Origin of the sequence: Floridaenema fluviatile BLCC-F154, assembly GCF_041929135.1 — a bacterium.
GTDB classification, from domain to species: Bacteria; Cyanobacteriota; Cyanobacteriia; order Cyanobacteriales; family Aerosakkonemataceae; genus Floridanema; species Floridanema fluviatile.
Map to the genome: position 1 here is coordinate 1 of NZ_JBHFNS010000071.1, position 44,755 is coordinate 44,755.

32 protein-coding genes, 1 other RNA gene, 2 pseudogenes and 1 riboswitch are annotated in these 44,755 nt (G+C 39.6%); of the genes and pseudogenes, 15 read left to right on the forward strand and 20 right to left on the reverse strand.

Features of this window, described 5'->3' with window-relative positions; translation table 11 throughout:
• The first annotated feature begins 209 nt into the window (after positions 1 to 209).
• From ACE1B6_RS18840 to ACE1B6_RS18865, 6 genes are all read left to right on the forward strand, one after another.
• Positions 210 to 350, forward strand: coding sequence for a hypothetical protein (locus tag ACE1B6_RS18840; RefSeq protein ID WP_413258797.1), 141 nt, complete (start codon positions 210 to 212; stop codon positions 348 to 350).
• A 200-nt stretch (positions 351 to 550) separates the two neighbouring features.
• Positions 551 to 2,221: a chaperonin GroEL gene (gene groL, locus ACE1B6_RS18845; RefSeq protein WP_413258798.1), complete on the forward strand. Its 1,671-nt coding sequence runs from the start codon at positions 551 to 553 to the stop codon at positions 2,219 to 2,221.
• Between the two features lie 184 nt (positions 2,222 to 2,405).
• Positions 2,406 to 3,620, forward strand: coding sequence for a magnesium/cobalt transporter CorA (gene corA, locus ACE1B6_RS18850; protein WP_413258799.1), 1,215 nt, complete (start codon positions 2,406 to 2,408; stop codon positions 3,618 to 3,620).
• Positions 3,621 to 3,739: 119 nt separating this feature from the next.
• Positions 3,740 to 4,177: RNase P RNA component class A (rnpB, locus tag ACE1B6_RS18855), an RNA gene on the forward strand.
• A 35-nt stretch (positions 4,178 to 4,212) separates the two neighbouring features.
• Positions 4,213 to 4,932, forward strand: a complete 720-nt coding sequence (gene rnc / locus ACE1B6_RS18860) for a ribonuclease III (RefSeq protein WP_413258800.1) — start codon at positions 4,213 to 4,215, stop codon at positions 4,930 to 4,932.
• Positions 4,922 to 5,956 (forward strand): Gfo/Idh/MocA family protein, encoded by a 1,035-nt coding sequence (locus tag ACE1B6_RS18865; RefSeq protein ID WP_413258801.1) that lies wholly within the window; start codon positions 4,922 to 4,924, stop codon positions 5,954 to 5,956. The genes rnc and ACE1B6_RS18865 overlap by 11 nt, the downstream gene beginning before the upstream one ends.
• 7 nt (positions 5,957 to 5,963) lie before the next feature.
• Here the strand turns inward: ACE1B6_RS18865 and ACE1B6_RS18870 are convergent, their stop codons facing one another.
• On the reverse strand, positions 5,964 to 7,958 hold the full coding sequence (locus tag ACE1B6_RS18870; protein ID WP_413258802.1) for a sensor histidine kinase: 1,995 nt from the start codon (positions 7,956 to 7,958) through the stop codon (positions 5,964 to 5,966).
• A 253-nt stretch (positions 7,959 to 8,211) separates the two neighbouring features.
• On the opposite strand from ACE1B6_RS18870, the gene ACE1B6_RS18875 reads away from it, so the two are divergent.
• The 3 genes from ACE1B6_RS18875 (at position 8,212) to ACE1B6_RS18885 (ending at position 10,728) form a co-directional block, all read left to right on the forward strand.
• Positions 8,212 to 8,895, forward strand: coding sequence for a RibD family protein (locus tag ACE1B6_RS18875; protein WP_459563060.1), 684 nt, complete (start codon positions 8,212 to 8,214; stop codon positions 8,893 to 8,895).
• Positions 8,896 to 8,948: 53 nt separating this feature from the next.
• Positions 8,949 to 10,157, forward strand: a complete 1,209-nt coding sequence (locus ACE1B6_RS18880; protein ID WP_413258804.1) for a GNAT family N-acetyltransferase — start codon at positions 8,949 to 8,951, stop codon at positions 10,155 to 10,157.
• Between the two features lie 187 nt (positions 10,158 to 10,344).
• Positions 10,345 to 10,728 (forward strand): DUF4346 domain-containing protein, encoded by a 384-nt coding sequence (locus ACE1B6_RS18885; RefSeq protein WP_413258829.1) that lies wholly within the window; start codon positions 10,345 to 10,347, stop codon positions 10,726 to 10,728.
• A 50-nt stretch (positions 10,729 to 10,778) separates the two neighbouring features.
• On the opposite strand, the gene psb32 is transcribed toward ACE1B6_RS18885, so the two are convergent.
• A complete protein-coding gene (gene psb32, locus ACE1B6_RS18890; protein ID WP_413258805.1) occupies positions 10,779 to 11,504 on the reverse strand; it encodes a photosystem II repair protein Psb32 in 726 nt (241 codons plus the stop codon).
• Between the two features lie 181 nt (positions 11,505 to 11,685).
• Positions 11,686 to 12,276 carry a Uma2 family endonuclease gene (locus ACE1B6_RS18895; protein ID WP_413258806.1) on the reverse strand — a complete coding sequence of 197 codons (591 nt, stop codon included), beginning with the start codon at positions 12,274 to 12,276 and terminating at the stop codon, positions 11,686 to 11,688.
• A gap of 170 nt (positions 12,277 to 12,446) precedes the next feature.
• Between ACE1B6_RS18895 and ACE1B6_RS18900 the strand changes: the two genes are divergently transcribed.
• On the forward strand, positions 12,447 to 14,138 hold the full coding sequence (locus tag ACE1B6_RS18900; RefSeq protein WP_413258807.1) for an NAD(P)H-quinone oxidoreductase subunit 4: 1,692 nt from the start codon (positions 12,447 to 12,449) through the stop codon (positions 14,136 to 14,138).
• Between the two features lie 90 nt (positions 14,139 to 14,228).
• Here ACE1B6_RS18900 and ACE1B6_RS18905 read toward each other — a convergent pair whose 3' ends face one another.
• From ACE1B6_RS18905 to ACE1B6_RS18925, 5 genes are all read right to left on the reverse strand, one after another.
• Positions 14,229 to 16,421: a tetratricopeptide repeat protein gene (locus ACE1B6_RS18905; protein WP_413258808.1), complete on the reverse strand. Its 2,193-nt coding sequence runs from the start codon at positions 16,419 to 16,421 to the stop codon at positions 14,229 to 14,231.
• A 693-nt stretch (positions 16,422 to 17,114) separates the two neighbouring features.
• Positions 17,115 to 17,543, reverse strand: coding sequence for a type II toxin-antitoxin system VapC family toxin (locus tag ACE1B6_RS18910; protein WP_413258809.1), 429 nt, complete (start codon positions 17,541 to 17,543; stop codon positions 17,115 to 17,117).
• Between the two features lie 2 nt (positions 17,544 to 17,545).
• Positions 17,546 to 17,794 (reverse strand): hypothetical protein, encoded by a 249-nt coding sequence (locus tag ACE1B6_RS18915; protein WP_413258810.1) that lies wholly within the window; start codon positions 17,792 to 17,794, stop codon positions 17,546 to 17,548.
• A 50-nt stretch (positions 17,795 to 17,844) separates the two neighbouring features.
• Positions 17,845 to 18,306 carry an HNH endonuclease gene (locus ACE1B6_RS18920; protein ID WP_413258811.1) on the reverse strand — a complete coding sequence of 154 codons (462 nt, stop codon included), beginning with the start codon at positions 18,304 to 18,306 and terminating at the stop codon, positions 17,845 to 17,847.
• Positions 18,303 to 18,692 carry a hypothetical protein gene (locus ACE1B6_RS18925; RefSeq protein ID WP_413258812.1) on the reverse strand — a complete coding sequence of 130 codons (390 nt, stop codon included), beginning with the start codon at positions 18,690 to 18,692 and terminating at the stop codon, positions 18,303 to 18,305. The genes ACE1B6_RS18920 and ACE1B6_RS18925 overlap by 4 nt, the downstream gene beginning before the upstream one ends.
• Positions 18,693 to 18,794: 102 nt before the next feature.
• Between ACE1B6_RS18925 and ACE1B6_RS18930 the strand changes: the two genes are divergently transcribed.
• On the forward strand, positions 18,795 to 19,352 hold the full coding sequence (locus tag ACE1B6_RS18930) for a Uma2 family endonuclease (protein WP_413258813.1): 558 nt from the start codon (positions 18,795 to 18,797) through the stop codon (positions 19,350 to 19,352).
• Positions 19,353 to 19,560: 208 nt separating this feature from the next.
• Here ACE1B6_RS18930 and ACE1B6_RS18935 read toward each other — a convergent pair whose 3' ends face one another.
• The gene (locus ACE1B6_RS18935; RefSeq protein ID WP_413258814.1) at positions 19,561 to 22,149 is read right to left on the reverse strand and encodes a 5'-nucleotidase C-terminal domain-containing protein; all 2,589 of its coding nucleotides are present in this window, start codon (positions 22,147 to 22,149) and stop codon (positions 19,561 to 19,563) included.
• A 166-nt stretch (positions 22,150 to 22,315) separates the two neighbouring features.
• Here ACE1B6_RS18935 and ACE1B6_RS18940 point away from each other — a divergent pair, with 166 nt between their 5' ends.
• The gene (locus ACE1B6_RS18940) at positions 22,316 to 22,630 is read left to right on the forward strand and encodes a hypothetical protein (protein ID WP_413258815.1); all 315 of its coding nucleotides are present in this window, start codon (positions 22,316 to 22,318) and stop codon (positions 22,628 to 22,630) included.
• A 135-nt stretch (positions 22,631 to 22,765) separates the two neighbouring features.
• Here the strand turns inward: ACE1B6_RS18940 and ACE1B6_RS18945 are convergent, their stop codons facing one another.
• Positions 22,766 to 26,848: a PAS domain-containing hybrid sensor histidine kinase/response regulator gene (locus tag ACE1B6_RS18945; protein WP_413258816.1), complete on the reverse strand. Its 4,083-nt coding sequence runs from the start codon at positions 26,846 to 26,848 to the stop codon at positions 22,766 to 22,768.
• Between the two features lie 518 nt (positions 26,849 to 27,366).
• Here ACE1B6_RS18945 and ACE1B6_RS18950 point away from each other — a divergent pair.
• The gene (locus ACE1B6_RS18950) at positions 27,367 to 29,439 is read left to right on the forward strand and encodes an ATP-binding protein (RefSeq protein WP_413258817.1); all 2,073 of its coding nucleotides are present in this window, start codon (positions 27,367 to 27,369) and stop codon (positions 29,437 to 29,439) included.
• A 214-nt stretch (positions 29,440 to 29,653) separates the two neighbouring features.
• Positions 29,654 to 29,854 (forward strand): hypothetical protein, encoded by a 201-nt coding sequence (locus ACE1B6_RS18955; RefSeq protein WP_413258818.1) that lies wholly within the window; start codon positions 29,654 to 29,656, stop codon positions 29,852 to 29,854.
• A 637-nt stretch (positions 29,855 to 30,491) separates the two neighbouring features.
• On the opposite strand, the gene ACE1B6_RS18960 is transcribed toward ACE1B6_RS18955, so the two are convergent.
• The 10 genes and pseudogenes from ACE1B6_RS18960 to ACE1B6_RS19005 form a co-directional block, all read right to left on the reverse strand.
• Entirely contained in the window at positions 30,492 to 31,511 is a 1,020-nt protein-coding gene (locus tag ACE1B6_RS18960; RefSeq protein WP_413258819.1) for an endonuclease/exonuclease/phosphatase family protein, read from the reverse strand.
• A gap of 103 nt (positions 31,512 to 31,614) precedes the next feature.
• The gene (locus ACE1B6_RS18965) at positions 31,615 to 32,520 is read right to left on the reverse strand and encodes an alpha/beta fold hydrolase (RefSeq protein WP_413258820.1); all 906 of its coding nucleotides are present in this window, start codon (positions 32,518 to 32,520) and stop codon (positions 31,615 to 31,617) included.
• Positions 32,521 to 32,619: 99 nt separating this feature from the next.
• Complete coding sequence (locus tag ACE1B6_RS18970; protein ID WP_413258821.1) at positions 32,620 to 33,396, reverse strand: ABC transporter ATP-binding protein; 777 nt, start codon at positions 33,394 to 33,396, stop codon at positions 32,620 to 32,622.
• A 180-nt stretch (positions 33,397 to 33,576) separates the two neighbouring features.
• Positions 33,577 to 34,422, reverse strand: a complete 846-nt coding sequence (locus ACE1B6_RS18975; protein WP_413258822.1) for an ABC transporter permease — start codon at positions 34,420 to 34,422, stop codon at positions 33,577 to 33,579.
• Positions 34,423 to 34,439: 17 nt separating this feature from the next.
• Positions 34,440 to 35,492 carry an aliphatic sulfonate ABC transporter substrate-binding protein gene (locus ACE1B6_RS18980; RefSeq protein WP_413258823.1) on the reverse strand — a complete coding sequence of 351 codons (1,053 nt, stop codon included), beginning with the start codon at positions 35,490 to 35,492 and terminating at the stop codon, positions 34,440 to 34,442.
• A 153-nt stretch (positions 35,493 to 35,645) separates the two neighbouring features.
• Entirely contained in the window at positions 35,646 to 36,347 is a 702-nt protein-coding gene (gene hypB, locus ACE1B6_RS18985) for a hydrogenase nickel incorporation protein HypB (RefSeq protein ID WP_413258824.1), read from the reverse strand.
• A pseudogene (gene hypA, locus ACE1B6_RS18990) lies at positions 36,331 to 36,711 on the reverse strand (hydrogenase maturation nickel metallochaperone HypA); the annotation flags it as partial. The pseudogene hypA and the gene hypB, both read right to left, overlap by 17 nt.
• A 160-nt stretch (positions 36,712 to 36,871) precedes the next feature.
• Entirely contained in the window at positions 36,872 to 38,077 is a 1,206-nt protein-coding gene (locus tag ACE1B6_RS18995) for an agmatinase family protein (RefSeq protein ID WP_413258825.1), read from the reverse strand.
• A gap of 107 nt (positions 38,078 to 38,184) precedes the next feature.
• A riboswitch (guanidine-I (ykkC/yxkD leader) is annotated at positions 38,185 to 38,329 on the reverse strand.
• A gap of 456 nt (positions 38,330 to 38,785) precedes the next feature.
• Positions 38,786 to 43,516 (reverse strand): annotated as a pseudogene (locus tag ACE1B6_RS19000) (esterase-like activity of phytase family protein); the annotation flags it as partial.
• A gap of 134 nt (positions 43,517 to 43,650) precedes the next feature.
• The gene (locus ACE1B6_RS19005; protein ID WP_413258827.1) at positions 43,651 to 44,076 is read right to left on the reverse strand and encodes a nucleoside deaminase; all 426 of its coding nucleotides are present in this window, start codon (positions 44,074 to 44,076) and stop codon (positions 43,651 to 43,653) included.
• A gap of 137 nt (positions 44,077 to 44,213) precedes the next feature.
• On the opposite strand from ACE1B6_RS19005, the gene ACE1B6_RS19010 reads away from it, so the two are divergent.
• Positions 44,214 to 44,432, forward strand: a complete 219-nt coding sequence (locus ACE1B6_RS19010; protein ID WP_413258828.1) for a hypothetical protein — start codon at positions 44,214 to 44,216, stop codon at positions 44,430 to 44,432.
• Positions 44,433 to 44,755 lie beyond the last annotated feature (323 nt).

Sequence of the window (44,755 nt, forward strand, 5' to 3'; positions counted from 1 at the left end):
TTGCTCTTTGTTTGGATATAATCTTACCTTTAAACCTATCAACATTTCTCTGTTAATCCGGGAATTAGTAACAGTATAACCTGGGAAAATGTCAAGGTCAAATTATATCGATTCGCTATGCTCAATCTGAGGTTTTGGTCACAATTCATCTCCCGGTAAGCTGCGCTGTACCGGGAGTCTTCTTGCGACATTGAGATAATCCGCAATTAATGAAAGTAGCCAAAGAACTACTGGCTCTGACTTATTGCCATTCTGCTAAAAGATTACCCGAATTAATTGAAGAAATTTTAATAGATTTACCAGGCGGTGAAGACTGGATTAACCGGAAAATTAATTGCCCCTGCGACTAAAGTCGCGGGCTATACAGACAAAACCTGCCTACGCAGGTTTTTGAGTCCGCGAAGGCGGACTTTGTTTGTGTAGTCGCGGTTTTAACCGCCCTGTGTGGTTAGCTTCATTTTAAACAGTAATCTAAAATCCAAAATAGGATTGTTAGCACTCTGGCACGGAGAGTGCTAAATTGACTAATGGAAGTGAGAATGAATTAAATATGGCAAAAATCGTTTCCTTTGATGAAGAGTCGAGACGGGCATTAGAACGGGGTGTGAACGCTCTGGCGGATGCCGTAAAAATTACCTTGGGGCCAAAAGGTCGTAACGTTGTATTAGAGAAAAAATTTGGCGCACCCGATATTGTTAATGACGGGATTACCATTGCTAAGGAAATTGAATTAGAAGATCCCTTAGAAAACACTGGCGCTCAATTGATTCGGGAAGTTGCTGCCAAAACCAAAGACACCGCTGGAGATGGTACCACAACCGCGACTGTGTTGGCACAGGCAATGATTCGCGAAGGCTTGAAAAACGTTGCTGCTGGAGCAAATCCGGTGGCGATTCGCCGGGGAATTGACAAAACTGTGGCGAAATTAGTTGAGGAAATCGCTGCTGTTGCTAAACCTGTAGAAGGAACTGCGATCGCCCAAGTTGCCACAGTTTCCGCTGGTAACGACACCGAAGTAGGCGAAATGATTGCTTCGGCGATGGAAAAAGTTACCAAAGATGGCGTAATTACCGTCGAAGAATCCAAATCTTTGACTACAGAATTAGAAGTAGTAGAAGGGATGCAACTCGATCGCGGTTATATGTCTCCCTACTTCGTCACCAACGGCGAAAGAATGACGGTGGAATATGAAGATGTTCGCATCTTAATCACCGATAAAAAAATTAATTCCATTCAGGATTTAGTTCCCGTTTTGGAAAAAATTGCTCGCTTAGGTAAACCATTATTGGTAATCGCTGAAGATGTGGAAGGTGAAGCTTTAGCAACTTTAGTGGTAAACAAAGCTAGAGGTGTTTTGAGTGCTGTAGCAATTAAAGCGCCGGGATTTGGCGATCGACGCAAAGCAATGTTACAAGATATCGCCGTTCTCACTGGCGGACAAATGATTTCCGAGGAAGTAGGATTAAGCTTAGATACTGTTTCTTTGGAAATGTTAGGAACTGCCCGCAAAATTACTTGTGACAAAGACAGCACCACCATTGTTGCTGGTGGCGAAACTTCCGCAGATGTGCAAAAGCGGATTGGTCAAATTAAAAAGCAGCTAGCAGAAACTGACTCCGACTATGACAAAGAAAAACTGCAAGAACGCATTGCTAAATTAGCAGGTGGTGTAGCAGTAATTAAAGTTGGTGCTCCTACCGAAACCGAATTGAAAAACCGCAAATTACGGATTGAAGATGCTTTGAATGCTACCAAAGCTGCCGTAGAAGAAGGAATTGTTCCCGGAGGCGGAACCACATTAATTCATTTGGCTAAGAAAGTCAATGAATTTAAAAACAGTTTAGATGCCGAAGAAAAAATTGGTGCAGAAATCATTGGTAAAGCACTAGAAGCACCTTTGCGACAAATTGCTGACAATGCTGGTGTTGAAGGTTCAGTAATTGTGGAAAAAGTGCGCGATACCGAATTTAATGTTGGTTACAATGCACTGGATGACAAATTTGAAGATATGATTGCCGCGGGAATTATCGATCCGGCAAAAGTTGTTCGTTCTTCTGTACAAAATGCTGCTTCTATTGCTGGTATGGTGTTAACAACTGAAGCTTTAGTTGTAGAAAAACCTGAGAAAAAAGCTGCTGCTGGTGCTCCCGATATGGGTGGCATGGGCGGCATGGGTGGCATGGGCGGCATGGGCGGCATGGGCGGCATGGGCATGATGTAATGTCACCAAAGTTTAAGTAGAATTAAGGCAGTTTGTCTGTTTAGACAAGCTGCTTTTTTGCTACTCAGATTCCCCCAGATCCCTGAATTCTTGAAGAAGTCGGGGATCTAGCTTTTAAGTTAAGTCTACTGCATAAATTGTGTAAGATCACGCTCAGGTAGTAATTATTTCATCTCAACCAATTATGATAGAAAGACCTTTTGCAACCGCAACACTGGGTATAAATCCTGATATAGAAGAGGAAGAAGAAGAAGATTACTTTGATTACAACTATGATGAACCAGGTAGTCTTCCAGGTACGATCGATCTGCCTTCAGATGCACCACCTCCAGATATTGTGTTGATAGATTACTGTGAAGCTTCAGCTACTAGGTTAAAAATTAACACGCCGGAAGAATGTACTCCTTATTTAGATACTCATTCAGTTTCTTGGGTCGATGTATTAGGATTAGGTAATGAAGAAACTTGGATCAAGCTAAGTAAAGTTTTTAATCTGCACGCTTTAGTTCTAGAAGATGTTGTAAATGTTCCCGAACGTCCAAAGGTTGATGATTTTGACTCACAAATAGTGATCATTGCTTGGATGGTAATGCTCAAAGAAAATGCTCATGGATTTTATATTGAGCAAGTCAGCTTTGTGTTAGGAGAAGATTATTTACTCACAGTACAGGAAGAACCAGATCGCGATTGTTTTGCTCGCGTGCGCGATCGTATTCGTTACAACAAAGGTATCATTCGCCAAAGAAAAGCAGATTATTTAGCTTATGCACTTTTAGATGCAATTATTGATGGTTATTTTCCGGTTTTAGAAGCTTATGGTGAACGTATTGAAGAATTAGAAGATGAAGTAGTTGGTAATCCATCCCGACAGACTTTACAAGAAATCTACAAAATCAGGCGAGAATTATTAGCCTTACGTCGTGCTATTTGGCCTCAAAGAGATACACTTAATACCCTAATTCGAGATGGTAGCAACCTGATTAGTCCAGAAGTGAGAATTTACCTGCGGGACTGTTACGATCACGCAGTTCAAGTGATTGATATTGTAGAAACATACCGAGAATTAAGTTCGGGACTTATGGATGTTTATCTCTCCTCTATGAGCAACAAAATGAATGAAATTATGAAATTACTCACTGTAATTTCCACAATCTTTATTCCTCTAACTTTTATTGCTGGAGTCTATGGAATGAACTTTGATTATATGCCAGAGTTAAAATGGACTTGGAGTTATCCTGCTGTTTGGGGAATAATGATTGCCGTTGCTGGTGGTTTAATTTATTTCTTTTGGCGAAAGGGTTGGTTTGAGAATTTTTCCACAATTCAAGACGATCCAGAAATAGAACTTAGCAGTTCAGTTCCTATACCCAAAATACAACAACTTACTCGGAGAAGATGAACAGGAGGGGGGTTCGTTAACTGTTTTGGGAAGTTAATTAACTTAAAACTTTCCCACCCCCCCATCTCCCCATCTCCCCATCTCTTCTTGGCTATTCGCCAGTAAACTAGATGTAGGAGAGAGTAGGGGTAGGCGGTTGCAGAGTAGCTTTGCTGCTTTGAGGAAAGTCCGGGCTCCCGAAAGACCAGACTTGCTGGGTAACGCCCAGTGCGGGCGACCGTGAGGATAGTGCCACAGAAACATACCGCCAGAATAGGGACTGGGGGCTAGGGACTGGGTGCTAGGGAAGAATTTTCCTAATGCCTAATCCCCAATACTCAATACCTAACTCTGGTAAGGGTGCAAAGGTGCGGTAAGAGCGCACCAGCAACGTCGAGAGGCGTTGGCTCGGTAAACCCCGGTTGGGAGCAAGGTGGAAGGAACTACGGTTGGTCTTTTACCAGTTCCGTCATTAGGTACCGCTAGAGGCATCTGGTAACAGGTGTCCCAGATAGATAACTGCCCTCTTAGCTTGTATAGTTAAGAGAACAGAACCCGGCTTATGACTTACTCTCTCTCTTTTTTATTGGCAAGGAAACAAAAGACAGTAATAATGAATCTCAGCTATCCCCGTCGCCAAAGTCAATTAGAAAGTTTGGTACAAAAACTGGGAATACCTGAAACTGCATCTATTAAGTGGCAGTTATTGGACTTGGCGCTGACTCATCCGACTTTTTCCGCAGAAGCTAATTATGAGCAGTTAGAATTTGTCGGCGATGCGGTGGTGCGGTTAGCAGCAGCAGAATTTTTATGGGAAAATTATCCAGAATCTTCTGTGGGTGATTTTTCTGGTATTCGTGCGGAACTGGTGAGCGATCGCATTTTAGCCCAAATCGCTGATAGTTACGGATTAGAAAGGTATTTGCTGTTAGATAAAAGTGCTGCTGGCGATGTTGCGGGAAGAGAAACTAGATTAGCAGATGCTTTAGAAGCGGTAATGGGTGCGCTCTATCTCAGTACACAAAATTTACAGTTAGTTCGTCCTTGGATCGATCGCCATTTCAAAGATTTAGCGCAAGAAATTCTCTCCGATCCGGCTCGTCATAATTATAAAGCAGCACTGCAAGAACTTACCCAAAGTGTCTACAAAGTTTTACCTATTTATGAAGTTAGAGAAATGAAACGAGTTAAGGGAAGCGTTCAAACATTTAAAGCAGTGGTTAAAGTCAATGACAAAGCTTATGGACAAGGTGAAGGACATTCTAAAAAAGCCGCCGAACAAGCTGCTGCTAAACAAGCTTTTGAGCAATTAAAGGAATCAAATGACTATTAATGTTGCAATTTTAGGTGCTGGACGTTGGGGCGTACATTTGGTGCGAAATTTTTTAGCACTTCCCCAAGTACGGTTATTGGCTGTAGTCGATCCGAATTTGGATCGGTTGGAGGATGTGCGATCGCGCCATCAATTGAATGATAGCGTAGTTCTAGCAACTCAATGGTCAGATGTGCGACAACTACCAGAATTAAATGCTGTAGTAATTGCCACTCCCGCCTCTACTCACTATGAATTAATCACAGATGCTTTGCATTTAGGCTATCACGTTTTAGCCGAAAAACCTTTAACTCTTAACCCTGACGAATCGGAAAAACTTTGCCGTTTAGCAACACAACAACAACGCCAACTTGTAGTCGATCAAACTTACTTGTTTCATCCCGCAGTAGCAGAGGGCAAAAAAGTAATGGAACAAGGAATTTTAGGCGATTTACGCTATGGTTATGCTACCAGAACAAATTTAGGCCCAGTGCGTCAAGATGTTGATGCTATGTGGGATTTAGCAATTCATGATATCGCCATTTTCAACGATTGGTTAGGAGAAATTCCCTCTCAAGTGCAAGCTAGTGGTAAACTTTGGTTGCAACAAACACAGACAATGGAAAACCCTCCAGAGAATCCGCTTTATGACTTAGTTTGGCTGACTTTGACTTATCCAAGTGGTTTCCAAGCATTTATCCATGTTAGTTGGTTGAATTGTGATAAACAGCGTCGTTTAGGTGTCGTTGGTAGTCAAGGGACACTAATTTTTGATGAATTATCAACCACAGGACTTTTATCAATTCAAAAGGGTAATTTTGCTGTTGTTGGCAACAAATTCAATCCTGAAAATCTCAGTTTTGAAGTTGTTAATCTCCCTAAAGTAGAACCGCTAAAACAAGTTTGTGAGCATTTTATCAGTTGTGTTTCACAAAATCAGCCTTCGTCAATTTCTTCTGGCGAGGTGGGAACGAAATTAGTAGAAATCCTCTATGCTTTAACTCAATCATTACAGCAAAGAGGACAACCAATTAAACTAATTTAATCTGAATTTATCTTTCACTCACGGAAGGAACTTCTGTTTTATTATCAGTTTTGTTATTAGTTGATAATTCAGTGGTTCCAGTGGTGAAAAAGCCAGAACTAACTATTGGGATGGTAATTTCTACTGTGGTACCCAAATCTATGCCGGGACTGTGTAAATTAATTGTCCCATCCATTAATGCCATAATTTTACGGGAAATTGCTAACCCTAACCCAGTTCCGCCATACTTGCGAGTTCTCGTTCCATCAGCCATAACAAAGGGACGGAATAATTTGTTTTGTTCTTCAACTGGTACACCAATTCCGGTGTCTTTGACTTTGACTAATACCCGATAATTGTTATTGTTACTTTGTTTATTGGGAATTACTTCTAAGGTAGTAGTAATAGTAATACTGCCTTTTTCAGTAAATTTAACTGCGTTACCGATTACATTGAGGAAAACTTGTTTTAATTTTGCTGGATCGGCTTGAATGATAATTGGTTGTTCTGGTGTAGTAAATAATAGTTGCAAGCCTTTTTGAGTAATATGAATTATTTGTAAGTCGATTACTTCTTGGAGGATCGATCGCAGATCCACCGCTTGCATAACTACTGAAAGTGTCCCGGCTTCAATTTTCGATAAGTCGAGGATATCATTAATAATATTTAACAGGTGAATTGCAGCATCATCAGCTTTTTGTAGTAAGTCTAGTTCTTCTTCGCGATCGTCACAACACCCATCACGTACTAAACGGACGCAACCAATAATAGCGTTTAAAGGTGTCCTTAATTCATGGGAAGTATTCGCCAGAAATTCGCTTTTTAATGTATTAGCTGTTTGTGCTTCTTTCCAAGCTTTTTCTAACTCTTCTGCCCAAATTGTTAATCTCTCAACCATACTGTCCAGCGATTCACTTAAATGATTTAATTCCCGAATTTTAAAGGTTGGACTAACTTTATTTACTGAGCGATCTTTGCCAACATTTAAAGCATATTCGCCTAATTGTTCTAAAGGACGTGCTAAATCACGAGACAAATATAATGTTGCTAATAAAATAGCTGCAACTAATCCTAAAGTAAGAATTAGTAAGACTTGTTTAATTTCTTCCAAGCGATACAAAGCACTATCCATACTAGCAACAGCTAGGATTACCCATTTACTATTTGGTTGTTTACTTAATGGGCTGGGAATAGCTGAATAACCGACTACTGATTCTACTCCTTCATCTTGAAAGTTAGATAAGTGAAGATAATATTGTTGTCCACTCAGCGCATTTCTGAGGATTGCTTGTAGTCGAGAAGCATCTTTTTCTTGGGAGATATTTCTTCCTTCTCGCTCTTTTTGTGGATGTTCTAAAATTGTCCCATCTTGGTCAATTACCACGGTATTACCGTAAAGAGAACCAGAGAGAGTATCTTGTTTTTGGTTCAAGACTGATTTTACAGTTAAAACATTCTGGAGTTGACCAGCATTATTATAAACAGGTGTACTTAAAATTAGTTGTAATTGATTGATATTACCAGGAATATTGTAGTTATTGCTATTTATGGATTCTTTGCTAAACTGAGTCGTTACGTAGACATTAGACAGATCTGGTAGCAAGTCAGTTTGTTTTTCTGCCCATAAATTAGGAGGTAAAGAAATAATTTGCCGATCGCCACAAGTACTAGCAATAACTTTACCTGTTTGAAAATTAGTTAATTGGATACATTGAATTTTAGTTGGTAACTGTGTAGCCAATTGAGAAATAAATTTCCGATCGATCTCACTGGATGAGTTAGACTTAAGAACAGCAGTTTGACTGGCTGCCATTAAGTTAGATTTCAAAGCAGCAATTGATTCTTCAATTCTCTCCCCTTTTCTCACCGCACTTTCTGTTAAATTTTGGCGAGCCGTTTCTAACAAACCAGAACGAGCTTTTTTGTATGTTACGTACTCTCCTACTAATAATACTGGGACGCTCAGTAGTAGAATTCGGGACAGTAAAATGCGGCGGAAAGAAGATTGACCTAGCTTACCCATAGCGAGTCTCTAAAAGATTATAGTTAATGGAAAGTAGTAATTTAGTAGCACACAACCAGACAAGTACTAGGAGTTATATCGCCACGAAGGAAGAATAATAGAATACCTGAAAGTAGACTACTGGTACAGGTTAATGATAATTCACTACGTAACGATCGATAACCATAATTATAGGAAATTTGTCTGCTATTCTTATGCCGAAAATGGGTGAAAGAATTCCCAGACAAATTGTTAAAGTGAAAGGATGGAAATTTTGGTAACAAATCGTCCCTATACCATTGTAGTTCTAGCCATGAGTGCTGATGGTAAAATTGCTGATGTTCAGGCATCTCCTGCCAGATTTGGTTCTGGGGTTGATAAAGCGCACTTAGAAAAGCAGATTGCTTTAGTCGATGGAGTATTATTTGGTGCTGGAACACTGCGAGCATACGGTACAACCTTAATGATTTCCGATCCTGAGTTACTTGAACAACGAGAACTGCAAGGTAAAAAAAGCCAACCTACTCATATTGTGTGTTCGGGTTCAGGAAAAATAGATCCCAAATTGCGCTTCTTTCAACAGCCAGTTCCCCGTTGGTTATTCACTACTATTAAGGGTTCCCAAATTTGGCAAGGAAAAAGAGAGTTTCACAAAGTCTTTGCAATTAAAATGCTAGAAGAGGGGATTAACTGGGTAGCTGCTGGGGAAAAACTCGCAGAATTGGGTTTGCAAAAGGTGGCGGTTTTGGGTGGTGGTAAACTGGTAGCTTCTTTGCTAGAGGCAGATTTAGTGGATGAATTTTGGCTAACGGTTTGTCCGCTGATCTTAGGGGGAGAAAATGCGCCCTCACCAGTAGCAGGGGCAGGTTTTTTGGCAAATTTGGCTCCTAAGTTACAACTTTTATCTGTGAAAACAGTAGACCAAGAGGTATTCTTGCATTATCGGCTGCAACGTTAGCAAAATTGGATTAATTTAAAGAAAGTTTGAACTTTTGCTCCCAATTGGGCCAGATGGTAGAACAAATTAAGCCTCGCTACTCGGTTTCTTGGATTAATCACATTGCCGAAATCCCCCAATCTGAGTGGGATGCTTTAGCAATGCCTTTGAAAACTCCCTTTTTGGAATGGGAGTGGCTGCATAATATGGAAAGTTCTGGTAGTGCTAAGGCACAAACTGGATGGCTACCTAACTATTTAACGGTGTGGCGCGATCGACAGTTGATTGCGGCTGCCCCGCTGTATGTTAAAGGTCATAGTTATGGCGAGTTTGTCTTCGATCATCAGTGGGCAGATTTGGCGAATCGTTTGGGAATTCAGTATTATCCGAAACTTTTGGGGATGACTCCGTTTACTCCGGCAGAGGGGTATCGGTTTTTGATTGCGCCAGGGGAAGATGAGGATGAGTTGACGGAGATGATGGTGAATGCGATCGATCATTTTTGCGATCGCAATCAAATTTCCGGTTGTAATTTCCTCTATGTCGATCCAGAATGGAAACCAGTGATGGAACGTCACGGTTTCTTTAATTGGTTACACCATAGCTACATCTGGAAGAACGAAGGTTTTCAAAGTTTCGATGATTATTTAAAGGTGTTTAATGCTAATCAACGCCGCAATATCAAAAGAGAACGTAAAGCTGTAGAAAAAGAAGGTTTACAAGTTCGCACTTTAACAGGTGAAGAGATTTCTAAACCTTTGTTAAATCAAATGTACAATTTCTATAGTCATCATTGTGACAAGTTTGGTTGGTGGGGTAGTAAATATCTTACGAAAAAGTTCTTTGAGCAACTTTATTCTAATTATCGCGATCGCGTTCTGTTGGTTGCTGCTTATAACGAACAAAATACTCATCAACCAATGGCAATGTCTTTTTGTATTTATAAGGGCGATCGACTTTACGGACGTTATTGGGGTTGTTTCCAAGAAATCGATTGTTTACACTTTGATGCTTGCTACTATACTCCAATTGAATGGGGAATTGCTCATGGCGTGCAAGTTTTCGATCCCGGCGCAGGTGGACAACATAAGAAACGCCGAGGTTTTCCGGCAACTCCTAATCACAGTCTGCACCGCTTCTATCACCCCCGCTTAAGCAAAATTCTTAAGTCTTACATTAGGGAAGTTAACGAAATTGAACAGCAACAAATTGAGGCAATTAATTTAGATATTCCTTTTAGTCAACGGCAACCTCAGTTACAGTTGGAGTTGGAAAATGAGTAGTGTTTTTTAGGGAACCGCGAAGACGCGAAGGACGCAAAGAAGAACGCAAAGAAGAAACGGATAAAAACAGTAGTTTTAGTCGAAATTACTGCTAAATTTGCTATGATGAGTAAGATTGTATTTTGATATAATTTTCCAATTCCCAGTTAATCAAAGTTTTGAAATCATGCCATCTAGTTTGCCAAAAATGACTTTCACGAAAGAAGACCTTGCATTGATTGACGATCGACTTTCCCAACGCGATATTAAGCTTGACCCTGCTGGATATTTTGTGATCTATTTAGATAGAGAAGCCGGACTGATCTGCGCTAAACACTATACTAATGTGATTGATGAACGTGGTTTAGCTGTCGATCCAGAAACCGGAGAAGTGATTCCGGCAAAAGGTAAGGTAGAAAGAACTCACACAACTTTATATACTGGCAGAACTGCCAAAGAAATCTGTGTCAAAATTTTGGAAGAAACTCAGCCCTGCCCTGTGAGTTATTTAGATCATGCTGGTTATTTGGGGCGGGAGTTTGTCCGGGCTGAGTTAGCTTTAGTTACTGGTCAAGAGTATATTCAGGATTAGTGCAGAAATTAAAAAACCTTCTTTGCTTCTGCCTTCTGACTTCTGCCTGACTAGGAACCCATTGATTGATACCAATAGTAGGTTGCCATTGGAATTACAGTGGCAGCAATTAATAAGCCAATTACCCAAATAGTTGAACTGCCAGTATCAGTTTCGTCAGCTTTGGTAAAGGTACTTTCTACTTGTAGATTGTCGGCAACTACAGGGGCACCGGGATCGGGTTTACCTGATAATACTGCGGCGATGCGATCGCTAGCATCCACAAAAGCTTGATTGTATTTGTCACCTTCGCGCAAAGGCACCAGTACCGTTTCGGAAGCAACACTTTCAGCTATTTCATCGGACATCAGGGATTTGACTTTTTCCCCGGTGCGAATTCCGGTAGTGTTGGTTAAAGTGTCGATCGCTAACACAGTTTGATTAGCTTGCGTTTCTGGTGTGGGAAACCACTTTTCAAATAGTCGATCGGTGAAACTTTGGGCGGTTTCGCCATAGTCTAAACGGCGAAAGGTGACAAATCTCACCTCATTTCCGGTTTCCTTTGCCAAATTTTCTAAAGTAGTGTTAATCTGTCCTTCACTAATCCGGCTGAGAACTTCTGCTCGATCGACGATCCAAGTTTGTTCTCCTGCTACTAAACTTGGCATATCATAAGCACCTGTGGCGTTAGCTGGTGTGGCAAAACTCTGCATTGCTAGCAACACTAACGCCAAAGACAAAAACAGACGTTGGAGATATTTTCTCCCAGAATAAATGTGATATAAGAACTGTTGCATGGGATAAAACCTTAAAAAACTTCCCCCAAAAATACTTTATATCTTTTTGAGTCGGGGGCAGAGGGGCAGCGGCGTTAACTATTAACGTAAGTTGCTAGTTAGATCTTAGGCTGTGATTACTACGTTTAGATCCCCCCAACCCCCCTTAACAAGGGGGGCTAAGAAAGAGGCAGATTTGTAACTAGCAACTTGCGTTATTAACAATTGTCTGTTGAAACGCTTTAAGTGCTTCAAGTTTAGAAGCCATCATGACACAACGAGCTAGCAGGTCAATATTTAACTCTGGTAAAATTTCCGATCGCTCTATCTGCTCATATCCAGATTCTTGCAAATGGTAGAGCTTGAGTAAACCATCTTCCCAAAACCAGACTTCCGGGACACCTAAAAGTTTGTCGCGGGTTAATTTGCGATCGCTACCACTAGTAAATATTACTTCTACAACCAGGTCAGGTTTAGTCGCTGTGGCGCTACCGATGGCAAATGATTCGTCAGCTTGCGCGGAAACTTCCTCTTCCTTTTCTTGGGTAAAGCTGCCTAATGGGTTAAATTCAATGTTTTTGGCAAGAAAGTATTGGCAGAGTAAAAATGCAATCATCCGGCTGATTGATTCGTGTTCCGGGGAAACAGTCAAGATTTCAATTTCTCCTTTGTAATAAGCCAGTCTGATTCCTGGTGAGTCAGCAAAGCTTTCCTGAAGTAACTGGAACTGTTGCCAAGTCATCCCAGAGTGGACTAGCCGTTGGTCTTTTGTTTTGTCTAGCGTTACTGCCATGACCGAAATTTCCCTACTCCGATCACCAGCTTACATAACTCGCCTCTGCCTAACCATAGATGAGTTTATATACCTATTCCCCAAAAAGTTTTATCAAAATTTGTTACTAAAATGTAACGAAGTTTAATACAATATAATCATTCGTTAAATAAGTATTTTTGCTCAAAGCCATGATAGAGGCTCAATTTCCCTGGCTGACTGCGATCGTCCTGCTCCCCCTGGTAGCTTCCCTGCTCATCCCCGTATTGCCCGACAAAGAAGGCAAGCGCGTCCGTTGGTATGCGTTGGGCGTAGGTATCGCTGATTTTGTGTTGATGTGCTACGCCTTCTGGAAGCATTACGATCCGAGCAGTGCGACTTTCCAACTAGCGGAAAAGTATGCTTGGGTGCCGCAGTTAGGTATTAACTGGGCGGTTTCGGTTGATGGAATATCCGTACCGCTGGTGCTTTTGGCAGGTTTAGTGACTACTTTAGCGATTTTGGCAGCTTGGCAGGTCGATCGCAAACCCCGCCTATTCTATTTTCTGATGCTGTTACTCTACTCGGCACAGATTGGGGTTTTCGTCGCTCAAGACTTGATCCTGCTGTTCATCATGTGGGAAGTGGAATTAGTTCCCGTTTACTTACTCATCTCCATCTGGGGTGGGCCAAAACGCCGTTACGCCGCTACCAAATTCATCCTTTATACTGCACTAGCTTCTATATTTATCCTCGTAGCAGCCTTAGCAATGGGGCTTTATGGCGGTGGTAATCTCACCTTCGATATGGCAGAACTCGCCACAAGGAATTACCCATTAGTACTAGAACTCTTACTATATGCGGGTTTACTGATTGCTTTCGGTGTGAAACTGGCGATTTTCCCGATGCACACCTGGCTACCTGACGCTCATGGTGAAGCTTCGGCTCCTGTGTCGATGATTTTGGCTGGTGTATTGCTGAAAATGGGCGGATATGGGTTAATTCGCTTGAACATGGAAATGCTCAATGATGCTCATGTTTACTTTGCTCCAGTTTTAGCAATCATCGGTGTTGTCAACATTGTTTATGGCGCGTTGACTTCTTTTGGTCAAACTAACATGAAGCGCCGCCTCGCTTATTCTTCCGTTTCTCACATGGGTTTTGTGTTGCTGGGTATTGCTTCCTACACTGATTTAGGTGTGAGTGGCGCAATGCTGCAAATGATTTCTCACGGTTTAATTGCTGCGGTGTTGTTCTTCTTGGCTGGTGTGACTTACGATCGCACTCATACCCTAGCATTAGATCAAATGGGCGGAATTGGTCAAGCAATGCCGAAAGTTTTTGCACTGTTCACCGCAGGTGCAATGGCTTCTTTAGCACTCCCTGGAATGAGTGGTTTTGCTAGCGAACTCTCGGTTTTCATGGGTGTAACTACAGGCGATATCTACAGTTCTAGTTTCCGCACAGTTACAGTTTTCCTCGCCGCAGTGGGTGTGATTCTCACTCCAATTTACTTGCTTTCCATGCTGCGTCAAATCTTCTTTAACTCTGGTGCAGCACCTACTTGTAATTTGGGTAATGAAACTGTAAAAGCTTCAGGAGATCAAGAGGCTGTGTGTTTTGGTACTAGCTGCGTCTTACCTGCAAATGCTCATTTTAGAGATGCAAGTCCCCGCGAAATCTTCATCGCCGCTAGCTTTTTGGTGCTAATAATTGGGATTGGTTTTTATCCGAAATTAGCTACTAAGTTGTACGATGTAAAAACGGTGGCAGTAAACGCGGAAGTGCGTCAATCTTACACTCAAATTGCCCAAGGTAATCGACAAATTTATGCCCAAGGGTTTTTAAGTTCTCCGCAAATTGTTGAAACAGAAATTGCTACAGTTGCGGGAATTGTGAAATAAGTTTTCTTCTTCTACTTGTGTTGAATTGTGTTGAATGTTTGGCGATCGTTCTTTCTGGTTTTTGGGGAAGGGGCGATCGTTTTTTTTGAGTTAATTATTTCTTTGGCATTTTACTTGATATTGCTCCAAAGTCTTAATCAAATCTTGCATTGATTCATACATTCTCTTAGTTATCATTTCATACTTACAAAACACATAAGTTTCTTCTTCAATTTTATTATTGGAAAAAATTTTCTTAATTAAATCTCCCTTCTTATTACCATTTATCTTGTTTGCAATGCAATTAAACAATATAATCTTTGCATCCTTGATTAAGTCACTTATAAGTGCTTGAGGTAAAGTATTTTTGTTACGATATTCTAAAGTGTTATTTATTTGACGAATTAGTGAATTAAGTGTCCCAGTATACTCATTAGTTTGTTCGACTTCACTTAAATTTACCAGATACTCATAAAATATACGTTTGAGTTGGTCAGAAATCGTTTCATCTGGACATAGTTCAAGCGATCGTTTCCAATTTTCGTGAGCCTCTTTAAGAGTTTTAGTTTCCTCATCAGGGTTTTTCTTTATTCTATTTAGATACAATAAAACAACAGCTAAATTACTATAATCTATATTAGTTTTTTCTTGTCCCATTCTTCTTAAATTATTGTAAGCACTATATAATTTTCCTTTTGGCTCTTCTAGTTCTTCCAGATAAGTTAAAAAATCAATCCAAGCAAGAGCACTGTCGGCAGCATGATTTTGAAATTCGAGGTATTTAGATCTTTCAAGACTCTCACGAGCATCTTCATATTCCCCACTAATGGCGTTTAATACTCCTATCCTAATGTAAAATTCATAACGGCTTGGTTCTAAATTTTGCGCTTGTTTATAGTATTCAAGTGCTCTCTTATAATCTCCTAAATAATAATGTTGGTGTCCATAAACAGCACGCACTAAATAGCTGTTTGGGTTTATTTTCATTGCTTCCGTAAGGGTAGATTTTGCTTTCAAATACTGATCTGCGCTTAAATAGTAAAAACCTATTAGACTTAATAAATCTCCCAATTTACTAAAGTTTTTATCTATTCGACTTGCATCTTCGCACAGAGTGCGAGCGTCATCAAGCTTTTTAGCAGATTTAGTTCTTTCATACTGGCAAATACAGTACAATGCTTGAGTATAGAACTTAAATGCTTTCCAACTACTTGTTTTTGAAACTTTTGGAGATAAATCGAGAACGATTCTGTAGGCAAGTTCTTCTATTAAATCAGATATTTGAGGTGTTTTGAATTCAGTAGATTCAGATGGTACTTTATAGGCATGAACTTCAGACTTATGATTACTTTTTTCATACCTAGCTGTTATTTGTAAACTTAAATTATCACGTTTGATTCTTCCAGAAATAATTTGGACTGTGCCTTGTGGCCACAACTGCTTCAGTGTCAATAACAGCGATCCAATTTGTAGCGATAGCTGATTAGGGACAGAGATTGATCCCATTGCTGAAAAAGCTGTTTCTAAATTATCTCCTTTGAATACTGCTAGAGGAAATTTAATATCTTCTCTACAAACAGCAGCAAGAGATGAGCCGGGTTTTATTTTTAACTGTCCATCTTCTAATGAATTATAAATGTGTTCTATGTGATGTAATTCCGCCGCTAATAGTTCAGCAATGAATTTTCCATCAACTAAAATTTTTTTCTCTTTATCCAATTGTTCATGCTCAAATGGTCGAATAACTATTCCGCTTGGTCTAGATAATTCTCGATAAAAAAGACATAATATAATGACAATGAGTATGATTGTGATTGTCTGAAGAATATTTGTGAACTGTAAAACGTTTTTCGCTGTCAAAAAATCCATTGACTTACAAACTACAGAACTTATTTTGCATATCAAAAAGTTTTTCGGATCGCAATTGCTTTGTTCCGTACAGCTTGTAGACCAGACTTTTACAAGAAGAAAGCCGAATAAGAAAAGTAAAAACAGTCTGAGTTTTTTGAATTTTTGAGCTATTAAGTCAAAAAATACCAATTTAATCAACACAAACGAGATTGCTAATAAGACAATAGTTCCTATAAATTCCAGTTTTTGAACTGGACAAGGATAATTTTTTTTAAACAGATCGTAGATACATTCGTAAATTATTTTAAATACATTAATTTTGGCAATTACCAATGCAAGTGTAATTATAATTATGTTTTGTAGCGAATCTATTAAGGTTTTATCCTCATTAAATGTTGCGTATAGCACAATAATAAGCACAATAATAAGCGCAATAATAATAATAATATCCATACAGCGACTCCTACGAAATTTATTCAATCAATAACTACTCAATCAAGGACTATAATTATTTAGCGATCGCCCCAACTCAAAAATCTCAAATTCCACCTCAAGCAAAGAATTTCATCTGCTTAGGCGTGGAATTCCATCGATAAATTTCTATGACAATCCGAAATTGATTATGAAATAGCTTTTCTCTTTTTCTTTCCTTAACTTGTTTCTAAATTGTTTCTAAAAACGCTATAAGTGGTACGCACGGGAATTTAGCGATCGCACTTAGATTTGCAATCATGCTTAACAGATACGTACACGCCACGCGAACGTAATTCAAAAAAGTGTTTTACAAACCAAATCTGATTTCTATATCTACGCGCCGACAGAAACCTTTGCAATCTAACTATCAATAAAACCGCAGTTGCAGTAAAAAATTATTTCACCACTATAAATTAGCAGAAAGGGTTTTTGTCTGTCAAGTACCAATGGCTATTATCTGCTATAATAATTTGTCTTTTTCGATTTCTACGGAAAGCTTGGTACTTTGGGTAAGACAAGCACTCTGACTCAAGTAATACCTGTTCTCTTTGAAGATACTCTTTAATATTTTGTAACTTATTTTGCTGAAATCTTTGCTAAGCATAGTGGCGATCGCGCACCTTCACCTCTAAATCCGTCTCATTTTCTAGCAGTGTAAGCTGTACTAAGTTTTTAAGACCAACTTGTAATTGAAACAACATTCGGAAAAGTACCGCTTACAGCATTAACAAGCTTCTCATCAGCAGTTACGAACTGGCATTGCCGTCTAAGGCTGAGAGCAATATAAAGTGAATCATATACAGTTCTTTGATGAGTAACAGCAAGACGATAAGCATCACCAAGTAGTGAAGCTGATGGAGTTACTATAAATTGTATTAATTGGAAGGAGTCAAGAATAGCTTGTCCATCTGCCTCAGATACACCTTGAAATCTCTGGAGTTTCCAAACAATGTTGCCTATTTCTGCATAGATTAAATCTGGGACAAGTAGCACCAGACTACCATTTTGGTAAGCATCAAGTATCTCGCGTGCTTTTATTGAGTAAGGTTGTGGTACAAACCACTTAATAGCTACGCTACTATCAACTACAATTTCTGTCACTGCTACCTAGACCTGTCCTCACGCACTAACTCAACACTATCAGGAAACTCTCCATAGGTTTTTTGTAATCTTGTGCGTAACTCATCTGCTTGAAGAATAGCATTTTGACGATCGCACACCTTCACCTCTAAATCCGTCTCATTTTCTAGCTGTGTAACCTGTACTTGGATAGTGCGATCGCCAAACTCAGGTTTCTCGTCAATCCACTCTAAATGATTTCCCTTTAACCAAGCTTTGAATTTTTGTAACATTGCTAGATCACCTTATTGTTTATCAAGCATTAATTGCTATTACTTCCTAATCATAATTCTCCTTTTTCAATTTCTACGGAAAGCTTCGCGCTTTCCTTTGGTGGATGCCAACCAGCAGATACCCAGGCTTGTCTAACTGTAACAGCATAAGGATTGTTTAGTTGCAAAGCCAAAACAGTCGCACGACCAACAGCAGTTAGTCCTGAAATTTGAGTGCCGTTATCAGTCCAAGCAAAATGACGTGACCATTTTTGTTGACAAGGATTAAATAATTTAACTTTGCGGTTTGTTACTGGATCTTTGGCGTGGGTTTGTGTACCTTTGTAAGAATTACAGAGACGACAAGCAAGCCATAAGTTTTCCTCTTCATCAGATCCACCTGCTGCTTTGGAAATAATATGTTCAATCTCTAAAACTCCCAAAACATACTTTTGAAGGCTAAGACAGTAACCACACTGATCGTTTGCCTGTGTCCTGACTCGCCTCCGAACTTCTTCCGAAATTTGACTCACTGGCTTAAAGGTTCCATTAATCCACGCTTGACAGCTTCACGGAGAGCAGTAGCTTTTCGCAGTAGTCCCTCCTGATAAATTTGCATGAGATTTTGTAATTCTAGTCGCTCATTTTCAACTAGAATACCTGCTTGTTGGCGATCGAGTAATTCACTCAATCGAATATCTTGATCTGGTTCCATTTGTAATTCCGTCAGTGCTAAAACTTGTTCATCAGAAAGGTCAGAGACAGGCTTAAGATCGAAAACATCTGCTCTTGTAAATGGAATAGAATGTTGAATCGTTTCTGCTAAAATGCTAGCAACATCACGATTTGCTAACCGCGCAAAACGCTCAATTTGTTGATAAACCTCGTCTGGCAAAGTAATTGTGATTTGGGTACTCATGGTTATGCTTCAATACTGATTGCTTAGATTAGGCTGTTTTTTCATGTTAGACTGCATTACTCAGAAAACTATAAGAATCAGCAAAAAGAAAATAAAATTTTTATGACTTTCACTACTTACAAATGGACAATTGAACGGTATCATCGGGCGATCGATGCAGGACTATTTGACGATCAGCCAGTTGAGTTATTACGCGGAGATATTGTAGTTATGCCACCAGAACGAGAACCTCACGCTTACTACAATAGCGAAGTTGGGGATTATTTACGGGTATTGCTAGGAAATCGGGCGAAAATTCGTGAAGCGCACCCCATCACTCTACCCAATGACTCGGAACCAATTCCAGATTTAGCAATTGTAAAACCATTGGGAACAGTTTATCTAGAACACCATCCCTATCCCGATGATATTTTTTGGTTGATTGAGTTTTCCAACACTACTCTTAACAAAGATTTAAATGCGAAAAAAGCAGTCTATGGCGAAGCGGGTATCGCTGAATATTGGGTTGTAAATCTTCAGGATAGGGAACTTAAAGTTTTTCGAGATTTAGAGAATGGGCGCTATACCACAGAACAAACTTTCAAAACTGGATTTGTATCTCCACTGGCTTTTCCAGATGTACAAATTCAAGTGCAACAACTGATGAATCCGCAGCAGTAAAAATTAAGATATAAAAGCTAATTTTTACCACAGATGAAACACAGATAAACACAGATAAACACAGATGATTTAGAATGGTTTATCGATTTTTAGCAAATATCTAAAAATTTCAGTCCACTTAAGTGGACTTTAGCTATTAGCCTGCGATTTGAATCGCAGGCGGGATTTAGCTATTAGCCTAGAGTTTAATTCTCAGGCAAACTATCAACTAAAACAAATTAGTTTCCGTCATATTTGACAAATTAGAATTCAACACAAGTTCTGGTTGATTACTCATTGAAACTTCTGAAGAACTAGACAAAATTCCACTTAAGGGATCGGCAAAACTTTGTGCCAAAATGTTCATCGAAGAATCGGTAACTACAAAATCATCATTAAATAATTGCAGATTTGCAAATGATTGTGCTGCGGAAGTTCCCGAAATTACGGTATCGGTTCTGGCGCTTAAATTTTGAATTCTGGTGTCTTGCGTTACTCCTACATCTGCAAGATTAAAAGGAGTATTAGCAAATCTTTGGGTTAAATAATTTGCTAATGCTGTTTGTTCGCCAATTCCTGTTTCTACTGGGTTTGTTGCGGGGAAATCAGGGAAGGGATAACCATCACCACCACCAGCTAAAAAGTTTAAAGTAACTGTGCGGAAAGTGCGATTTGGATCGCCAACTAATTGCCCGTTTTGAACTATCACATCGGTGGTATTTCCGTTAGCATCTTTAATAGCTAAAGATACTACTCGATTTCCGGCAGGTTGATTCGGATCGAAACTAAATGCGATTCCTGCTACTTGGGGGAAACGTCCGGGGGTTCTTCCAGGGGCAGAGTCAGCTAATCCATGTTCAATTACTTGTTGTAATTGTTGGGCGGTTAATGTTAGTAAAGTTAACTGATTGTTGAATCTCAAACTGTTTTCTATATCGAGGCGAGAAATTTCCCCTGCTTCTTTACCTGCTGCGGGATTAGCTACTGGAGGAATCTTTTGTCCGGCATTTGGATCGTTGCCACCTGCGCCAATAACTGCACCGATAGATTCTCGAATTCCACCTCCATTTTTGAGGGAAATTACTACGGAAGGATCGATCGCTCTAGCAGCAGCAAGATTGGCATCTGCGGTTAAGTTTCCTAAGTTGGTTTCTTCAGTACGAACTGAGTTTCTTTCGCCGTTTAAGTAAACATTGGTGCTTCCGAAAGTTTCTGCATCTTTGGTATTAATGACGGTTTTTAGTGCTTGGGTTACTTCGGCAACTTTGGGATTTGGGGTGGCGTTTCCTGTGGCAATTACTCCTTGTTCATCTGTGGCGTAAGCACCGTTAATTTCAGGATTTAAACTTTCGGTAATTACTCTTCCTTGAGAGTCGAATTCTGTGACTAAACGACCGACATATTTATAGTTACTGGTGGTGTTTACTACTACTATTGGTTCGCCTGTGGCGGAGTTTCTTAATATTGGATAATTGCCGCCAGATGTGTCTCCTACTCTTAGGCGATCGCTAGAATCAGATAACAATGTATGCGAACCACCAGCTACTATTATATCTACATCTCGCAACCTGGGAGCTAAGTTTAATTCTAAATCCAATTGTTGCAAGTGTGCCAAGAGAATTATTTTGTTTATTCCTTGTCCTGTTAAGGCATCAACTGATGGTTGAATTGTCGCAGCTAAAGCATCTAAATCTTGAGGATTTGCTGGTAAAACTCCTACATCTCCAGGGGAAGAAATGCTGGGTAATGTGGGGGTAGTTGCACCAACAATGCCAATTTTTTCGCCATTCACTGTAATCACAGTACTTTTAGCAATACTGTTAGGAATTGTGCTGGCTTCTTGACCGTCTGGTACTACTAAATTAGCTAAGTTGCTATCAGGTGCAAAGTTTAAGTTGGCGCTTAAATAGGGGAAAGCTGTGCCGGGATAATCTCGATCGCTTGCAATTAAAGTTCTAACTTGTCTTGTACCTTGGTCAAATTCGTGGTTGCCGAAAACGCTAGCTTGGACACCCATTGAATTGAGGATGATTATATCACCGCGACCGATATCTTCTCTGCCTAAAACTGGTCTTAAAGAGGGGTCGCTGCTAGCGGCAAAAAATGGGCCAGGGATGTAATTATCACCGGAAGAAAGGAATAGGGTGTTTTCGGGAAATTGCGATCGCAAACCATTAACTACAGATGACATTCTCGGCGCATCATCTAATGCTGAAACTCCTCCTTCAAAGTCGGAAGCGTGCAATAACTGAAGTGAGAAACTGCCGGGAATTATTCCTACTCCCCCAGACCGACCCTCAAATCTGCCAAACTGAACAAAATGCTGGAAAGCACTAGCAATAGTACCAGATGTAACCTCCGTTTGCACATCGGGATTTTGTTGTAAATAAATGCTGGGATTAAATTCTGTGCTGGGTTGACGTTGTTCAAATTGTCCATACTCAATAAAGTGAAAGAAAGCATTTCTTACACTACCAGTATTTACAGCTTGTTGGACATCTGTATTTCTTTGTAAATAAAAGTTGCTATTAAAAAGAGTACTAGGATCTCTTCCTTCAAATTGTCCAACAGCGAAGAAATGTTCAAAAGCACTGCGGAAAATACCCGTAATTACAGCTTGTTGAACATCTGTATTTCTTTGGAAGTAAAAGTTGGTGTTGAAAAAACTGCTAGGATCGCGATTTTCAAATTGTCCGAAGCGGAGAAAATGTTCTAATGCACCTCCGGCAAAATCACCTCTAGCAACAGCGGTAGCAACATCTTGATTTTGTGCTAGGTAAAAACGACTGTCAAATATGCTGGGAATCTGTAATGTCATGAGTTTTAGCTTCTTTACACAAACTGTCGATCGTCTCATGAAATGGTTAAGATTTTCTTATATATAGGTTATGAAATTAGTGTTATTCCTATTACTTATTAAGAGGTTAAACTTCGGATAATAAAAAGATAAAATCTTGACAAATTATCGGCTTTGGGTGATTAAGATGCGATTTAATGGCTTAGAAAAGTTTTTGCGTTCTCAATTCCAAGGAAAAGATGAAACAAAAGCAGATTCCGATACTCAGGAATTTCAGGAAATTTCGCATCGCAATTTGCTGCAAGGCGGTTTTGTAACTGGAGTTGCGGCTGGAAAAATTTTTGAGGAGGATAATCCAGCGATCGCTTATACCAAATCCGGGTTAGTTACCCCCGTTATCTTCTCCCTCTTTCCTCTGCGTCCTCTGTGCCTCTGCGGTTCAATTATAAAGGGGGTTTTTATCCCGGATTTAGTATTAAAGGTAAAATGTAGAACCAAATAATAAAGCCTATCTCTAAATTTGAGATAGGCTCTTAGTTCTGTATAGAGTTTGGCAATAGAAGCAGATAAATTTTTAATCTTGATTCCATTATGAACAACTTAAGGCTGAAAGCCAATCACCCAAAAGGGTGGTTTCTCAGTTCTCAGAAGGAATAATTGTCTCGGTTAACTCTAAGATTAAATCTAGGCGGAAGTTATCTACTAAATCTTTCAAGGTATCTGCCAAAGCTGCTTTACTCTCAGGAATTTGCTTAACTAATTCTAAAATAATATCATCATTAACACAGAGTACCGCTTGATGTAGTTCTTTTATCCATTCGATCGGCATAACTTTTAAATCTTCGACCTGCAACTTTTTGGGTATTGCTGAATTTAATGAAGTTGGTTGATTTTCATCAGCATAAATATAGCGTACTCCTAAATACTGATTCATTTTTGCAAATAACTCTGACTCCTGAAAAGGCTTACGCACTAAGTCATCACAACCAGCTGACAAAATCCTCGATTCTTCTTCTTCAAAAGCACTAGCTGTTAAGGCAATAATTACGGATTTAGGAACATCTTCCATTGTTAATCTTTTTTGTTGCAAGGCTTTAATTTCTTTAGTTGCTTCATAACCGTCCATGATTGGCATTCGCATATCCATCCAAATTAAATGAGGTTTCCAAGTTGACCATATAGCGATCGCTTCTTGTCCATTAATAGCTTCCTGCACTTCAAATCCCAAAGGTTTCAGTAACTTAACCAATAACAAACGATTTTCTTCAATATCTTCAACAATTAAAATCCGATAAGTAGGTTGATTCGGTTGTAACCCAGTCACCTTTTTAGTAGTCAGTGAAGTTTGTTCTGGAATAGCATTCATTTCTTTAACGCGAATATCAAAAGTAAAAATTGTTCCTTTACCTAACTGGCTTTTAACCGTAATATCTCCCCCCATTAAGCGAACAAATTGTCGGCTAATCGGTAAACCTAACCCTGTTCCTTGCATGGATTTACGACCTGTTTCAGTTTGCACAAAGGGATCGAACATTGTGGGGATTTCTTCAGTTGCTATCCCAGCACCAGTGTCTTCTACTTCAAAGATAATTAAAGTTTTATTTTGTTCCTTATTTCCCAAGTTTACCTTTAAACAAATACCACCCTTATTAGTAAATTTGACAGCATTGCCTAACAAGTTAATCAGGATTTGTCGCAATTTGCTTTCATCAGTTTCAATATATCGAGGAACATTTACTGCTCGTTCAAAAATTAATTCTAAGCCTTTACCAGCAGCCTTAAATCTTAACATTTGTTCTATATCTTCGAGTAATTGATAAAGATCGAAGCGACTTTCATTCAGCGTAATTTGACCTGCCTCAATTTTGGACATTGATAAAATATCGTTGATTAAATTTAATAAATGTTCGCCACTCCGATTAATAATTTTGAGTTGTTCTTTTTGTTCAGAAGAGAGAGAACTATTTCTTGCCATTACTTGACTAAAACCAAGAATAGCATTCAATGGTGTCCTTAGTTCGTGACTCATGTGGGAGAGAAAACGACTTTTAGAAACTGATGCTGCTTGTGCTGCTGCAAGTGCATTTTGTAGAGTTTCTTCTACTTGTTTGCGTTCTGTAATATCAAAAAATGAAGTGACAACTGCGTAAGGTAAAGAATCACCAGATTTGTATAAAGGTTGAGAGTTAACAGAAATCCAAGTTAAATTACCATCAAGTTTATATACTCCCATCACCACATCAACACAGGGTTTGCCAGTTCTAAGCGTTATCATTGCTGGATGTTCTTCGCCTGGAAAAGGCGTTCCATCTTCTTTGATTACTCGCCAACAAGGATCTAGGGAAGTCATTCCCACCATTTGTTCACGGCTTAAACCGAGAATTTTTTCAGCACTGCTGTTACAAGTATTAATAGTACCATTGGCATTTTGTAAGACAATACCTTCTGCCATTGCTGTGACTAAAGAGCGATAGCGTTCTTCACTTTCTTGCAAGGCTTTTTGAACTAGTTTGCGTTCTGTAATATCCCGGACAATACAAACAACTTCATCAACACCGCTTTTAATAATTCGAGCTTCATAAATGTATGTTCCATCCGGTTTTTCCAACTCATGTTCAAAGGTTTGTAATTTTCCGGTGGTGACTGCGATTTGAAAATTGTTTAGCAAACCAGTTTTAATGTTTTCAGGAATTGGCAATTCTGATAACTTTTTGCCTATGAGAAATTCTGGTGGGACAATTAAAGTATTTTCATTTGCTTGAATATCTAAATAAGTGCCATCTACTCGGTGACGAAACATTGTATCGGGTATGGCTTTTAATAGTGCTTGCATTCTTTCTTCATTCTGTCGCAAGGCTTTTTCGGCTTCTACTCGATCGCTAATGTCACGAGCGATCGCTAACACTGACTGCACAGAACCATCATCAGCAAATTCCGGCACAACACGGCTAGCATAATTAGTTATACCGTGAATTGATGACAATTCATATTCTATTTCTTGTTCTTCACCTGTGTCAAATACTTGTTGAATAGTTGTTTGCCAAAGTTCCACTAATGATTTATCTGCGCCAATTTCTGCGATAGTTTTACCGATAAATCCTGAAGGGGGAATTCCTGAATGTTTTTCTACTGTAGGATTGATGTAAATATAGCGAAATTCCCGATCGAGCCGCATGATAATATCGGGAGCATTTTCCACTAAAGCGCGAAATTCTTGTTCTTTTCGTTGTAAAGCTGCTTCGGATTGTTTCCGATCGCTAATATCACGCGAACAAGCAAAGTTATATTCTTTGCCATTAAATTCTAAGTAATTTAAGGTAATTTCTACAGGAATAATTTTACCGTCTTTACCCTGATGTTCTGAGGTAAAAGACAAAGTTTTTTGTTTTTTTAATTCTTTCCAATGTGTGAGCCATGCTTCTTGCGGGAAGTTAGGATCGAATTCCCAAACGTATTTTGACAACAACTCTTCACGGGTAAAACCTTGTTGTTCGCAAGCTTTTTTATTAGTGCGAATAATTTTCGCATTGCGATCGATCCAAACTGTAGCTAAAGAGGAATGTTCTACAGAAAAGTCGGCTAATTGTAATTCTTCTTCTATACGTTTGCGTTCGGTGATATCTTCAAATATGTAGAGTCTGCCGAAATAGCGATCCTCGCAATCGCGGATTTGGGTGGAGAACCTCCGAATAATTCTGCCATCTTTAAAAAGAATTTCATCTTCTACAATTGCCCGGTTTCCTTCACTTTGCAACGGTTTACATCTTTCTGCAAATGCTGCCACATCTGCTATTAGATTTACACAATGTTTGATTACATCATTATTTTTTAATAGATTTTTATCCATTTGGGGTTTTAAATATTCAATCCCCCAAATTCGACAAAACTGATGATTAAAGTAAAGAATTTCATCAGTACGATTATCTACTACATAAAAAGCTAATGGGGAAGCATTAGCCATCGATCGCAATAAAGTTTGTTTCCAGCGTAATTTCTCTTCAGTTTGCTTTAGTGCGGTGATATCATTTTCATTTACCAACAGCATATTAGAACCATTGGTGGGATCTTGGGTGCGGCGAATTTCTAGAGAATGCCAACGCACTCCTTGTTTGGTTAAAACTTGAACATCACCATTAAATTTTCCTGTAGCAATCAGTTTTTGCTTGGCTTGCAACCAAATATTTCGATCGAAAAAACGCTGCTTTAAATGCTGATTTTCTTGGTGCAAAATATGATTACCATAATAATTAATAGCTGCCGGATTTTGAAATAGCAACTCTCCAGATTCTTTACATAAAGAAATTGCTACTGTTGTATGACGTAATGCTTCTAAAGAACGAAGCGTATCTGGTTCAACGCTCGCAATTTTTTCTGCTTCTACTAACATTGCTAAGCGTCCGTTTTCCATCGGAATACCGGAACAGGTACAACGAACAGATATAGCATTGTCTGCTGGATAAAATGTCCACTGCTCAATTACTGTTTTACCTTGCTCGAACTGCTCTAAGTAACTTTGCAAGCGAGTGTACGTTGCCGCAGACACTTGACTAAAATCCCGGCTGAGGAGCTCTTCTAAATTTGCGGCATTCCAGAGGAGTAAAGCCGCGTGATTTGCCCACCTCATTGTCAAATTTTGGATATCAAAAATCCAAATTGGTGTTTGCAGTCGTTCATATCCCGCTAACTGACAGCAAATAGTTGGGTCTTCGATCGCGAACATACTTCACTTTTTTTAGAACGTATTTTAACGGAATCCAGAAGATAGACACTTAAAATTTTACTATTCTAACTCTAACCTCTAACCACTACTACTTGAGACTAATTTTCAAATTATTTATTTCTTAAGTTTCCGAATCCAAAAAGCTTAAATATATAAAAGCAATAGGTGGATATACTGGCTGATTTGGTCAAATCTTTAGTGGAGCTTTAAATTATTTTAATTTTAAGAAACTAAAATTCTTAACTTAATTAATATCTATCTTTTTACAGATGACCTTGAGTGGCTTCTCAACTTAAGCAGTTAACCTAAATTTTCGCCCCACAGTCTGAGGAGAACTGTCTAGACTCGATCGCCCTTTAGAGGAATATAAAGAAAGATTTATCTCTCTGGAAAGTCGCTCCAGGTACTAGCTACAAAACTCTTTGCAGTGTTATATTACGGTAAGGGAAAAAAGTTTACAGTTTAATTGTAGCGATCTACTTAACTATTCCCAAGTTAACCCGATGAACTTTAATGATATGAGTAGCTTCAATAAAACCATTAGACATCCTTGGTGTCGTTTGGTGTTTCCATACTTGTTAATTTTTCTGATATTAGAGGGAATTTTCGGAATTTTACTTTGGCGTTACCTGAAAGAAAAAGAAGAGTTCCTGTTGTCTCGCCACATTGAATCACTAAAAAATGCTTATCAGGTTATCGTCAATAACTATAAACTAGCTTCGCAAATTATTTATGATGAAGTTATTAATCAACCTGAGATTATTTCCCTACTACAAGAAGCTCGGGAGCCCAATGCAGCAGAACAGCAAATAGTTAGGCAACAACTCTTAGAAAAGTTAAGTCCTGCCTATAAACGTTTGCAGCAACATAATCTGCGCCAGCTTCACTTCCATTTACCTGATGGCAGGAGTTTTCTCCGATTCCATCGCCCGGAAAAATTTGGCGATCCATTATTTGATGTTCGCACATCGGTGCGGTTAGCAAATCAACAGCAAAGGTTTGTTTACGGCTTTGAAGAAGGACGAATCTACAATGGATTTCGTTATGTATTTCCCTTATTTGCTACAGATAATTCAGCAGATAAAAAACCGATTCATCTTGGGAGTGTAGAAACTAGTGTTAGTTATGCAGCTTTTAAGAATGAGATGGCATCTTTATTTCCGGGATGTTTTTGCTTTATTTTGCGCCGGGATGTAGTCAATGCCAAAGTTTTTCAAGATGAAAAAAGCAATTACGTTCCTAGTAATATTAGCGATCGCTTTGTCACAGAAGCACCCTCGCTACAACTTAAACCGAGGAATTTAGATTGCAATATTGTAACCTCATTGAATCAGCAATTGCGGAGTATTGTGGCAGATAAACTAAAACAGGGAATTTCCTTTGCGAAAGTTGTGCCTGCAACTGGCGATACTCCTTACGTTGCTAGCTTTCTGTCTGTAAAAAACTTTGAAGGACAATCTGTTGCTTACATTATTTCTTATGAGATCGATCGAACAATTCAAGGTTATTACCAAACATTTTATGCAAGTCTTCTCGGAGTTACCGGAACAAACCTTTTGCTGATTAGTTTTATTGCATTTGCCCATCGTAGTTATCGCCTGTTGCGCCAGAATAACGACAGCTTACAACAGGAAATTGAGGCGCGGATTATAGCGGAGAGGAACGAACGAGAAAAAGCAGCAGAATTATCAGAAACTCTGAAGCAATTAAAGTTAGCTCAAGCTAAATTAGTGCAAAGTGAAAAAATGAGTTCTCTTAACCGTTTAGTAGCAGGAATTGCCCATGAAATTAATAACCCAATTAGTTTTATTCGTGGGAATGTGCAACCTGCTGAGGAATATTTAGAATCGCTATTGACGCTGATTGATTATTATCAAGATCGGTGCTGTTTGGACGATCGCACTTTAAGCGAAATGTTTCCCGATATCGATTTAGATTTTATCCGGCAGGACTTTCCCAGAGTATTAACTTCCATGAAGCAGGGGTCAGAACGAGTGCGGGATGTTGTGCAAACTTTACGCAATTTTTCTCGATTGGATGAATCCGATCTTAAATCAGCGAATTTGCATGAGGGATTGGAAAGTACGGTGATGATGATAGATCACCGTCTAAAATCAACGAATCAGCGCCCTGCGATCGAAGTTGTGCGAGAATATAATGAATTGCCATTTGTGGAGTGTTATCCTAGCTTGCTGAATCAGGCTGTGCTGTCTATTCTTACTAACGCGGTGGATGCTTTGGATAGCGTAAATTGGTTTCAGGTGGGTGAAAATTCTGGTAATAATTTATGCCAAATGCCAACAATTCGGTTGGTAACAGCGATCGCCCCTGGTGATACTGTGATGATTAGCATTGCTAACAATGGCCCTGCAATTCCTGATAATTTGTTCGATCGAATTTTTGATCCATTTTTTACTACTAAACCCGTTGGGAAAGGTACTGGTTTAGGGCTGAGTACAGTTTATGCGATTGTAGTCGAACATCACCACGGTAAATTAACCTGCCAATCTCCTATGAATGGAGAAACTATCTTCACCTTACAAATTCCAATTCGTCAAGCCAACTACAGGGTAAATCATTCAGCAGCATGATGGAATTTTTTTGACTGCAACTTTATTGCACAGTTCAACTTAATATCTTTTAACAACTCTTTTCAAACTGAAAAAATCAGTAAAGATAGTTTATTGAGTAAAGCATAAAGAGTTGCTAAGAATTGTATTCATTTAAAGTTTGATCCCTCTAGTCTTTCTATACTAATTTCTATAAATCTCGATCGTTTACAAACAAAACGAGGAGGCACCCAAAATGAATCACACTTATGAGGTGTTGGTTGATATCAAAGAATATCTGGAACCAGCAACCAATGTCTGCCACAGAGGAACGACACGCTACGAGATTGACGCACAATCTAAACAAACAGCCGACAACATGGCAAGGTTAAAAGCTAGAACAGAGCATCCACAAGGTATTGAGTACGACGTGCGAGTAACCAGGTTACTAAAATAACAAAAACATCAGAGAAAATGGTGGAAAATGTTTCCCATCATGATTGATTCCCCCCAACCTGTTCACATCTGTTAAGCCATATTAAAATATTTGAATTTCTGCAAAAGTAGCTGTTTTAGCTACAAATCCGGCGAGTTCCGGGAAGTCATGGTCGGAAAATTCGTTCACCTGTGAAATCAATCAAGCCAACTCCACTAATCTGAGTCGGCTTGATTGATATTTCTAAAAGTAGTAGGCAAATATTTTAGATGTAACTTAGCCCTGGACAGAGGAACTAGGTAACGATTGCAATGATTGAAATTTATTCTTGTCTAAAACATATTTTTTAGCGCCTTCTGGGATGAAAATAATCAGCCAGAAGGCGCTAAAAAATGGGCGACAAGCCCGGTAAAAAACAGATTTTTTATAATTAGGGTCTTTATATAAGCTGACCCCAATTGATGCACAATAATAATAATAAGCAAAAATTAGTAGAGTGACATCAATCTTGAGAATTAAAACTTAAGATACAGAATTCAGGAGTAACAAAACTCGGACGATCGCATTTTGATGCCACTTTTTTGGTTCAGGCTCTTGCATAGAAATCAGTTCTATTTGTAGGGTGCGTTAACAACAGTGTAACGCACCATTCTACTGATTAATTTGTTTGTAAAACCAAATCAATTATCAGCGATGCGTGATCGGAATTAGCATTTGCGCCTGTATAAATTTGTCTCACCCGAAACTGTTGACTAACTAAACAATGATCGATGGGAATATTCACTAAAGGAATTAGCCAAGAAGGTAAACGGACGTGAGTGGCTGGTCTAGGCCAACTGGGTAAAATACCAAACCCTAACCGAGTATTATATAACTTAGTTTTGTTAATTAGTTGCCGATAGTAAGGCGACCAAGGTGTGATGTTAAAATCTCCGACTAAAATTAATGGTTGATTTTGTTGTTGAATGTAATTAGTTACTGCTGCTAACTGACTGTTACGACGGTGAAAGTTATTACTGTTTATCGGTACTAAAGGATGAATTCCGATGAATTTAATTAGTTGTTGGTTGACTATCACATTGGCAATTATATTATGATTTCCTTGGCTATTTAAGCGATCGGCTCTAATATCTGCAAAAGGAAAACGACTGAAAACAACTAAACCTCCTCCCGGACTTTTAAAACTATAAGGCAAAGTATCTTTTAAGCGATTTTTTAAGGTTTTAAATTTAGCTGCGTCAACTTCTGCCAACAGAGTTAAATCAGGACGATTACTTTGAATTAAATTAACTACTTTGTTATCCTGATTGTTTTGAATATTCAAGTTAAAAGATAAAACTCTAATTGGTTTACCTGGAGTACCAACTACCTGTTGTGAATGAGGTAAATACCAGGGAATTACATCAACTGCATTTAATCCTACAATTAATAAAGCAGCGATAATTAAGGCTTTATTTTTCAACTGACCGATTTGCCTGAGAACAATTAAAACAATAGTGAGTATTACTGCTAAGATTAAATATTGGACTCGGAAATGAGCTATCAGTTCTAACGGCCAAAACCAAGCAATGTAGACCAACAAAGATAGTAGCCCTAAAACTATTAATGTAGCGATTGGGATAGTTACAATAATTCGTTGCAGCATGATGTCAGTCGGACTAAATTTACTAGTTGACATCAAGTATAAATATTTTTCAGATCAACTGTTTGCCCAACCCTCTTTTTCCCAGATCTTGAAACCTGCGGCTATGTAGATTTTGCCACTTCTATCTTGGCTACCCCTAACTCTGTTCTGCATTTAGTAAAGGTAAAAATTTACGAATTATCCCAATAGTTACAGAGGGAAGTTCTAATTGTGGAGTAAAACCGACATCATCTAGGTAATAGAAAAAGCGAACTGCTTGGGGGTTCATTTGTGCTAAGCGACGACCAATTTCTGGCCCAGTGAATTCTGATTCTCTTCCCCAAATAATTGCTGTAGGAGTAGTGAGTTGACTGATATATTCTGATAAATCGAAAGATAAATCGCCGCTGACAAATGAGAGGGCGGCGTATTCAGCATTTGGTTGTTGAGCAGATTCTAAATAAGCGTCAACAATTTCTGGATATACTCGTTCTGAACGAGCAAATTGCCGTTGTTCTAAGTAGCTACGCACGCCCAAACTGGTAGCAACTCCCGTGTTATAAAGTACTTGATTTAATACAGGAATTTTCACAACTTTGGCTGAAATACTTTGACTGTAATCTGTGCCGAATTCTGCTAAACCTGCGGGAGTAACTAAAATTAATGACTTGAATAATTCAGGGCGATCGATCGCAGCGCGAATCGTGAAAGCAGCAGTTAATCCAGAAGCAATAACTGTTACTGGATTTGGGCAAGTTTTCTCGATAAATTCCTGAATAATTTTAATGTATTCTTCAGTTTGATAGTGTCTAGCGGGATGATTGGAACGTCCCCAGCCAATTAAATCGGGTGCTATAATTCGATAATCAGCGGCAAATGCGGGATAAACTTTAGACCATTCGTAAGCAGAAGAACCACCACCAAAAGCGTGTAAAAAGACTAATGTATTTTCCTTTTCTTCTTCGCCATTTTTATGCCACGGTTCGTCAACCGCAGTATAGTAAACCATTTCTCCTAAAAAGGTATTGACCGATCGCTCTCCAAAACCCAGTGGGATAAACATCGATAAACCTCATCTTCTGCGCCACTTATATTTTGTCAGTAACACAGAAGAATTGGCATCACTCTCAGGTTCGATTTTAGGAAATTAGCATCAACACTTTTAGGCGGCGACTGCTGTAGCTTCTTGTCCATGTTTCCGCAATAATTCCATTAGTTCATCTCGGTAGTCATGGAAAATAGTATGGCGTTTAACGCTGTGACTGCGATCGGGTAATTTAACGGTAATTTCTTTTCTGACTGTACCAGGACGGGCACCTAAAGCGTAAATTCGATTGGAAAGAAATACAGCTTCTTCCACATCATGAGTAATCATAAAAACGGTGATTTTTGTTCTTTGCCAAAGGTCTAACATAAATTCGTGCATTGATTCTTTGGTGTGAATATCTAATGCGCCGAAAGGTTCGTCCATTAATAATACTTTTGGTTCGGAAGCTAGAGCACGGGCGATCGCCGCACGTTGTTTCATTCCCCCCGATAATTCTTTAGGTAATGACTTAGCAAAATTAGCCAATCCAACTACACTTAAATAGTAACTTGCTTGCTCTTTTCTCACCTTTTTTGGTACGCCTTGAAGTTTAAGTCCAAATTCGGTGTTTTCTTGCACGTTCATCCAAGGATAAAGTGTATAATGTTGGAATACCATTCCGCGATCGGGCCCCGGCCCTGTAATCACTTCACCATCAATTCTTACTTCTCCAGAAGTAGGGTTATCAAGTCCGGCAATTTGTCGCAATAAAGTAGATTTACCTGAACCAGATGCCCCAACAGCGCAGATAAATTCCCCTTGTTTAATCGTCATGTTAATGTCTTTAAGGACGACTAAAGTACCGTTCTTGGTTTGAAAATCTTTGTTCAGTTTGGTAATTTGCAAATACATCTGTTTAACCTCATTAATTTTGATTGTCTGTCATTAATTTGCCTTTTTTTTTGAACCACGAAGGCACGAAGGACACGAAGGAAAGAGAAGAATAAGTTTTGATATTTGATGTAGTAGTTCTATATTTGAACTTGCAGATTTGCTGGGATAAAAACTTTTATTTCCTCCCCTCTGCCCCTCTCAGCGTTTTTGACTTGCCCATTTACAGGAAACTCTTAAGAGATATTGGAAAAATAGATCGAAAGATAATCCAATTACTCCAATTACTATTAGTCCGACGAAGATTTCATCGGTTTTGAGAAATCTACCTGCTACGCTAATTCGACGACCTAAACCTTCGGTTGCGGCAATTAGTTCGGAAACAATTACTAGTTGCCAAGCTGCTGCTAAGTTGATACGACAAGCATCGATGATTCCCGGTAAAACATGGGGAAAAATTACTTGTAATAGGGCTTGTTTGCGATCGCCTCCTAAAATATAACTCGCTTCAATCAAATCTTTTGGTACAAATTTTACTGTATCCATTACCATCAAAGAATTGAAGAAGAAAACTCCGATAAAAATCAGGGTAATTTTCGGTTCTTCTCCGATTCCTAAATATAAAATTAACAGGGGAATAAAGGCAGGTGCGGGCATATAGCGCATTAGTCCAAATAGCGGTTCTAATAATGCACGAACACTGGGAAAACTGCCCATCAATATCCCAATGGGAATAGAAACTGCTGCTGCTAAAATAAACCCAACACCGACACGCCATAAACTCGCTACTGTATCTTTCAGCAGTTCGCGAGTGCTCCATAATCTGCCAAATGCTTCCATTACTTTGGCAGGTGAAGGTAAAAATTTTGGGTCAATGTTTCCGAAGGTAGTTACTAACCACCAGAGTAACAAAGGCGCACCTATTGAAGTAATAATTAATGCTGTATTTAGAGGTTTGGGAATATCTTCAGCCAGCCGCCAAAAAACTGTGGGTTTGATTTTTTTGGGTCGGATGTAGTCTCTAATTGAGCTAGGAGTTTCATTCATGGTTAAAGTTCCATAGTTTATGATTTTTTCACTTGTTCGGCGTAGGCTTTGACAAAGCGATCGTCAAATATTTTAGTAATATCAGGTTGGCTTTTTGCTAGTCCCACTTCTATGAGAAATTTACTCATTTCTTGGGCGGCGAATTGCAAAGAATTCAAATCATTTCCTGGTTGAAAAGCTTTTAAGTTTTCCTCAATCGTAAAGATGCGAGTGCCATCAGCGTATTCTTTATATTCAGATACGGGAACACCTGCTCTTTTTGCCATAATTTCATAAGATTGTTCGGGATTTTTTTGCATATATTCCAAGGTGGCAAACCAGGAATTAACTAATGCTTGGATTTCTTCCGGTTTTTCTTGCAAAAACTTGCGCGAAACTACTAAATGGTCAGAAATTGCTCCCGGAAAGTCTTTAGAACTGAACAATTCTTTACTACCAGAACGCTTTAATGCTTGAGTTGTAAAAGGTGCAAATACTGCCACTGCATCAACTTGTCCGCCGACAAATGCTGCTGCTGCTTGACCTGTTTCTAATGGAACAAATTGAATATCTTTTGGCGATAAACCTGCTTTTTTTAATCCTAAAAGTAACAGAAAATGATCGACTGTTCCTTCTTCAGCAGCAACTTTTTTCCCTTTTAAATCAGCAACGGAATTAATGCCTTCTCGGACAATTACTTTATCATTGCCAGTGGAGTTATCATTTACCAGCACAATTACTTTATCTGCACCACCAGCAACTGAGTTAACTGTATCTCCTAAAGTTTGACTATTAGCGTCTATTTGTCCAGCTGTTAAAGTATTGATAGATTCTAAATATCCGTCGAACCATTTCAAGTCTACAGGAACATTATTTGCTTTAAAAATGCCTTGTTCTTGGGCAATTTGCCAAGGAAACCAACCGGGCCAAGCACTAAATCCTAAACGGACGGCATTAGCACTAACTGAGGAAGCAGTAGAGTCAACTTCGTTAGTTGTTTTGATGTAAACTGCGGGGTTAACGCAACCTACGGCTAGGCTGAAGGTAACAAGAAAAAGGATGCAGTAGGAAAGGAGCGATCGCACTTTCATAACATCTACCTTGAGACAGATTTCGTCATTTCGTCATTTGATATTTTTTGATAGCTGTGAATTATGTGTAGCAGAAAAAGCAGCCAAACATTTGTTATTTATGCTACAAATTTCTCCAGATCCCCGACTTCTTCAAGAAGTCGGAGATCTAGATTAATAAACAACTGATAATTGCTGTTTTGCAGCTTTAGTTAACTGAAAACGTACCCAATCAAACCAAATATCTAATCCTTCTCCGGTTTTAGCAGAAACGGGAATAATTGTGACATGAGGATTCATTTGGCGGACATTTGCAATTATTTGATTGACATCAACATCTAAATGGGGTGCTAAGTCCATTTTGGTGATTAACAAACAATTTGCTTCTTGAAACATCACCGGATATTTCATCGGTTTATCTTCTCCTTCAGTAATACTTAATAAGGCAACTTTGGCGTGTTCGCCTACTTCAAATTCGGCAGGACAAACCAAATTACCCACATTTTCGACTAAGACTAAATCGAATTCTGAAGGGTTGTATTCGTTTGCTAACCTATGAATTCCGCCAGACACCATTTTAGAATCCAAATGACAGGAACGACCTGTATTAATGGCAATTACCGGAACGTTGTATTTGCGGAGACGATCGGCATCTAATTCCGTTGTCATATCGCCTTCAATCACCGCAATTTTATACTCATTTGTTAAAACAGCTAGAGTCTTTTCTAGCAAAGCAGTTTTCCCGGCACCGGGACTACTCATCATATTAAAACAAGTAATTCCCCACTCATCAAAATGTTCCCGGTTATGATCGGCCCCTTCTTGATTAGCATGGAGCAAATTAATACCTAAAGCAGCGTCAAATGTTTGGTGCATAATTACTTTCCACAGAATCAGAACTATATTCAACTCGATCGATCTTTAATTCCCGTCCCGATCGAATGTCTTCCATTGGCGATCGACAAGTCGGGCAAGCATATTGAATCCCGATTTCCGGGTGATATTCTTCTTGGCAATGATGACAAAAAGCAATTAAAGGAGTTTCTTGAATAACTAATTTTGCTCCTTCTAAAAAAGTTCCGCGAGTCTGAACTTCAAAAGCGAATTGTAAACTCACAGGTTCCACACAAGTAAACTTACCAACCGTGAGATGAACCTGGGAAATTTGGGGTTTTTCCGGTTGTTCTAACCACCATTTCCGAACCGTCACATTTAACGCCTTCGTCTTGTCTGTTTCGTGATTTGTTTTGGGTTTTGGGGAGGGGGTAGTGGGGACTGGGGACTGGGGGGTGGGAAAGGCAGAAGGCAGAGGGCAGAAGGCAGAAGGAAAGAAAGGAATTCTTCAATTGTCTCCTCTGCCCCCCTGCCCCTCTGCGCCTCTGCCCCCCTGCCCCCCTGCCTCATGTCCAGGCGACAAGCTGAGGTTGTGCTTCTGGGTGAATGTAGGCGGGTTTTTGTTTGCGGGGTAGTTGCCCGGAGACGATTAAGTGTGCCATTGTGTCGCAAATTACGCGAGTTGCCATGAGTGAGGTCATGTCGCTGATGTCGTAGGGAGGGGAAACTTCCACCACTTCTAAACCGCACACTGGGGCTTTTTGGATAATTTTTCCTAGTAAACTTAAGGCTTCACGGGGTAATAAACCGCCTGGTTCGGGCCAACCTGTACCGGGCACAAATCCAGCATCGATGCAATCAATATCGAAGCTGATGTAAACGCAGTCGGTTCCGTCGAGTGCTCTTTCTAAGGCAAAGTCAACAGCGGCATCGATGCCTTTTTCTACAATGTCGGTAACGGTGAGGATGTTGGTTGCGCGTTCTCGGCAAACTTTCACGCCTTGACGGGGAACTTGCCAACCTCCGATTCCCAACTGTACTAAGTTTTTCGCTGGGGCGTTTACCATGTTGGTAGCGTGGAACCAAGGACAGGTGTGCATTCTTTCGTCGAGGTCGGTTTCTTGGGTGTCGGCGTGGCGATCGAAGTGAATAATACCAACTTTTTTGTCTCCCAAGTGGCGACAAATACCTCTAACTGTGGGGAAGCCGATCGAATGGTCGCCGCCTAAAATAATCGGAAATGCCCCAGAACTGAAAATGTGAGCAATACCTTTAGAAATTTGGTCAAATGACTTTTCGTTATTTGCGGGAATGGTGAAAATATCGCCCACATCGCACAGGGTAATTTGTTCGCGCAAATCAACCCCTAACTCAAAGTTGTAAGGAGTGTACAATGCAGAAATCCGGCGAATCCCTTGTGGCCCAAACCTTGTACCGGGACGATAGGTAGTTCCTGAGTCGTGAGGTACACCGACTATTGCCACATCGTATTCCCCAACTCTTCGCACATCTTCTAAATAAGGTGCTTTCATGAAGGTGTTAATGCCTGCGTAGTGGGGGAGTTCGCCGCGAGAGAAAGTGGGAATAGTGCGATCGCGAATACTCTCAGCTGCTTCTAACCCATATTCCAGCCCTTGCGATACCTCCTGTTGCCAACCTGTTAACGGCAACCTTGCTTCCATTTCTAAAGCCCGTTCTGCTTCACTTGGTCTATGTCCGTTATTCGAGTTAGGGCTATTAAATAAGGGATTTTCGGAAGGATTCTCAGTCATTGGGACACCTTAAATACTTGCAAAACAACTAGATTTTCTAGCTTGTCTCCTGAAAGCCAAAGAGAAAGCCCAGGAGAACAAAGCCTCAGCCTCTTTGACTGGTGCATTTCTCCCGGGCTTTTCTCCCGCCGTGTGGCTAGCTAATCCTTATAAATAAAAAATTCTGAGGTTTGCCAGCTGCTTCTCTCGGACCAGCGTTTGACTATACTTTCTCGGAGTCGTATTCAAACCGGAACCCTAGAAGCTACTAAATTTTCGCGTGGTTTATCTACTTCTGTAATTTACAGCAAACTTTTTAAGCTTCTGTAACACATATTACAAAATGATGTTTTTTTCTGAACTTCTTCCTCTTTCCTTCGCGCTCTTCGCGTCTTCGCGGTTCAAAAAATCTTTTTTATTGAACCACGAAGACACGGTAGCGTAGCGATTCGCGATAGCGAATTAGGGCACGAAGGAAGAACACAAAGAAAGAAATTGATTTAGGAGTAATATATATGAGGAAATGGAAAATTTGAACGATCGCAATGTTAATTAATTCTGATAACTGGTTAGATTGGCTTACTGTTTTTGGTTATTTAAGTTTTACTGTCTTTATTATGTGGCGAGTATTTACCAGTAAATAAATTACCACAATTAGTAAGGTGCGTCAGAAACTCAAACCCTGATACTGTCGATTAGATTTATGATCTGACGCACCCTACAACTGTGTTATGCGATCGCAATTTGATTCAGAGTCAAATTCGGTGCGCCTTCTAAAGTAGCAATTACTATTGCTGAATTTGCACCAGTACCATCAGAATCAAAACTGAGAACACCTGTTTGAGTGTTATACAAGAAATTAGCACTTGTTCCCAAAGGTTGAGGATTAGTACCACTAACAAATACACCTGTAGCAGATGCTTGGTTACTCAAAGCAACACCCGCACGCAAACCTCCACCAAAGTTAGTTGCGGAAATTGAGAGCATATCATCGTCACTAAAATCGGTAATCATATCATCAGCTTCATCAGCAGTTTGATAGGAGAACATATCTGCACCACCTGCGCCAGTCAGAGTATCTTCCCCTGCGTCACCTGTAATTTGATTTGCTCGATCGTTACCGATAATTTCGTCGGCGTAACTACTACCAGAAACGTTATTAACACCGTTAATTTTGTTAGTTTCAGTTTCGTCAGGTAGAACAATTCCTAAAGTAGGAACATCACCGGGAAATTGAGGAGTTAAAATTCCCGTAGCGGGATCTAACGATGCGCCGCCAATCCCAAAATCATTATCAGTAACAACGGCAATTTCTCCGGTGTCAACTAAAGCTAACCCTTCGACTTTAGCTTCGTTTTTGGGATCGTATCCCGCCGCAATTAAGTCAACATATAATGTTTTGTTGACTGGGCGAATACCTGCGGCTGTTAGTTCTTCTAAAGAAGAGGTTTCGATCGTCTTTCCAGCAGGTAAACGAGTTAGATCTGCTGTCATTAAATTGGTAGCTTCAGCTAAGTCTATTTGGAAGACTCTTTTGAATGCTCCTGCACCGCTGTTATCATCTCTTTCAGCAACTAAAATTTTGCCATTTTCTAAAGAAACCGCATCGCCAATTTTGTCAGCTTGCAAACTTTCTAAACGGTAAAGATACTCGCCAGTTGTTTGTTTTGTTTGGGGATCGAATTCCACAATTCGCAGGTTTAAGGAATCTCTGGAAGTGCGATCGTTCGCTACATCTGGATTATCAATGGCGCTTTGAATGAAGGCGTAAACTTTGCCATTTTGGTAAGCTACTGCTTCAAAACCTCGGTTAGCACGTCTTTGGGCGTAAACTGCGGGTAATGCTTCCACACCTGTAACTACTCCCGAAGCATTCGATCCTTCGGGCACATATCTTTCCACTAATTTCCCTGTAGCATCAAAATGCAAAATCGAAGGTCGGTACTCATCCACCATCCAATAAGTACCATCAGGAGCGCGAGTAATTCCTTCTAAATCTACACCAAAGGGGTCATTTTCTAAAATGTTGCCAAATACATCTGCACCGACTTCATCACTATATGCTAATCCGGCTTGACCTTGCAAATTTGGCAATCCTGACATGGGTGTATTGTCTTTATTTCTCAACCCAATTCTTTCTAAATTGCTAACTTCTCCGGTGTTGGGATTTAATTCAAATTTTATCCAACTCGGTTGGAAATTCGGCAAAGGAAAAGGTCTAACTCTGACTCCATTAATGTCAGTTGGTTCAGCATTTGGCCCTCTGTCAGTGTGGGTAATAAATTGCAAGTTTCCATTAGCTGTTCGTCCTTCAAAGAATAACCCAGAAAATCCACCAAAAGCAATATCTTGACCTGCTGGACTTTGGGCTAAAGGTGGTAAATTGTCGAGATAAATAGTAGAAGCTTGGCGTTGTTTTACTTCTCCAGTTGTCAGGTTAACTTCTAAGCCAGTAATGCTACCGCTGTAGTCTACCGTGTTAATAATTCGCCCTTGTTGGTAGCCAAAGAAAAAGTAATGTTCAAAGCTGGAACTAAATTGACCTTGGGCGATCGCAATTGCCACATCCCGATTTTGATTTAGGTAAGCATTCCCATTAAATTGTGCTCCTGGTGTGCGCCCTTCAAATAAACCATGTTTGTAGAAATGTTCCAGTTCATTGCGGAAAAACCCTTGGGAAACTGCCTGTCTAACATCAAAGTTTTGCTGGCGATAAAAGCTAGCGTCGAAGTTATTTAACAGTAGGCGAAACTGGGCTAACTGCGATCGACCTTCACTTAATCCATATTCCAGTAAATGTTGCATTCCACTTTCGAGAAATCCCTGATTTACTGCTTGGGCAACATCCTGATTAAAGGTAAGATAGAAATCATTAAACAGGGCAAATTCGGCACTAGGAGCACGTCCTTCACTTAAACCAGTTTTGATGAAGTGTTCTAACTCATTTTGGATTTGTCCTTGGGCAATACCCACCGCCACATCCGCATTATTTGCCAGATAATAACTACTATCAAAAAACTGCCTAAACTCAATGCTGAAAGATCGAGATTCTTTGTAGCCAAACCGAAAAAAGTGGTCAAATCCACTTTTAACTCCTCCATTGGCTATCGCTTGCGCTACATCAGAATTTTCCGCTAAATATTCTAAAGCAAATCGAGAACTAGGATTGCGTCCTTCCAGAATACCAAATTGGGAAAAATGAGCGTAAGCACTGCTAATTTCTCCTCTAGCAATTGCCTCAGCAACATCAGTATTAGTTGCTAAATAATACTTCGGATCGAATAAAGACAAATTCGATCGATCGTCAGTATTTTCTGGAACTGCGCTAACACCAACTCTGGGATCGATATTCAGAGGTTCATTTAATTTTAGCAGCAGAAACTCATTTTGATCTGGTTCTGGTGGTCTGCCAGCACCACCTCGAAAGTTATTGTCATTAGCAACTAAAATCGTATTTTGATCGATCGCCAAAACGTTTTCGATTGTCACAAAAGGAAAGCGAAAAGTCGTGCTACCATCTTGATTTAAGTCTTGGGGATCTTGAATATTTAGTAAGTCGGCAACTTCGGTTTTAGCAACGTAGCCGTCAGCATCTTTTTCGGCTAAATTAATTTTGAAAATCTTCTTAAGTTGCGCTTCATTCCCTTGTCTGCCATCGCGTTCAATTACTAAATATTCATTGTCGTTGATAACTGCTAAATCTCCGATCGCATTCCCCTCTGCTTCGAGTCGATAACGCCCAGCAATTCCTGTAAACTCTTTAGAAGTCGGATCGAATTCATTGATTCGCAAAGTATCATCAGGATCGCCAGTAACCGGGCCTTCCAAAAGACCGTATAATTTAGTTTTGCTGGGATTAATTGCTAATCCTTCATAACCTCTAGAACGAGGCAAATTAGATGTAGCTGTACCTGCTAAAACATCAGGATGATCGGGAGATTGAACAATTCCCGAAACTAAAGTTTCGCTACGTGCTTTTAAGGCTGTATCGGAGAAATCACTAAACAATCCATCTACGCCTAACCTGAAAAATTGTTCGTATTCAGTGATAGGATTGTTGTTATAATTCGCTGCCAAATAGCGAGGTTCATCGCGAAAAGTGTAAGGATGAACTAATAACCCAGCTGCATGAGCATCCTGTACTAAAGTAGTAGGTGGTAGCGTGTTATTATTAGCATCTACGGAAACAATCATCCGTTTCCAAGGGCCAATTCCATCCGCATAAGTGGCAATTTCTGCTAACCCTTGGGGACTGCGTAAATCACCATAAGTTCGAGGGTCGTTGTTAACCACAAAATCAAAGGGTTTGGTTTCAATTAATACCCCATTTGGGCCAACATCAACCGCATCAAGTAACTGCACCAAAGGTACATCAATTAATTGATTTAAATCTTTTAAGTTTTGAACTTCAAAAGATTGGATAAAGACGGGAGAATTTTCATTATCGTAACCATTAGCTTTCAAAACTGTTACTAATGGTTCCTCTAATGACAAACCAACGGAATCAAAATAAGTTGGGTGTTTTGTTTCTGGATAAATGCCAATTGTGCGTCCTGTTTCGGCACTTTTTTGCTTGGCTAAATCAATGATTTCCTGTAAGGTAGGAATTTCAAATTGTCCGTTAAAAGTTTGGTCACGAAAATCTAAGCGTTCTTTAGCTTTTAAGGTTTTGATTTCTGCTAAAGTAAAGTCTTCCGTAAACCAACCTGTATATTGTTGACCATCAATTGTTTTGGTGGTTTTGCGATCGGCAAATTCCGGGCGAAGGGCAACATCTGTAGTTCCCGAAATTTCGTTTTCATGGCGGGCAATTAATACGCCATCTTTGGTAGAAACTAAATCTGGTTCAATATAATCAGCGCCTAGATCGATCGCCAATTCATAAGATACTAAAGTATGTTCGGGGCGATAACCACTAGCACCTCGATGTCCGATTACAATTGGTAATTCACCGCTAAGAGTTTTAATATCGGCGAAATTTGGGGTGGGAATTGGCGCTTCTAAGAGTTTACCTGTGCGATCGAAATGCAACATATAAGGGCCAAATTCTTCGCCAACCCAAATAGTACCATCAGAAGCAAAAACAAAGGACTCAATATCAAAATCGGCTCCTGTTAATAGTCTTTCTCTTGTCCCTTCATTAACAATCGGAAAAGGAATTTTATTGTCAGGATCGGATAAAGAAATAAACTCTTGTACTTTTACTGTACCATCACCGCTAGCACCTCTAAATTCTGGTTCTAAGCGATATATACGTAACAAATAATCAGGACTATTCGTTTTACTACCAAACCCATTGTCTGACACAAACCAAAAAGAATCTTTGTCAGCAAACTGCACACCACTAAATCCTTGTACTGGTTGTTCTGGAAATGGGCCACCTAAACTACTTGCTTGAGAACCAGATGGAGGGCCACCAGCAAAGGTATCTGCGGGTAATAAAGCGAATCCTTGAAGTTCTGCCATGCTGTTCAAATTGGGTTAACTTTAAATTGCCATTTGCTATTTCAGCAAACCTGAGTTTACCCACGAATTTAGGTTAAGAAACAAGTGGCTTTTGTTCAAGGAAAGGTTAAGATTTTGGGAAAAAGAAGCTATTTAAATAATGATAGACAATCAGATTTTAAAAGCCCTTTAGTAACTTTAATGCTGCAAAAACTTTTAGCAATAATTTCTTCGCAACTTAAATCAATTTGCGAAATGCCTAACTCAATTAAATCTTTAATGGAAGCGCCAATAATAATTTCGGAAATGCCAGCCCAAATGCAAGCTGTAGCACACATTGGGCAAGGTTCGCAAGTGGTATACAAAGTGTAACCACTTAAAGAAGTGCTGTTGAGCTTTTTAGTTAAAAACCGAATGGCGTTAATTTCGGCGTGGGCGGAAGGATCGCGATCGCGTTTGACGGTATTGTGGGCGGCGATCGCAATTTTCCCATCCTTGACGATCGCCGCACCATAAGGCGCATCCCCTTGCTTCGCCTCTGCTAAAGCGACTTTCATCAACTCTTCTGGACTCATGTTTTGACCTCAAATAACTGATTGTGATCTCGATCGCTTTTATCACTATATAACTATCACAAGCCTGTCATCGGTGTAATCACCGAGCTTGGTTTAATTTGCTTCCATAATAAAAGCATAGAGTTCAGCCAGTACCAATGTCCCACCAACTTAACCTTCTCCCTACCGCCCTTTCTGACTTATTCGCCGAAGTTACCAGTTCAGGAAATATCACTCTTGCCGATCGCTACGGATTAAAAGCAGCTATTCTCGAAGGTTGCTTGAGTGAAGAAGAACAAACTAGTTTAGATAGATTACTTTATGGCGTGCGTCGGGGACGTTTGCAAATGGTTAATGAAATCTCTGCTGTAATGTAACTTTTCTGCACCAAACTCAAGAAATAAGAAATCCGCAATAAATTTTTAATCATTACTTTTTAAAACTCCTGAACTCTCAAGTTATTAAGCTGGGCTAAATAAGCCCAGTTTTTACTTTTATAGTTAAGTTCGTTGTTGGCGTTTTAGCGAGGGAACACTGGAGTACTCACAACCAACCTGATTAAGCTGTTACGCATTTAAAAGTCATATTGTAGGGTGCGTCAGATTTAGATATTTTCCTTTCTACATAGGCTTTACCGTCTGACGCACCCTACTCGTTAATAAGTGATTTAAATGCGTAACAGATTATTCGCTCTAATTAT

Coding starts and splice junctions, on each gene's coding strand:
- ACE1B6_RS18840 (WP_413258797.1), top strand. CDS start 210: ATGAAAGTAGCCAAAGAACTACTGGCTCTGACTTATTGCCATTCTGCT.
- groL (WP_413258798.1), top strand. CDS start 551: ATGGCAAAAATCGTTTCCTTTGATGAAGAGTCGAGACGGGCATTAGAA.
- corA (WP_413258799.1), top strand. CDS start 2,406: ATGATAGAAAGACCTTTTGCAACCGCAACACTGGGTATAAATCCTGAT.
- rnc (WP_413258800.1), top strand. CDS start 4,213: ATGAATCTCAGCTATCCCCGTCGCCAAAGTCAATTAGAAAGTTTGGTA.
- ACE1B6_RS18865 (WP_413258801.1), top strand. CDS start 4,922: ATGACTATTAATGTTGCAATTTTAGGTGCTGGACGTTGGGGCGTACAT.
- ACE1B6_RS18870 (WP_413258802.1), bottom strand. CDS start 7,958: ATGGGTAAGCTAGGTCAATCTTCTTTCCGCCGCATTTTACTGTCCCGA.
- ACE1B6_RS18880 (WP_413258804.1), top strand. CDS start 8,949: ATGGTAGAACAAATTAAGCCTCGCTACTCGGTTTCTTGGATTAATCAC.
- ACE1B6_RS18885 (WP_413258829.1), top strand. CDS start 10,345: ATGACTTTCACGAAAGAAGACCTTGCATTGATTGACGATCGACTTTCC.
- psb32 (WP_413258805.1), bottom strand. CDS start 11,504: ATGCAACAGTTCTTATATCACATTTATTCTGGGAGAAAATATCTCCAA.
- ACE1B6_RS18895 (WP_413258806.1), bottom strand. CDS start 12,276: ATGGCAGTAACGCTAGACAAAACAAAAGACCAACGGCTAGTCCACTCT.
- ACE1B6_RS18900 (WP_413258807.1), top strand. CDS start 12,447: ATGATAGAGGCTCAATTTCCCTGGCTGACTGCGATCGTCCTGCTCCCC.
- ACE1B6_RS18905 (WP_413258808.1), bottom strand. CDS start 16,421: ATGGATATTATTATTATTATTGCGCTTATTATTGTGCTTATTATTGTG.
- ACE1B6_RS18915 (WP_413258810.1), bottom strand. CDS start 17,794: ATGTTACAAAAATTCAAAGCTTGGTTAAAGGGAAATCATTTAGAGTGG.
- ACE1B6_RS18925 (WP_413258812.1), bottom strand. CDS start 18,692: ATGAGTACCCAAATCACAATTACTTTGCCAGACGAGGTTTATCAACAA.
- ACE1B6_RS18930 (WP_413258813.1), top strand. CDS start 18,795: ATGACTTTCACTACTTACAAATGGACAATTGAACGGTATCATCGGGCG.
- ACE1B6_RS18935 (WP_413258814.1), bottom strand. CDS start 22,149: ATGACATTACAGATTCCCAGCATATTTGACAGTCGTTTTTACCTAGCA.
- ACE1B6_RS18940 (WP_413258815.1), top strand. CDS start 22,316: ATGCGATTTAATGGCTTAGAAAAGTTTTTGCGTTCTCAATTCCAAGGA.
- ACE1B6_RS18945 (WP_413258816.1), bottom strand. CDS start 26,848: ATGTTCGCGATCGAAGACCCAACTATTTGCTGTCAGTTAGCGGGATAT.
- ACE1B6_RS18950 (WP_413258817.1), top strand. CDS start 27,367: ATGAGTAGCTTCAATAAAACCATTAGACATCCTTGGTGTCGTTTGGTG.
- ACE1B6_RS18955 (WP_413258818.1), top strand. CDS start 29,654: ATGAATCACACTTATGAGGTGTTGGTTGATATCAAAGAATATCTGGAA.
- ACE1B6_RS18960 (WP_413258819.1), bottom strand. CDS start 31,511: ATGTCAACTAGTAAATTTAGTCCGACTGACATCATGCTGCAACGAATT.
- ACE1B6_RS18965 (WP_413258820.1), bottom strand. CDS start 32,520: ATGTTTATCCCACTGGGTTTTGGAGAGCGATCGGTCAATACCTTTTTA.
- ACE1B6_RS18970 (WP_413258821.1), bottom strand. CDS start 33,396: ATGTATTTGCAAATTACCAAACTGAACAAAGATTTTCAAACCAAGAAC.
- ACE1B6_RS18975 (WP_413258822.1), bottom strand. CDS start 34,422: ATGAATGAAACTCCTAGCTCAATTAGAGACTACATCCGACCCAAAAAA.
- ACE1B6_RS18980 (WP_413258823.1), bottom strand. CDS start 35,492: ATGAAAGTGCGATCGCTCCTTTCCTACTGCATCCTTTTTCTTGTTACC.
- hypB (WP_413258824.1), bottom strand. CDS start 36,347: ATGCACCAAACATTTGACGCTGCTTTAGGTATTAATTTGCTCCATGCT.
- ACE1B6_RS18995 (WP_413258825.1), bottom strand. CDS start 38,077: ATGACTGAGAATCCTTCCGAAAATCCCTTATTTAATAGCCCTAACTCG.
- ACE1B6_RS19005 (WP_413258827.1), bottom strand. CDS start 44,076: ATGAGTCCAGAAGAGTTGATGAAAGTCGCTTTAGCAGAGGCGAAGCAA.
- ACE1B6_RS19010 (WP_413258828.1), top strand. CDS start 44,214: ATGTCCCACCAACTTAACCTTCTCCCTACCGCCCTTTCTGACTTATTC.